This is a genomic window from Pseudomonas sp. Pseusp21 (assembly GCF_059492145.1).
In genome coordinates this window covers 3196689-3253021 of the sequence record NZ_CP168520.1, presented here as the reverse complement: position 1 = coordinate 3253021, position 56333 = coordinate 3196689, and the positions used below count along the sequence as shown (strand labels likewise).

Here is a 56333-nt window from a genome sequence, read left to right as displayed (position 1 = left end):
GCGCCAAGGATCACGGCGAGGCGTTCCAGATGCTGCAATCGGGACGTGCGGCGGCGTTTTACATGGACGATGCGCTGCTTTACGGCGAGCGGGCCAAGGCGCGCGACCCGCATAACTGGGTCGTGGTGGGGGAGGAGCAATCGCGGGAAATCTACAGCTGTATGGTGCGCAAGGATGATCCGCAATTCCTCGCGCTGGTCAACGGTGTGCTGGCCGACCTGTACAGCTCGGGGGAGATCAACGGCATCTACCGCAAGTGGTTCGAACAGCCGATCCCGCCGAAGGGTCTGAACCTTGAGTTCCCGATGACCAGCGAACTCAAGGCAATCATCGCCAGACCGGTCAGTGATCCGGTGCAATAATTGTCAGATCGAGGTGCTGCCATTCGCCAGCAGGCTGGCTCCCACATTGGATTTCGGGTGTTCGCGATTTTGTGTGCACCGCAGATCACCTGTGGGAGCCAGCCTGCTGGCGATGGCGTCTTAGAAATCACCCCACAGTTGCTGCGCCACCGCCAGTGCCACAACCGGCGCGGTCTCGGTGCGCAGCACGCGCGGGCCGAGGCGGGCGGCGTGGAAGCCGTTGGCCTTGGCTTGCTCGACTTCGGCGTCGGACAAGCCGCCTTCCGGGCCGATCAGGAACGCCAACGTCGCAGGCTTGGCATGGCTGACCAAAGGCTCGGCCACCGGGTGCAGCACCAGTTTCAGTTCGGCTTCCGTCTGCTTCAGCCAGTCGGCCAGCAGCACCGGTGGATGAATCACCGGTACTCGCGAACGACCACATTGCTCGCAAGCGCTGATCGCCACCTGACGCCAGTGCAGCAGGCGTTTGTCGGCGCGTTCGTCCTTGAGGCGGACTTCGCAGCGCTCGCTGAAGATCGGGGTGATTTCGGTCACGCCCAGTTCGGTGGCTTTCTGGATTGCCCAGTCCATCCGCTCGCCCCGGGACAGGCCCTGGCCGAGGTGGACGTGCAGCGGCGATTCGACCTGACCGGCGAACTGCTCGTCGATCTGCACCACCACGCGCTTCTTGCCGACTTCCACCAGCGATCCGCGAAACTCATGGCCGGAGCCGTCGAACAACTGCACCGCATCGCCCTCGGCCATGCGCAGCACGCGGCTGATGTAATGCGCCTGGGCTTCCGGCAGTTCGTGTTCGCCAGTGCTGAGCGGGGCGTCGATAAAAAAGCGGGACAGTCTCATTTCGGGTCTCTCTGATTAGATCGTTCCCACGCTCCGCGTGGGAATGCAGCCCGGGACGCTCTGCGTCCCAAGAGCGGACGCAGAGCGTCCTGTGAGGCGTTCCCACGCAGAGCATGGGAACGAGCCGTCAACTTAAGTGTTTGGATCAGCCCGGATCACGAAACCCGGGATGGAAATCCTTCGGCACCGCCACACTGACGTTGTCACGGGTGGCAATGTCGATGCCTTCGCTGGCGACTTCGGCGAGGAAGTCGATCTGCTCCGGGGTGATCACGTACGGCGGCAGGAAATACACCACGCTGCCCAGCGGACGCAGCAGCGCACCACGCTCCAGCGCATGCTGGAACACCTTCAGGCCGCGACGTTCCTGCCACGGATAAGCCTCTTTCGTGGCTTTGTCCTTGACCATCTCGATCGCCAGGACCATGCCGGTCTGCCGGACTTCCGAAACATTCGGATGATTCGCCAGATGCGCCGTCGCCGACGCCATGCGTTGAGCCAGCGCCCGGTTGTTTTCGATCACGTTGTCCTGTTCGAAGATATCCAGGGTCGCCAACGCCGCCGCACACGCCAGCGGGTTGCCGGTGTAGCTGTGCGAATGCAGGAAGGCGCGCAGGGTCGGGTAATCGTCGTAGAACGCGCTGTACACCTCGTCGGTGGTCAGGCACGCGGCCAACGGCAGATAACCGCCGGTCAGGGCTTTCGACAGGCACAGGAAGTCCGGGCGGATGCCGGCCTGTTCGCAGGCGAACATCGTCCCGGTGCGGCCGAAGCCGACGGCGATTTCGTCATGGATCAGGTGCACGCCGTAACGGTCGCAGGCCTCGCGCAGCAGCTTGAGGTACACCGGGTGATACATGCGCATGCCGCCGGCGCCCTGGATCAGCGGCTCGACGATCACCGCAGCGACGCTGTCATGATTTTCCGCCAGCGTCTGTTCCATGGCCGCGAACATGTTGCGCGAATGCTCTTCCCAGCTCATGCCCTGCGGGCGCAGGTAGCAATCCGGGCTCGGCACCTTGATGGTGTCCATCAGCAGGGCTTTGTAGGTTTCGGTGAACAACGGCACGTCACCAACCGCCATCGCCGCCATGGTTTCGCCGTGGTAGCTGTTGGTCAGGGTGACGAAGCGTTTCTTGTTCGGCTGACCGCGGTTGAGCCAGTAGTGAAAGCTCATTTTCAGCGCGACTTCGATGCAGGACGAACCGTTATCGGCGTAGAACACCCGGTTCAGGCCTTCCGGCGTCATCTTCACCAGACGCTCGGACAGCTCGATCACTGGCTGATGGCTGAAACCGGCCAGAATCACGTGCTCCAGTTGATCGACCTGATCCTTGATGCGCTGGTTGATGCGCGGGTTGGCGTGGCCGAACACGTTGACCCACCAGGAGCTGACCGCATCCAGATAACGCTTGCCTTCGAAGTCTTCGAGCCAGACGCCTTCACCGCGCTTGATCGGGATCAGCGGCAGCTGTTCGTGGTCTTTCATCTGGGTGCAGGGATGCCACAGCACCGCGAGATCGCGTTGCATCCACTGGTTGTTCAGGCCCATGTTCAGTCTCCTCGAGGCGGCTCGCGTCAGGCGCGGGCAAACAATCGCGCAAGCCTATGCAATGCATCGCGCCGGAACAACCCATTGTGTCGATTGAGCTACTTTGTATGGGCCGATAGACGTCGCTGGCGGCGTTTTGATGGCTGACGTATTCTTCGCGGTTCTTTGGGTCGTCTGACCCGCAAAACTGCTTTTTCCTACGTGTATTTCCGGAGTTCGCTGAATGTCTGTCGGTTGGCTGCGCGCCTGTGCGCTGGTGGTGTTGGGGCTGTTCAGCGTTACGGCGCTGGCCAAGGATAAAACCGCGATCGTGATCGGCGGCGGCCTGTCGGGCCTGACGGCGGCTTACGAACTGCAAAACAAGGGCTGGCAGGTCACGCTGCTCGAAGCCAAGCCGAGCCTGGGCGGTCGCTCGGGCATGGCCACCAGCGAGTGGATCGGCAACGACAAGACTCAACCGGTGCTGAACAAGTACGTTTCGACGTTCAAGCTGAGCACCACGCCGGCGCCTGAATTCGTACGGACTCCGGGTTACCTGATCGACGGCGAGTATTTCTCCGCCGCGGACCTGACCACCAAACAGCCCGCCACGGCCGAAGCGCTCAAGCGCTACGAGAAAACCCGTGACGATCTGGCGCGTTCGATCGACGATCCGCAAAACCCGGCCGCGACCAACACCCTGCACGCCCTGGACCAGATCAACGTCTCGAGCTGGCTCGACAAGCAGAACCTGCCGGCCACCGCACGTCAGCTGATCAACCAGGACATCCGCACCCACTACGACGAGCCTTCGCGCCTGTCGCTGCTGTACTTCGCACAGCAAAGCCGGGTGTATCGCGGCGTGTCCGACCGTGACCTGCGCGCTTCGCGTCTGGTCGGTGGCAGCCCGGTGCTGGCCCAGGCCTTCGTCAAACAGTTGAAAACCATCAAGACCAACTCGCCAGTATCTGCCATCACCCAGGACAAGGACGGCGTGACCGTCAAGGTCGGCAGCGTCGGCTACCAGGCCGATTACGTTGTGCTGGCGGTGCCGTTGCGCGCCCTCAACAAGATCCAGCTGACTCCGGCGCTGGACGCCCAGCACCTGGCCGCGATCAAAGGCACCAACTACGGCTGGCGCGACCAGATCATGCTGAAGTTCAAGACGCCGGTATGGGAAAGCAAGGCGCGGATGTCCGGCGAGATCTACAGCAACACTGGCCTTGGCATGTTGTGGATCGAGCCGGCTCTGAAGGGCGGCGCCAACGTGGTGATCAACCTGTCCGGCGATAACGCCCGCGTCATGCAGGCCTTCGGCGACAAGCAGATGGTCGATCAGGTGCTGATTCGCCTGCACACGTTTTATCCACAGGCCCGTGGCTCGTTCACCGGTTATGAAATCCGTCGCTACAGCACCGATCCATCGACCGGTGGTTCCTACCTGGCCTTCGGCCCTGGCCAGATCAGCAAATACTGGCGCCTGTGGGAGCGTCCGCTGCAGCGCGTAGCGTTTGCCGGCGAACACACCGACACCTTGTACCCTGGCACGCTGGAAGGCGCACTGCGCACCGGTCAGCGCGCAGCCAGTCAGGTTGAAGACCTGGCGGCGGGCAAATCCTTCGAACCGGCCAAGGTCGGCCCGGCAGCGGCCACCGCCGCAGCGGCGGGTGCGGGCGCGGCAGTAGCGGCGAAGAAAGGCAACTTCTTCACCAACCTGTTCGGCGGTTCGGACGACGACAAGAAGCCAGAACCGGTGAAAGCGCCAGAGCCGGCACCTGCTCCAGCCGCCCCAGCGCCTGCACCGGCTCCGGCCCCTGCGCCAGCCCCGGTGGAAGCACCGAAGCCAGCGGCCCCGGTGAAAGCCGAGCCGGCGAAGAAAGCGGCAGCCAAACCAGCAGCGAAGAAACCGGCGGCCAAGACCGAAGCGAAAAAACCTGCAGCGAAACCTGCGGCGAAAAAAGCTGAACCGGCGAAGAAGCCAGCGGCCAAACCGGCGGCAAGCACCGAGACCAAAGCGCAGTAAGGCTTGGCGGTGAATGAAAAAGCGCGGCTTTCAGGCCGCGCTTTTTTTTGCCTGAAAGATCGCCATCGCGAGCAGGCTCGCGATGGGATCAATGCGGGCACTGAAATTTGAAGACCTCTCAGCTAACCTCCAGTCACACTTTTGTCTTTAATCTTTCCTTAACTCCCCTGTTCAAGACTCTTGATCGTATTTCTCGATATTTCAAAGCGAAATTTTCCGCTTTAATTCGATAGATAACTCGCTAGTCTTGGTTCGCAGTTCTCACAGGATTTGGGCAATGCAGCTACGTAACTCTTCTTCGCGCTACGGTTGGGTCAGCATCTTCATGCACTGGGGTGTGGCGCTGGCGGTCTTCGGGCTGTTCGCGCTCGGTCTGTGGATGGTGGGGCTGGATTACTACAGCACCTGGCGCAAAGACGCGCCGGATCTGCACAAGAGCATCGGTCTGGTGCTGCTGGGTGTAATGGTGTTGCGAGTGTTGTGGCGCTTTGTCAGTCCACCGCCGCCAACGCTCCAGAGCTACAGCCGCATGACCCGCATCGGTGCGAAGTTCGGCCATGGGTTTCTTTACCTTGCGCTGTTCGCCGTGATGATTGCCGGTTACCTGATTTCCACCGCAGACGGTGTCGGGATTCCGGTGTTTGGCCTGTTTGAAGTTCCTGCACTGGTTTCCGGACTACCGGATCAGGCAGATACCGCCGGTGTGATTCATCTGTACCTGGCATGGGCGCTGGTAATTTTTTCCGGCCTTCATGCGTTGGCAGCATTGAAGCACCACTTTATCGATCGTGATGCGACCCTGACACGAATGCTGGGACGCAAAGCCTGATGTTCAACCTCGACTCCAAAGGAAAACAAAGCATGTTGAAAAAGACTCTGGCCGCTCTGGCAATCGGCTCTGCCGTCCTGTCCGCCAATGTGATGGCCGCTGACTACGTAGTCGACAAAGAAGGCCAGCACGCCTTCGTCGACTTCAAGATCAGCCACCTGGGCTACAGCTACATCACCGGTACCTTCAAGGACATCAGCGGCAAGTTCAGCTTCGATGCTGCCAAGCCTGAAGACAGCAAGATCGAGTTCGACGTGAAGACCGCCAGCGTGTTCACCAACCACGCCGAGCGTGACAAGCACATCTCCAGCAAAGACTTCCTGGACGTGGGCAAATACGCTGATGCCAAGTTCGTCTCCACCAGCGTCAAGTCCACCGGCAAGAACGCCGATGGCAAAGACACTGCCGACGTGACGGGTGACCTGACCCTGCACGGCGTGACCAAGCCGATCGTGGTCAAGGCCACTTTCCTGGGTGAAGGCAAGGATCCATGGGGCGGCTACCGTGCCGGCTTCGAAGGCACTACCAGCATCAAGCGTTCTGATTTCGGCAAGATGATGGACCTGGGTCCACAGTCTGACAAAGTCGACCTGTACATCTCGTTCGAAGGTGTCAAAGCGAAGTAATTTTCGCCGGCCATACAAAAACGCCCCCGGTCTTGCGATCGGGGGCGTTTTTTATTGCCTGCCGCCACTTTCGTTTCAGCGGCGCACAAAAAATGCCCCGGTTTTCAGGCCGGGGCATTTTTCATTGCAGTGGAAAACTCAGCGATTGCGGGTCAGCAAGGCCGGTTTTTCACCGCGTGGGCGGCTTGGCAGTTGATCCAGCTGCTCAGGCGTCGGGAAGCGGTCGGCTTTCGATTCCTTGTGCATGATCTTCGGCCCGCTGCTGCGCGGGTTCTGCACGGCCGGTTCAGCGCGTGGCTGATCGTCACGGGCCGGGCGGCGGTTGCGCGGGTTCTCATCGCGACGACCCTGACCGTCACGCGGAGCACCGTTGCGTGGGCCACTGCGTTTGCCTGGCGGGGTGCCGGTGCTCGAACCGTTGCTGTTGCGTGGGCCGTTCTGGCGACCTTGTGGCTGACCGCCGCGGGGTGCGCCCGAACCTGCGCCTTGCGCCGGAGCGCCTGGACGACGGTTGCGACCACCGGCCGGAGCCTGCTTCGGCACGTAATCAACGCGGTTACCGAAGTTATCGATATCGTCGTCGAGGAATTCGTCCGGAGCACGGTCAGCAGCGGCGCGTGGCGGCTGGCTTGGCTGGCGCTGTTCGCGGGCCGGAGTGCCTTCACGCGGCTTCTGTTGACGGGCTGGACGCTCGCCACGCTCACCGGCCGGTTTTTCCTTGCCCTTGTCTTTGCTTTTGTCTTTACGACCGCCGCCACCGCCGCCGCCATTCGGACCGTCACCGCGTGGGCCACGAGCATTGCGCGGGTTGCGCATGTCCGGACGTTCACGGGCTTCCGGCTTCTCGGCCTCGATGGTGCTGGCATCGAAGCCCATCAGGTCGCCGTCGGCGATTTTCTGCTTGGTCATGCGTTCGATGCTTTTCAGCAGTTTTTCTTCGTCCGGTGCGACCAGCGAGATCGCCTCGCCCGAACGACCGGCCCGGCCGGTACGGCCGATACGGTGCACGTAGTCTTCATCGACGTTCGGCAGTTCGAAGTTGACCACGTGTGGCAACTGGTCGATGTCCAGGCCACGGGCGGCGATGTCGGTGGCAACCAGGATGCGCACTTCACCGGCCTTGAAGTCGGCCAGGGCTTTGGTGCGGGCGTTCTGGCTCTTGTTGCCGTGGATCGCCACAGCCGGCAGGCCGTGTTTGTCCAGGTACTCGGCCAGACGGTTGGCGCCGTGCTTGGTGCGGGTGAACACCAGCACCTGTTCCCACGCGCCGGCGGTAATCAGGTGGGCCAGCAGCGCACGCTTGTGGCTGGCCGGCAGACGGAACACGCGTTGTTCGATGCGCTCGACCGTGGTGTTCGGCGGCGTCACTTCGATGCGTTCCGGGTTGTGCAGCAGTTTGCCGGCAAGATCGGTGATGTCTTTGGAGAAGGTCGCCGAGAACAGCAGGTTCTGGCGCTTGGCCGGCAGACGCGCGAGGACTTTCTTCACGTCATGGACGAAGCCCATGTCGAGCATGCGGTCGGCTTCGTCGAGCACGAGAATTTCGACGTGGGACAGATCGACGCTGCCCTGGCCGCACAGGTCGAGCAGACGACCGGGGCACGCCACCAGCACGTCAACGCCACGGGACATGGCCTGAACCTGCGGGTTCATGCCGACGCCGCCGAAGATGCACGCGCTGACGAATTTCAGGTCGCGGGCGTAGATCTTGAAACTGTCGTGAACCTGCGCCGCGAGTTCGCGGGTAGGGGTCAGCACGAGCACGCGCGGTTGGCGCGGGCCGTGACGCTGGGATTTGTCCGGGTGACCGTTGGGAAACAGCCGCTCCAGGATCGGAAGGGCGAAACCGCCGGTTTTACCAGTACCTGTCTGAGCCGCAACCATCAGGTCGCGACCTTGCAACACGGCGGGAATGGCCCGCTGTTGCACCGGAGTAGGCTCGGTATAGCCCGCATCTTCGATAGCGCGGACCAAAGCCTCGGAGAGACCGAGGGAAGCAAAGGACATGAGTAATCCTGTTTCAGTTAGGGCTTGGCCCAATGGGAGTCTTGCCTGGCGCGAATGGCGTTTAAGAGGACGCAATCCCGTCCGGTCCTGCCGCGGTTCCGAAGGCACGTCCGGAGCGCTCGCGCGGGCTGAAAAGCTGCGCTGTAGCGGGTCGGGAGGCCTGTTACGGTTCCGGGCGTCCGGGCGTGAGCCTGGCGGGAACGCCGGAGTATAACAGAGCAATCACTGCGCGCCGCTTTCCTGCTGCTCAACGGTTTTGCCGCTGGCGGTGGCGTTGCCCAGCGGTGCCGCCAGGGCGGGGGCCGCGCCGTAGCGAGCGCTGAGCTCGGCATAGGCCGGTTCGCGCTTGAAACGCTTGAGTTCGGCGCCGAAGCGCTGCACCAGCAAATCCATTCCGGCATTGCGTCGCACGGCCAGAAACTGGCTCTGGCGGCTGATGACCGTGGGGTTTTCAGTGATCTGGTTGCGGATATCCAATTCATCGAGCAAATGCTGGCCCACGCGGCGGTCGGTGATCAGCAGGTCGATACGCCCGCGCACCAGTTTGCCGAAATTGGCTTCGTGGGTCGGGGCCGGCTCGCGGGTGAACAGCGTCGATTCGCGAAAGTCGGGGCTGTACAGATAGCCCGGTGAGGTGCCGATGGTCAGGCCCTTGAGGTCTTCGAGGCTGCGAAAAGGGTGCGGGCGGTCGTTGGCGTAAAACATCACGAACTCGACGTCCGACAGCGGTTCGCTCGGATAGAGCAGGGTGGCGTCGCGTTCGTCGCTATGGAAGATGTCCAGCGCGCCGTCGGCCTGGCCGGTTTCGAGCATCGACAGGCAGCGTTTCCACGGCAGGAACTGCCATTCGACTTCGATGCCCAGGCGCTTGAACACGATGGCGGTGGTTTCGTAGTCCAGTCCGAGGTTCTTGCCGTCTTGTTCATAGACGTACGGCGCCCACGGTTCGGTGACGATACGCAGCTTCTCGCCCCGAGCGGCAAAGCTCAGGCAAGCAAAAACCAGCACGGCGAATAACTGCGTGATCAAAGGCATGGCTTGAGATTACGACGAGAAACGGCAAAGAGCCAGAAACTGGCCGCAGAAGCTCTGTTTCGGGCGTTTAAAAGCAAAAGATCGCAGCGGCGAAAGCGCTGTAGGCACTGTCGTGGCTGCGATCTTCTGGTTCTGCGGTTACGTCTTTTTAGCGCGGCAGCTTCAGGTTGTTCCAGATCGCCAGGCTCGGTTCGGCCTGGTTCATGGAATAGAAGTGCAGGCCAGGCGCGCCGCCTTGCAGCAGGCGTTCGCACATTTCCGTAACGACCTGTTCGCCAAAACGCTGAATGCTTTGGCTGTCATCGCCGTAGGCTTCCAGCTGCTTGCGGATCCAGCGCGGGATTTCCGCGCCGCAGGCATCTGAGAAGCGCGCGAGTTTGCTGTAGTTGGTGATCGGCATGATCCCCGGCACGACCGGAATGTCCACGCCCAGCGCCTGCAAACGGTCGACAAAGTAGAAGTAGCTGTCGGCGTTGAAGAAGTACTGGGTGATCGCGCTGTCGGCGCCGGCACGGGCCTTGCGCACGAAGTTGGCGAGATCGTCTTCGTAGTTGCGCGCTTGCGGATGCATTTCCGGATAGGCGGCGACTTCGATGTGGAAATGATTGCCGGTTTCTTCACGAATGAATTCAACCAGTTCATTGGCGTGACGCAGCTCGCCGCTGGTCATGCCCATGCCGGACGGCAGGTCACCGCGCAGGGCGACGATGCGCTTGATGCCGGCGGCCTTGTACTCGTTCAGCAGGCCGCGCAGGTCGTCCTTGCTGTCGCCGACGCACGACAGGTGCGGGGCGGCGGGGATTTTGACTTCGCTTTCCAGCTGCAACACGGTGTTCAGCGTGCGGTCACGGGTCGAACCGCCAGCGCCGTAGGTGCAGGAAAAGAAGTCGGGGTTGTAGGTGGCCAGCTGACGGGCAGTGGCGAGCAGTTTTTCATGCCCAGCATCGGTCTTGGTCGGGAAGAACTCGAAGCTGTAGCGACGGTCTTGGGACATGGAGGAAGCCTCCAGTTACGAGCGGCAAGCTACAAGCTGCGAGAGAAGCGGTGGTGCGCTGATCTATCGAGCGTGAAACCTGCTGCCTGAAACTGTTTTGAAATAGGGGCAGAGCTTTCAAGCTTCGTACGGCAAGTCCGGCTTTTGACCTTGCTTGCCGCTTGAAGCTTGAAGCTCGCAGCTGCTCTTATGCTCTTAGTAGCGGTAAGCGTGCGGCTTGAACGGGCCTTCTACGGTCACGCCGATGTAGTCAGCCTGTTGCTTGGTCAGTTGAGTGACCACGCCGCCGAAGCCGCGAACCATTTCCAGGGCCACTTCTTCGTCGAGTTTCTTCGGCAGTACTTCAACGGTCAGGCGCTCGGCTTTCTGGGCTGGCGACAGGTCGGCGTACTTCTGGCCGAACAGGAAGATCTGTGCCAGCACCTGGTTGGCGAACGAACCGTCCATGATGCGGCTCGGGTGACCGGTTGCGTTGCCCAGGTTCACCAGACGGCCTTCGGCCAGCAGGATCAGGTAGTCGTCGTTCTGTGGGTCGAACGAGCCAGCACCGGTACGGTGGATCTTGTGTACCTGTGGCTTCACTTCTTCCCATGCCCAGTTCTTGCGCATGAAAGCGGTGTCGATTTCGTTGTCGAAGTGACCGATGTTGCAGACAACGGCGCGCTTCTTCAGGGCTTTGAGCATGTTTGCATCGCAAACGTTGACGTTGCCGGTGGTGGTCACGATCAGGTCGATCTTGCCCAGCAGCGCTTTGTCGATGCTCGCTTCGGTGCCGTCGTTGATACCGTCGATGAACGGCGAAACCAGTTCGAAACCGTCCATGCAGGCTTGCATGGCGCAGATCGGGTCGACTTCGGAGACCTTGACGATCATGCCTTCCTGACGCAGGGACTGGGCCGAACCCTTGCCCACGTCACCGTAGCCGATGACCAGCGCTTGCTTGCCGGACAGCAGGTGGTCGGTACCGCGCTTGATGGCATCGTTCAGGCTGTGACGGCAGCCGTACTTGTTGTCGTTCTTGGACTTGGTCACCGAGTCGTTGACGTTGATGGCCGGGATTTTCAGCTCGCCCTTGGCCAGCATGTCCAGCAGACGGTGCACGCCGGTGGTGGTTTCTTCGGTCACGCCGTGGACGCGGTCCAGAACCTGTGGGTATTTCTTGTGCAACAGCTCGGTCAGGTCGCCGCCGTCGTCGAGGATCATGTTGGCGTCCCATGGCTGGCCATCTTTCAGGATGGTCTGCTCCAGGCACCACTCGTACTCTTCTTCAGTCTCGCCTTTCCAGGCGAAAACCGGGATGCCGGCAGCGGCGATGGAAGCGGCGGCCTGGTCCTGAGTCGAGAAAATGTTGCAGGACGACCAGCGCACTTCGGCACCCAGGGCAACCAGGGTTTCGATCAGCACGGCGGTCTGAATGGTCATGTGGATGCAGCCGAGGATTTTTGCGCCTTTCAAAGGCTGCTCGGAAGCGTACTTGCGGCGCAGACCCATCAGGGCCGGCATTTCCGACTCGGCGATGATGGTTTCGCGACGGCCCCAGGCAGCCAGGGACATGTCGGCAACTTTGTAATCGTTAAAATCGGCAGGCGTGATAACAGCGCTCATGAAGAGCCTCCATTCGTAATGTATGCGAATGGGCGCCGTTGTGCGTTTAGTGTCCGGCCTGAGCCGGTCAACGCCCCATCCGAGCCTGACAGGTTGAACCTGCTGCAGCGCCCCTCGGACAGGTGGCGGGAAAACGGTATCAAGTGAAGGTTACCGTTTTGAAACGGGGGCGATTATAGCTTTCTTTGAGCTGCGAGTGGCAAGCCGCAAGCGACAAGTAACAGCGGCTCGGCTTTTAACTTGCAGCTCGTCGCTTGAAGCTTGAAGCTGGTGGCGTAACCCTATTGCACAAACAACTCGGAGGCCGCCCCCCCATGAATTTCCACACCCGCAAGTGGGTAAAACCCGAAGACCTCAACCCCAACGGCACCCTGTTCGGCGGCAGCCTGCTGCGCTGGATCGACGAGGAAGCGGCGATCTACGCCATCGTTCAACTGGGCAACCAGCGTGTGGTGACCAAGTACATTTCCGAAATCAACTTCGTCAGCGCCTCGCGCCAGGGCGACATCATCGAACTGGGCATCACCGCCACCGAGTTCGGCCGCACCTCGATCACCCTGACCTGCGAAGTGCGCAACAAGATCACTCGCAAGAGCATCCTGACCGTCGAGAAGATGGTCTTCGTCAACCTCGGCGAAGACGGCCTGCCGGCGCCGCACGGGCGGACCGAGATCAAGTACGTCAAAGACCAGTTCAAGGATGACGTGCCCGTTACCGAGTAATCGCGTCACACCGGCGAACGGAAGCCGAGCGGCGCGTGTCGTAGCCTTATGACCCCGCCACCGGTTTCCCGCCATGACCACACCAACAGACGGCAAGACCCCCGATCTCTCGGCCAAGGAACAGCACGAAGTCGAGAAAAACCAGCCGCCCCGGGCGGCGGTCCTGCATGAAATCATCCGCAAACAGGGCGACCAGGAACTGGAGCGCAGCATCGCCGCGCTGTGGTGGTCGGCGCTGGCGGCCGGGCTGACCATGGGCCTGTCGCTGATGGGCATGGGCCTGCTCAACTCGCGTCTGCCCGAGGGCGACGAATTCAAGGTGATTGCCAGCTTCGGCTACTGCGCAGGCTTTCTCGCGGTGATCCTCGCCCGCCAGCAACTGTTCACCGAAAACACCCTGACTGCCGTACTGCCGGTGATGACCAAACCGACGATCCGAAATTTCGGCCGGCTGATCCGGCTCTGGACCGTGGTGCTGTTCGGCAACCTGTGCGGGACGATTCTGGTGGCGTACGTGATGCTCGAACTGCCGATCTTCGACAGCAAGACCGACGAGGCCTTCCTCGAAATCGGCCGCAAGGTCATGGAGAACCATGCGAGTCAGATGTTCGCCAAGGGTATCGTCTCGGGCTGGATGATCGCCACCATGGTCTGGATGATCCCGTCCATGGAAAGCGCGAAGATGTGGATCATCATCCTCATCACCTATCTGATGGCACTGGGCGATTTCACTCACATCGTGGTGGGGTCGGCGGAGGTGTCGTATCTGGTGTTTGCCGGCGAGTTGCCGTGGAGTGATTTCTGGGCGGTGTTTGCCGGGCCGACCCTGGCGGGAAACATCATCGGCGGCAGTTTCATCTTTGCCCTGATCAGTCATGCGCAGATCCGCAGTGAAAGCGGTGCGCCGAAAGAAACGGATGCGCCGAAGGAATCTGCGGATCAGGCCGAAAAGCCCGATCCGCAGCAGATCAAAAAATGATCAGTGGTGCGCCGGCTCGGCAGCGGTCACCGGCTCGTCGCGGGTTGCGTGCTTGACCAGTTTGCCGATGGTCAGGCCCTGCAACAGGATCGACGACAGCACCACGATGTAAGTGATGCTCAGCAGCAGATCGCGCTCCGGGCCCAGCGGCAGGGCCAGGGCCAGTGCCACCGAAACACCGCCGCGCAAACCACCCCAGGTCAGGATCCGGATGGTGCCGCGCGGCACCGTGCGCCAGCGCCGCAGCAAGACGATGGCCGGGGCCACGGTGAGCAGCCGCGACAGCAGAATCGCCAGCGCCAGCAGGCTTGCCGCCGCCACGTGCAGCCAGTTGAACGGCAGCAGCAACAGCTCCATCCCGATCAGCGCGAACAGCAACGCGTTGAGCATGTCGTCGAGCAACTCCCAGAAACCGTCCAGGTATTTGCGCGTCATGTCGTTCATCGCCAGGTTGCGACCGAGGTTGCCGATGATCAGACCGGCGACCACCATCGCAATCGGCGCCGACACGTGCAGCTCGGTGGCCATCGCCGAACCGCCGATCACCAGGGCCAGGGTCAGCATGACTTCGATCTGATGCTGCTCAATGCTTTTGATCATCAGGTACACCAGATAACCGATCAGCCCGCCGAACAGCACGCCACCGATGGCTTCATGGGCAAACAGCATGGCCGTGGCGCCGACAGTCGGGGTTTCGCCCAGTTGCGCGATGCCCAGCAGCAGGGTGAACACCACCACGGCGGTGCCGTCGTTGAACAGCGATTCGCCGACAATGGTGGTCTTCAGCGGCTTCGAGGCGTTGGCCGTACGCAGCACACCGAGTACCGCGATCGGGTCGGTCGGGGAAATCAGCGCGCCGAACAACAGGCAGTAGAGGAAGCTCACGTGCCAGCCGAACAGGGCAAAAATGTAATAGGCGAGGCTGCCGATCACGGCGGTAGCGATCAGTACGCCGAAGGTCGCCAGCAGGCCGATCGGCCAGCGATAGCTGCGCAGGTCGTTCAGGTTCACGTGCAAGGCGCCGGCGAACAGCAGGAACGACAGCATCCAGTTCATCAGCAGATCGCCGAAGTCGATCTGGCCGATCAGTTGCTGTACGCGCTCTTCGAGGCCGGGGTAGCCGAGCAGGCTCAGGCCTTGCAGCAACAGGGAAAACATCAGTGCGGTAACCATCACGCCGATGGTCGGGGGCAGGCCGATGAAGCGGAAATTCACGAAAGTGAGGAGGGTGGTGAGGCAGATGAAAGCGGCGACGAGTTCAAGCATCCGGGGTCCTTTGGATGGGGGATGGAAAGACAGCGCGCCCGTTCATGGACGCAAGGGTTGGATGGGCTGACGCCGGGTGGGGACACAATTGTGTCCCCCGGGAAAATCAGCCGGACACATTGACCGCAGCGACACCCCGACGTTGCAGGTAGATGAAAAACAGCGCCGTCAGCACGGTCAGCACGCCTACCAGCGCGCCGGTCCACGGCAGGTCCGCCAGGTCCGCGCCGCTGGCCACCACCAGCCCGCCGATCCAAGCGCCGGCGGCATTGCCGAGGTTGAACGCGCTCTGGTTCAGGGTCGAACCGAGGTTCGGTGCCTCGTGAGCCTGATCGATGATCAGCAGTTGCAGGATCGGGCACAGGGCGAAGGCGAAAATTCCCCACAGCACCAGCGTGATCGCCGCCGGAACCACCGAGCGACTGGTCTGGCTGAACGCCGCCAGAATCACCACCACCGCCAGCGCAACACCCACCAGCGACGGCAACAGACGGCTGTCGGCCAGGCGTCCGCCGAGCATGCTGCCGCCGGTCAGGCCGACACCGAACAACAGCAGCATCACCGTCACGCCGTGGGGGCTGACGCCGGTGATGTCCTGCAGAATCGGCGCGATGTAGGTGAACACGCTGAACAGACTGGTGGACGCCAGCACGCTCATGCCCAGTGCCAGCAACACGTTGACCTTGCCCAGCACCTTGAACTCGCTGGCGAGGTTGGCCTTGTCCATCGGGATGTGTTTCGGCAACCACAGCCATTGAGCGAGGGCGGCGATCACACCGATCACCGAGACCGCCCAGAAGGTCGAGCGCCAGCCGGCGTACTGGCCGAGCGCCGTGCCCAGCGGTACGCCGAGAACGTTGGCCAGGGTCAGGCCGGTGAACATCATGGCAATCGCCTGCGCCCGCTTGTTCGGTGCGACCAGCCCGGCGGCCACCACCGAACCGATGCCGAAGAACGCGCCGTGGCACAGCGCGGTGACCACTCGCGCCGCCATCAGCGTTGCGTAGTTCGGTGCCAGTGCGCACAGCACGTTGCCGAGGATGAACATCAGCGTCATGCCCAGCAACGTGGCCTTGCGAGGCATGTTGGCGGTGCCGATCGCGAGGATCGGCGCACCGAACACTACGCCCAGGGCGTAGCCGGTGATCAACAGGCCAGCGTGGGGAATGCTCACCGCGAGGTCGCGGGCGACATCGGGCAGCAGGCCCATGATGACGAATTCAGTGGTGCCGATGCCGAAAGCGGCAACAGCGAGTGCAAGCAAGGCGAGTGGCATGCGCAAGGTCTCTGTCGGTAGTCTTGACGCTTTGATCAGGCATACGCAGGCCGGCGACCGGTCTCGGGCGAGAACGGGCAGGCAGGAATTATTGGAATTTATCTGTGCGCAACTGAGTGCGGCGTGGTCGCTTGCAGTATAAACAGCTGCTGACACATCGCGAATCAATAATCTGACTAATTGGCTCAGGTTCAACAACAAGAACAAAGGAGTGGCACGTGCTGGCGACAGCTCTGGTGTTGGTGGCGGCGCTGTTGCACGCAGCGTGGAATACGTTGATCAAATTCAGCGCCGAGCGGCTGCTGGTGGTGGCCTGCATGGACACCGTGGCGCTGTTGTTCGTCGCGCTGGCGTTCCCTTTCATCAGCCTGCCACCGGCGGAAATCTGGCCTTGGATTCTGGCGTCGGCGGCGTTCGAGCTGCTCTATCGCTATCTGTTGATCCAGGCCTATCGGGTCGGCGACCTGGGGCTGGTCTATCCGTTGATGCGCGGATTGTCGCCGCTGGTGGTGCTGGCGCTGACCCTGATCTTCGCCGGCGAGGTGCTGACCACCCAGCAAATCTTCGGAATTCTGTTGATCCCGCTGGGCATGGCTTGCCTGCTCTGGCAGGGCGGCGGCGGGAAACATTTGCCGTGGGCGATGCTGCCGGTGGTGGCACTGATCGGGCTGTGCATCGGTTGCTACACCTATATCGACGGTCAGGCGTTGCGGCGCTGGTCGCATCCGCTGGATTACCTGGTCTGGGTCACGCTGCTCAGTGCCTGGCCGTTCCCGTTGCTGGCGGGGGTAGCGAAAAGGCCGGCGTTCAAACTGTTCTGGCGCGAGCAATGGAAGCTGGGGCTGGCGGTCGGGTTCTGCGTGTTGTTCAGCTACGCTCTGGTGCTGTGGGCGATGCAGTTGGGCTCGATTGCCGAAGCGGCGGCGTTGCGTGAAATCAGCGTGATCCTGGTGGTGCTGTTCGGCATGCGTTACCTGAAAGAACCTTTCGGCCGGCCGCGGCTCTTAGCCTGTGGGCTGGTGCTGATCGGCATGCTGGTCATGAAGTTCTGAGCGCCCGGCAACTCTAAAACTCGAAAGAAGGACGGTGTTATGACGGTGGCTTTGTGGTGTGTGTTGATCGCGATTTTTCTGCCCTATCTGTGCACCGTCGTGGCCAAGGCCTCGGGCGGTTTCAGACTGCGGGACAATCATGATCCCCGGGACTTTCTGGACAGCGTGGATGGCGTGGCGCGCCGTGCCCATGCGGCGCAACTGAACAGTTTTGAAGTGACCCCGGCGTTTGCGGCGGCGGTGATCGTCGCGCACCTGGTGGGCACGGCAGAGCTGGTGACGGTCAATGTGCTGGCGGTGCTGTTCATCACCAGTCGCCTGCTCTACATCATTTGCTACCTGGCGGACTGGGCGGCTTTGCGCTCGTTGGTCTGGTTTGTCGGGATGGTGCTGATTGCCAGCTTCTTCTTCGTTTCGATCTGAACCTGAAAAGATCGCAGGCTGACGAGGCCTGCGATCTTTTGCATTGTGCTTACGGCTTGTCGGCAACCTGCGGCACTTGCGGCAACGCCGCGCCTTTCGGCCAGAGCATCCAGATCTGCCCTTGCTGCTTCATGTCGCCCGCCAGTTGTCCGGCGGCATCGCCGGTGCCCCAGAACAGATCCGCGCGAACCTCACCGGCAATCGCGCCGCCAGTGTCCTGCGCAGCCACCGGGCGTACCAGCGGCGTGCCGTCGGGGCGAGTGGTCGACAGCCACAACAGGCTGCCCAGCGGAATCACCTTGCGATCCACCGCCGCGCTGTAACCGGCGGTCAATGGCACGTTCAGCGAGCCGCGCGGCCCTTCGTTGCTGTCCGGGTTGCGGGTGAAAAACACGTAGCTCGGATTGCTCGCCAGCAGTTCCGGAATGCGCGATGGGTTGGCCTTGGCCCAGTTGCTGATCGCGCCCATGGTGACTTCTTCTTTTTTCAGCTCGCCCTGTTCCACCAGCCAGCGGCCGATCGGTCGGTACGGGTGACCGTTCTGGTCGGCATAGGCGATGCGCAGCTGGCGACCGTCCTCGGTCTGAATCCGCCCCGAACCCTGAATCTGCAGGAATTGCAGGTTCATCGGGTCGGTCAGCCAGGCCACGACCGGCGCCTTGACGCCTTGGCTTTCGATGGTCGCCGCATCGTCGTAAGGCTTGAGCACGCGACCTTCGAGGCGGCCGCGCAGGCGCTTGCCTTTGAGTTCCGGGTAAATACTGTCCAGCGAGACAATGATCATGTCTTCGGGCACGCCATACACCGGCACGTTGGCGGTGGCGGTTTGCGTCAGGCTGCCGGGATAGACCGGTTCGTAGTAGCCGGTGATCAGGCCGTTGGGATTGTCGTTTTCGGCGCGCAGGCCGAACACGTCGAGGTTCTGCTTGAGGAAGGCGCGGATGTCGCCGGCACTTTGCGGGACATTGGCGGCGGCTGCACAGGTCGGGCCCCAGACCGGGTCAGCCTTGAGCCGGGTGCAGGCGCTGCGCCACGAGCTGAATCCGGCCACCAGATCGCTGTCGGACACCGCAGGCAACGCTTCCCAAGTGGCGCTGGAGTAGGTGGCCAGGGCGTGGGTTTTCGGCTTGGCGCTGTCGCCACCGGTGCAGCCGGCGAGGATTGCCAGCAGCGGGAGGGTAGCGATAAGCGGATGACGCCAGGCCTTGAAACGGCTGTTCATGGAGAATTTCCTGTGCCGGTTGCAGAAGTGCTCCATGCGCTCAAGCAACCCTTATTGTTAATAGGGCTATTGGTGTTTGGCGGTGACCCGAGGATACTGGCCGCCGATTTCCGTGACCTGAAGCCACCATGACTCTTAAAAGAATTTCTGTTGTATTGCTGGCCTGTCTGACCTTGTCCGCCTGTGGCGGTGTCGACCCGAATTCCCCGCTGGGCCAGCGCAAGGCGATCTTCAAGCAGATGCTCAAAACCGGCGAAGACCTGGGTGGCATGTTGCGTGGGCGCATCCCGTTCGACGGAGCGAAATTCGCCGAAGGCGCGGTCAAGCTCGATGCGTTGTCCCATGAGCCGTGGAAACATTTCCCGCAGGTGCGCGAAGAAGATCACACCAGCGCCAAGGACGATGTCTGGCAGAAACAGGCCCGCTTCCAGGAAATGGCCCGCACCCTTGAAGCGGCCACCGGTGAACTGGTGATCGCCAGCAAGGTTCAACCCTACAAGGCCAGTAACCTGGGGCCGGCGGTGCAGAAAGTCGAAGATGCCTGCAGTGCCTGCCATAAAGAGTTTCGCGACCACTGATGTTCAAGGGATCACGGTTTTTGGCTGTGATCCCCGGCTTGCTTACTTGTCGAGTTCGTCCAGCGCGTCCTGCAATTCCTTGCGCGATTCGGCGAGCTTGTTCTTGCGCTTGTCGATCTTCTCCGGATCGCCCTTCTTCATGGCCTTGTCCAGATCAGCCTGACGCCTGCTCACTTCGTGCTTGGCGTCGAGTACCTTGTTTTCCCGCTCTTTCTTCAGGCCGGCGTCGGTGCAGTGTTCGGTGACTTCGCGCAGGGCGGTTTCGAGGCCGGCCTGCTGGTCGGCATTGCCGCGGGACTTGGCCTGTTCGATCTGATTGATGATGCCCTGCTTCTTGGCAGCACAACCGGTCAGGCCCGGCGCGTCTTCGTCGGCCATCACGGGGGCGGCGAGGACTGCGCAGAAAGACAGCAGGGCGAGCGGTGCGAGAAATTTCATAAAAGCTCCATGTGCAAAGGCAATCGTATCGGTGAAGCACTGCGCTGTTGGAGCGCTCCGGCGGACTTGGGTTCCCGGTGGGCCGGGGATTGCGTGTTCAGAAGCCGTCGACACCGGCGGCTTGCAAGGTTTTACTCAGGGCCAGTACCTGCGGGTCACGAAAAAAGGCGCTCAATTGCGCCGCGCGACCCGGGCCGATTCCGGCTTCTGCCTGCCATTGTTCGGTGTTGCGTTGTGCCAGCGTCTGCCATGAATCGGCGAGTGTTGCCTGACCGGTCGGTGGCAGCCCCAGGGCTTTGAGCCACTGCAGGAACGGCCGTTGGCGGGCGCTGTGAAAACTGTGCAGCAGGCGGGCACTGCTGCGCTCGCCGAGACCGGCAATGTTAGCAAGCTCCGGCCCGTCGAGGGTCAACCAATCCAGCAGGCTGTTCAGGCGGCCTGTTTCCAGAAGTTTCTCCCAGGTGCCGCGACCGACATGGGGCAGGGCCAGTCCCTGCTTGCCGCTGAGCCAGGTCAGGCGGGCGAGGAACTGGCTTTCGCAGCCCGGCGTCGGTTGCCAGCAGCTCAGGGCGTGAAAGTCGCTGGCGAGCGGAACGTTCAGCTCCACGCGTTCGGTGCTGCGCAGCACCACGCTGTCGAGGCGCGGAATCGTCAGCCCGGCCAGGCTGATTGCCACCTGATCGCCGGGGCGAATGTCCAGTTCCTGCCAGCGTCTGAGCGAACTGACGCTGACCCGTTTGATCTGCCGGTCATCGAGCATCACCGGCGACAGTTCAAGCACCGGCGTGATGCGCCCGGTGCGGCCGATCTTGAAATTTACTTTGCGCACATCGGCCAGCGCCTGGGCAAAAGGGTATTTCCAGGCGACAGCCCAATAGGGCGGACGAGCTTGCCAGCGCTCTGCCGGTGGCCGCAGGCTTTGGCGCAGAACCACTCCGTCCGTGGCAAATGGCAGTGGCGAGCGATACCAGTGATCGCGCCAGTGTTGCGCTTCGTTCAGGCTGGCGACGGCCTGGGTGTAGGGCTCCGTGGTAGGAAAACCGAACTGCGTAAGGGCCGCGATTCGCTCCGGCAAGTCCTTCGGCCCTTGCGGCCAGTCCCAGACAAACAGCCCGATGCCTGCAGCGTGTTCCGCGTCGAGATCCTTGCGCCCCAGCAGCCCGGCCACGGTGGCGCGGGCGTTGGCGCTGCCGGCACGTGCCTGCTTATGGCCGTTCAAGCGCCAGTAGAGTTCGCCTTGCACCAACAGATCCTGCTGTTGCGTCAGCCGCTGTGGAATGGCTCCGATCCTTTTTGCCGACTCCGTCCAGTCCTGCCCGCGAACCCCATCCCCGCGACTGATCGCCTGATGCAGTCGGCCGTTGCGATAGATCAGGGTGACCGCCACGCCATCGACCTTGGGTTGTACCCAGACGTTTTGGCGGTCGCGCAGCCAGGTCGCGATGTCCGCCGCGTCGTGAAGCTTGTCCAGACCGGTGTGAGCGACCGGGTGCGCAACCGGGCCTGATGCGGTGCGCAACGGCTCGGGCGGTGAGGGAAGTTTGAAGCACCGGCGCCATTGGTTCAGGCGCAAGCGGGACTGATCGTAGAGCTCATCGGCGATCACCGAACGACCTTCGCGATGATAGGCGTCGTCCCAGCGGTCGATCTGTTGTTGCAGGGCGGTGACTTCGCTCGAAGCCCGGGCGGCGGCCCAGTCGGGGCAGTCGGCAGCGAAGGTGTTGAGGTGGAAAAACGGCAGGAAAAACAAAAACAGGCGCAGTGTGGCAAGCATCGTGAGCGTCCTTGCTCAGAGAGATACCTGAAGGCTAGCCGGGATTTCGAAGCGGGCCGGGCGGCTGTTTTGCCGGTTGTTTCGCGGCCATGAAAAAGCCCCGCACGGCGAACCGTGCGGGGCTTCTTGTACCGCCAGGAAAATTACAGGCCGGCAGCGGAACGCAGAGCGTCGGCGCGGTCGGTTTTTTCCCAGGTGAACGTGGAGAAGGTGTCTTCGCCAACGGTCTTGGTCTGCGGAGCGCGGCCGAAGTGGCCGTAGGCTGCGGTTTCCTGGTACATCGGGTGCAGCAGGTCCAGCATGGTGGTGATCGCGTATGGACGCAGGTCGAACACTTCGCGGACCAGTTTGATGATCTTGTCATCGCTGATCTTGCCGGTGCCGAAGGTGTTCAGCGAGATCGAGGTAGGCTGGGCTACACCGATCGCGTAGGAAACCTGAATCTCGCAACGCTCGGCCAGGCCGGCCGCCACGATGTTCTTGGCAACATAACGGCCAGCGTAGGCAGCCGAACGGTCAACCTTGGATGGATCTTTACCGGAGAACGCGCCGCCGCCGTGACGGGCCATGCCGCCGTAGCTGTCGACGATGATCTTGCGACCGGTCAGACCGCAGTCACCTACCGGGCCGCCAATGATGAACTGGCCGGTCGGGTTGATGTGGAACTGGGTGTCCTTGCTCAGCAGTTCGGCAGGCAGCACGTGCTTGACGATCAGCTCCATCACGCCTTCGCGCAGGTCGTTGTACGACACTTCAGGGTTGTGCTGGGTCGACAGAACCACGGCGTCGATACCGACAACCTTGCCGCCTTCGTAACGGCAGGTCACTTGCGACTTGGCGTCCGGACGCAACCAAGGCAGCAGACCCGATTTACGGGCTTCGGCCTGACGCTGCACCAGCTGGTGCGAGAAGGTGATCGGTGCCGGCATCAGCACGTCGGTTTCGTTGCTGGCGTAGCCGAACATCAGGCCCTGGTCGCCGGCGCCCTGATCTTCAGGCTTGGCACGGTCAACACCCTGGTTGATGTCAGGGGACTGCTTGCCGATGATGTTCATCACGCCGCAGGTCGCGCCGTCGAAGCCGACGTCGGAGCTGGTGTAGCCGATGTCGCAAATCACGTCACGAACGATCTGCTCCAGGTCGACCCAGGCACTGGTGGTCACTTCACCGGCAACGATGGCCACGCCAGTCTTGACCAGGGTTTCCACCGCAACGCGTGCGTGCTTGTCCTGGGCAATGATGGCGTCCAGCACTGCATCGGAAATCTGGTCGGCGATTTTGTCCGGATGTCCTTCAGACACGGACTCGGAGGTGAAGAGGGAGTATTCGCTCATCTCGATGTTTTCCTGAATTTACCGATGGTGAGTGTCGCCAGCCGGTCGCTGAAAATGGCGGACCTGGATCTGGAAACCATTACGTAAGCCTACATAGAGGCTTTCCCCGGGAACGAGTCCCGCAGCGGTGGCCCAACGGGCCAGATCGTCCTGTTCAAACCCCAACCACAGATCACCGCAGGCCTCCCTGGCCCAACTCTGGTTGTGGCTACATAACTCTGTCACGAGCAGGCTACCGCCCGGTTGCAGCAGGCTGGCCATGTGCTTGAGCGCTTCGGCCGGCGCGGCGAAATGGTGCAACACCATGTTCAACACCACGCAATCGGCCTGAAGGCTCACGCCATTCAATGCATCGGCCAATTGCAGGCTGACGTTAGCCAGCTGTTCACGTTCACATACCTGGCGAGCCAGTTCGAGCATCGCCGCGCTGTTGTCCAGTGCGGTTACGGTGTCGAAGCGACGCGCCAGTTCCGGCAGGAATGCACCATCGCCGGGGCCGACTTCAATGGCCGTGGCTGCGCCATCGAAATTCAGTTTGTCGAGCAGGGCCAGCACGCTTTCACGGTACTGCGGCAGGCCGGCAATCAAATCCTGCTGGGCGCGGAATTTCTCTGCAACCCTTGCGAAAAAGTCCTGGCTGTTGGCCGCGCGTTGCCCGTGAACCTGTGCGATCCGGGATTCCACGTCGGCTGGCAGCGCCAGATTGTCGACTTCTTCTAACAATGCAGCGTGCAATTTGCCTCCCAGCAACTCGGTGTGGGGCAGGGCGCGGCGATAGAACACCGCATTGCCTTCGCGGCGAGTCGCCACCAGATCCGCCTGCGCCAGCACTTTAAGGTGATGGCTCATGCCGGACTGGCCGATACCGAAAATCTGCGCCAGTTCCAGTACGCCGAACGAGTCGTTGGCCAGGGCACGCAATACATTCAGCCGCAGCGGATCGCCGCCGGCCTTGCACAGGGCCGCCAGCTCGTCGCAATCGTCATGGCGAATGGAAGGCACGCGTAAGTTCATAGGGCTGGCAGTCTAGTGACGGCCCGGAAGCACCGCAAGGTCTATATCAAAAAGTTTTGATATTGCTCGATGGATGGCGCATTCGATTGCACTTCTCACTGCCCGGTCAACTCTACAAACGAACAGCGGAAAGGTTTCACCAACCGAAACCGATGTTATCCAATGGAAAAACGCCTCCGGATGACTATCTGTCATTGCCCCGAGGCGCTCGGGTGAGGGAAAATGCCCTCCTTTTTTCCGTTTCAATCTATTCACACCCAGGAGATCAGCGATGCCTAGCCGTCGTGAGCGTGCCAACGCCATTCGTGCCCTCAGCATGGATGCCGTGCAAAAAGCCAACAGCGGCCATCCCGGTGCCCCTATGGGTATGGCAGATATCGCCGAAGTGCTTTGGCGCGACTACCTCAAGCACAACCCGAGCAACCCGTCGTTCGCCGACCGTGACCGCTTCGTGCTGTCCAACGGCCACGGCTCGATGTTGATCTACTCGCTGTTGCACCTGACCGGCTACGACCTGTCGATCGACGACCTGAAGCAATTCCGTCAACTGCACAGCCGTACCCCGGGCCACCCGGAATTCGGTTACACCCCGGGCGTTGAAACCACCACCGGCCCGCTGGGTCAGGGCCTGGCCAACGCTGTGGGCTTCGCCTTGGCAGAAAAAGTCCTGGGCGCGCAGTTCAACCGTCCCGGCCACAACATCGTCGACCACCACACCTACGTGTTCCTGGGTGATGGCTGCATGATGGAAGGCATTTCCCACGAAGTCGCTTCCCTGGCCGGCACTCTGGGCCTGGGCAAGCTGATCGCCTTCTACGATGACAACGGCATTTCCATCGACGGCGAAGTCGAAGGCTGGTTCACCGACGACACGCCGAAGCGTTTCGAATCGTACAACTGGCAAGTGATCCGCAACGTTGACGGTCACGACCCGGAAGAGATCAAGACCGCCATCGAGACCGCTCGCAAGAGCCCGCTGCCGACCCTGATCTGCTGCAAGACCACCATCGGTTTCGGTTCGCCGAACAAGCAAGGCAAGGAAGATTGCCACGGCGCCCCGCTGGGTGACGCGGAAATCGCCCTGACCCGTCAGGCGTTGAACTGGAACCACGGCCCGTTCGAAATCCCGGCCGACATCTATGCCGAGTGGGATGCCAAGGAAAAAGGCCGCGCCGCCGAAGCCGAGTGGGATCAGCGTTTCGCTGCCTACTCCGCCGCGTTCCCGACCGAAGCCAACGAACTGATCCGTCGCCTGAGCGGCGAGCTGCCGGCCGACTTCTCCGAGAAGGCTGACGCCTACATCGCCGACGTTGCTGCCAAAGGCGAAACCATCGCCAGCCGTAAAGCCAGCCAGAACGCCCTGAACGCGTTCGGCCCGCTGCTGCCGGAAGTGCTGGGCGGTTCGGCTGACCTGGCCGGTTCCAACCTGACCCTGTGGAAAGGCTGCAAAGGCGTCAGCGCCGAAGACGCCAGCGGCAACTACATGTACTACGGCGTGCGCGAATTCGGCATGACCGCGATCATGAACGGCGTTGCCCTGCACGGCGGTCTGGTGCCTTACGGCGCGACCTTCCTGATGTTCATGGAGTACGCCCGCAACGCAGTGCGCATGTCCGCCCTGATGAAGCAGCGCGTGATCCACGTCTACACCCACGACTCCATCGGTCTGGGCGAAGACGGCCCGACGCACCAGCCGATCGAGCAACTGACCAGTCTGCGCAGCACGCCGAACCTCGACACCTGGCGTCCAGCCGATGCCGTTGAATCGGCAGTGGCCTGGAAAAACGCGCTGGAGCGCAAGGACGGCCCGTCGGCGCTGATCTTCTCTCGTCAGAACCTGCAGCACCAAACCCGTGATGCCGGCCAGATCGCCGACATCCGCCGTGGTGGTTACGTGCTGAAGGATTGCGCAGGCGAGCCAGAGCTGATTCTGATCGCCACCGGTTCGGAAGTTGGTCTGGCCGTTCAGGCCTACGACAAACTCACCGAGCAGGGCCGCAAGGTGCGCGTGGTTTCCATGCCATGCACCAGCGCGTTCGACGCTCAGGACGCCAGCTACAAGCAATCGGTCCTGCCGTTGCAGGTCAGCGCACGTATTGCGATCGAAGCGGCCCATGCCGACTTCTGGTTCAAGTACGTGGGTCTGGAAGGTCGCGTGATCGGCATGACCACCTACGGCGAATCGGCTCCGGCTTCGGCACTGTTCGAAGAGTTCGGCTTCACCCTGGAAAACATCCTGGGTCAGGCTGAAGAGCTGCTGGAAGACTGATCCAGAAGTTTTGTCGTCTGGACTGCGGTCCATCGTCGGAACGCCGCCCGGAGCAGGCTCGCTCCCACATTGGAATGCATTTTCCTGTGGGAGCGAGCCTGCTCGCGATAGCGGTAGTTGAAGCACCGCAACACTGACGGTTTCACCACGGTAATCGAGAACCCCATGCCTCAACCGCGTCCCTACAAAGTTGCACTCAACGGCTACGGCCGCATTGGTCGTTGCGTCTTGCGTGCGTTGTTCGAGCGAGGCGAGAAGGCCGGGTTCGAGATTGTCGCGATCAACGATCTGGCCGACATGGCCAGCATCGAATACCTGACACGCTTCGACTCCACCCACGGCCGGTTCCCCGGCGAAGTGAAGGTCGACGGCGATTGTCTGCATATTAATGGCGACTGCGTGAAGGTCCTGCGCAGTGCCACCCCCGAAGGCATCGATTGGGCGTCGCTGGGCGTCGATCTGGTGCTCGAATGCTCCGGCGCCTGGCACACCCGCGCAGACGGCCAGCGTTTCCTCGACGCCGGCGCGCCGCGTGTACTGTTTTCGCAGCCAATGGCCAGCGAGGCGGATGTCGACGCCACCATCGTCTACGGCGTCAATCAGGATTGCCTGACCGGCGACGAACTGCTGGTGTCCAACGCCTCCTGCACCACCAACTGCGGCGTGCCGTTGTTGCGTCTGCTGGATCAGGCGGTCGGCCTGGATTACGTGTCGATCACCACCATCCACTCGGCGATGAACGATCAACCGGTGATCGACGCCTATCACCACGAAGACCTGCGCCGCACCCGTTCTGCGTTCCAGTCGGTGATCCCGGTGTCCACCGGTCTGGCGCGTGGCATCGAGCGCCTGCTGCCGGAACTTGCCGGGCGAATTCAGGCCAAAGCCGTACGCGTGCCGACGGTCAACGTGTCCTGCCTCGACATCACGATGCAGACCGCGAGCGACACAGACGCCGGCGAGGTCAACCGGATCCTGCGCGACGCCGCCACCAGCGGCCCGCTCAAAGGTCTGTTGGCCTACACCGAATTGCCTCACGCCAGTTGTGATTTCAACCATGACCCACATTCGGCCATCGTCGATGCCAGTCAGACCCGCGTTTCCGGCCCTCGGCTGGTAAACATCCTGGCCTGGTTCGACAACGAGTGGGGTTTTGCCAACCGAATGCTGGATGTTGCAGAACACTATCTGCAAACAGCGACTTCAAAAAAACCGTAGGAAGTGCGACCCATGACCGTGTTGAAGATGTCCGACCTCGATCTGCAAGGTAAGCGCGTATTGATCCGCGAAGACCTCAACGTCCCAGTCAAGGACGGTGTTGTCACCAGCGATGCGCGTATCCTGGCTTCGCTGCCGACCATCAAGCTGGCCCTGGAAAAAGGCGCGGCGGTGATGGTCTGCTCGCACCTGGGTCGTCCGACCGAAGGCGAATTCTCCGCCGAGAACAGCCTCAAGCCTGTCGCCGACTACCTGAGCAAGGCCCTGGGCCGCGAAGTGCCGCTGGTGGCCGACTACCTGGGCGGCGTTGACGTCAAGGCCGGCGACATCGTGCTGTTCGAAAACGTGCGCTTCAACAAGGGCGAGAAAAAGAACGCTGACGAACTGGCCCAGCAATATGCCGCCCTGTGCGACGTGTTCGTGATGGACGCTTTCGGCACCGCTCACCGCGCCGAAGGCTCGACCCACGGCGTCGCCAAGTTCGCCAAAGTCGCCGCTGCCGGCCCGCTGCTCGCCGCTGAACTCGATGCACTGGGCAAAGCCCTGGGCGCCCCGGCCAAGCCGATGGCGGCCATCGTTGCCGGTTCCAAGGTTTCGACCAAACTCGACGTGCTGAACAGCCTGAGCCAGATCTGCGATCAGATGATCGTCGGCGGCGGCATCGCCAACACCTTCCTCGCTGCGGCCGGTCACCCGGTCGGCAAGTCGCTGTACGAGCCGGACCTGCTGGACACCGCGCGCGCCATCGCCGCCAAAGTCAGCGTGCCGCTGCCGGTCGACGTGGTGGTTGCCAAGGAATTTGCCGAAAGCGCTGAAGCGACCGTGAAACTGATCGCTGACGTTGCGGCTGACGACATGATTCTCGACATCGGCCCGCAAACCGCGGCCAACTTCGCCGAATTGTTGAAGTCGTCGAAAACCATCCTGTGGAACGGCCCGGTCGGCGTGTTCGAATTCGACCAGTTCGGCAACGGCACCAAAGTGCTGGCCGAAGCCATCGCCGAAAGCGCGGCGTTCTCGATTGCCGGCGGTGGCGACACCCTGGCGGCCATCGATAAATATGGCGTGGCGGAAAAGATCTCCTACATTTCCACCGGCGGTGGCGCGTTCCTCGAATTCGTCGAAGGCAAGGTGCTGCCGGCCGTTGAAGTCCTGGAAAGCCGGGCCAAGGCCTGAGGCCGCCCGATTGGCCAGGCAAAGGAGTGTTCAGATGGTCAAGTCGTTAGCGCTGTTGCTGCTGACCGGTACGCTGGCGGCCTGCGGGAGTAACCCGAAGGCCGAGCCGACACCGGCACCGGGCGAGGCCCAGAAAGGCTGCTACCAGGCCGACTGGCAGGCCGAAACCAACCCGGTGCTGAACAAGCGCTCGGGCCCGGACGGTCTGGACAAATACGAGACGCAAACCCCGGCCAAGGAACATGGTTGTCCTTGACCGGTCTGACTCTTTAACTCAGGGCCGGCGGCGTGCGCTGCCGGTCGAGGAACACGGATGAAAGGCTTGATCGCCGTTGCGGCACTGGGATTGTTGGGTGGTTGCGCGCAGTGGAACCCGTTCCAGTCGTCCGCCCCTGTGGATAACTGGACCACCTGGACCTGCGACAGCCAGGCAAAGGTGCTGTGGCGCTACACCGATGCCGCCCGCAAGAAAGTCGATGTGCGTCTGGGCGGCGGTGATCAGGTCTATCGCCTGAAGGAAGAGCCGGGCGCCTCGGGCGCGCTATACAGCGACGACATGCTGGCGTTTCACATCAAAGGTAATGAAGGCCTGATTTACTGGGTCGCCACCAATGATTTGATCGGCCGGGGCTGCAAAGCCGAATAAAACAGAATTTGCTTTATCGAATCACCAGGCCGGGCCTCAACCCCCGATCTGCAATCACTTGAATAGCCGCCGCCGCTCCGGCAGGCTGGCACGATTAACGACCCAAACCGGGAGAGACACACACAATGGCACTTATCAGCATGCGCCAGATGCTGGACCACGCAGCCGAGTTCGGCTACGGCGTTCCAGCCTTCAACGTCAACAACCTTGAGCAGATGCGCGCCATCATGGAAGCCGCTGACAAGACTGACTCCCCGGTGATCGTTCAGGCTTCGGCCGGTGCCCGCAAATACGCCGGCGCCCCGTTCCTGCGTCACCTGATCCTGGCGGCAATCGAAGAATTTCCGCACATCCCGGTGTGCATGCACCAGGACCACGGCACCAGCCCTGACGTCTGCCAGCGCTCGATCCAGCTGGGCTTCAGCTCGGTCATGATGGACGGCTCCCTCGGCGAAGACGGCAAGACCCCGACCGACTACGACTACAACGTCCGCGTGACCCAACAAACCGTGGCCATGGCTCACGCCTGCGGCGTTTCGGTAGAAGGCGAGCTGGGCTGTCTGGGTTCGCTGGAAACCGGCATGGCCGGTGAAGAAGACGGCATCGGCGCCGAAGGCGTTCTGGATCACAGCCAGATGCTGACCGACCCGGAAGAAGCCGCTGACTTCGTCAAGAAGACTCAAGTTGATGCCCTGGCCATCGCCATCGGCACCAGCCACGGCGCCTACAAGTTCACCAAGCCACCTACCGGTGACGTGCTGGCGATCGACCGCATCAAGGAAATCCACAAACGCATCCCGAACACCCACCTGGTGATGCACGGTTCCTCGTCGGTGCCACAAGAGTGGCTGGCGATCATCAACCAGTACGGCGGCGACATCAAAGAAACCTACGGCGTACCGGTTGAAGAAATCGTCGAAGGCATCAAGCACGGCGTGCGCAAGGTCAACATCGACACCGACCTGCGTCTGGCATCCACCGGCGCCATGCGTCGCCTGATGGCCACCAACCCGAGCGAATTCGACCCGCGTAAATTCTTCGGCGAAACCGTCAAGGCGATGCGCGATGTATGTATCGCTCGTTACGAAGCTTTCGGTACCGCTGGCAACGCTTCGAAGATCAAGCCGATCTCGCTGGAAAGCATGTATCAGCGTTATCTGAAGGGTGAGTTGAACGCCAAGGTCAATTGAGACTGGGTGTTGAGCTGATTTGAAAGAAACCCGCCGTGAGGCGGGTTTTTTGTGGGTGGCGATTTTGTGCGCGTCACCCAAAAGTCAGGGTGAATGGCGCTGCTGCCTGCTCAATGGCACTCACCACATGAGGCGCCTGTTCCCGATATTGTGGATAGCGCGCTAGTACCGCTTCAACCGAGGCAAGCAATCGCTGAATGCGCGCCCTCGGCTGCTCGATCTCACAGGTGTGGGCAAACTCCAGCAATCCCTGTCGCGAGGCAAACATCGACTTGTTGCCCGCCAGATCCAGAGCCAGTACATCCTCCGGAATATAAGCCGTGGTGTTGACGATGTCGTAAGCCGGCGCCAGGCGCGCGTCGCGCTGAGTCGGTTCGGAGTAAAGCAATCCAAAGTTTTTCAAATGAGCGTCGCCATTCCCGACAATGCAGCTCAAGGCAACGCCATCGAAAAGTTGATCAAGTGATGCGCGTACATGCTCGGCCGGGCAGTACACACGGATGGCCTTGGCAATTGCCGCATAGCTTTTGCTGTACTTCTGGCTGGCCGACAACCCCATCAACACTGCCATGTCTTCAAAACCGATCGGGTTGAGTTGATCGTCGCGGTCAAAGCGGCGCATGACGAACAGCTTGGCATTATCGGAAATGTAAAACGGCGGAACGGGAATACCCGCTTCTTTCGCCATGGACATACAAAGGAATTCGTTGACTGCCAGACCGGGAAATTCGTCTCGGCCACTTTTGATAATCAAGTCTGAGGTTTTCGAGGTCACGCGGGGTAACGCGGCTTCCTGTTGTTCCGGAACCAGCAATTTTGGCTGAACACCCGAAATGCCTGCTCGCAGAATGTAGCGATCCATCAGGCCGGCGAAAATATCTTCCGTGCCGTCCCACGTCAGAATCTCCTCAAGTTTTTCTCCTGGAAATTGTTGTTCTTCCAGCAAGGCATCAACCGTTTCAGAGCGCACTTGAACCCTGCCAATGGGAGAGGTGCTACCGGAGAGCGCCAGCAACAGCATCGGGTCGACATTCACGGTCTTGGCCAGGCGATTACGCAGTTGCTCCAGCACGTAGCCTTCCGGCAGGTTCATCTGAAAAACAGGGTGGAGCTCGCGTCGGCGAAACTCGTCATGCCGCACTGGCATCGACAGACTGATAGCCACATCTGGCAATGCATCGTCGTGATAACGGAACGTGAAGTCCTCGCCATCGCTGAAAAGCCTGCCACTATGCCCCTCAGGCGTACTGACTTTGAGAGAGGTCATTTTCATTCGAATAAATCCCCAAGCTCTTCAAGGGTTGGCATGGCGGCCGGGACGACAGCGAGTTCGCAATCCAGTGCACCGAGCACGCGCGCATAGGCGATCATGCCAACAGAAAGGGTGCCTTTTTCTACGGCGATGACCTTGTATCGTGTCAGCCCGGCGAGGTCGGCAAGCTGAGCTTGGGTCAGGCCTCGGCGAATACGCTTTTCGCGCAACTGGTCGCCAAGGCGAGCGATCAACAAAAAATAATCCATGTGCTGCTACCGGAACATAAATATATGAATGTTACGTTAGCACAACGTTGTGGAAGATGGTGTTTCGTAGGCCTACCGCAGACGTGTGGCAATGATCGCATCAAGGCAATTCAAATTCCCGAACACCCACCTGGTGATGCACGGTTCCTCGTCGGTGCCACAAGAGTGGCTGGCGATCATCAACCAGTACGGCGGCGACATCAAAGAACCCTACGGCGTACCGGTTGAAGAAATCGTCGAAGGCATCAAGCACGGCGTGCGCAAGGTCAACATCGACACCGACCTGCGTCTGGCATCCACCGGCGCCATGCGTCGCCTGATGGCCACCAACCCGAGCGAATTCGACCCACGTAAATTCTTCGGCGAAACCGTGAAGGCGATGCGCGATGTATGTATCGCTCGTTACGAAGCTTTCGGTACCGCTGGCAACGCTTCGAAGATCAAGCCGATCTCGCTGGAAAGCATGTATCAGCGTTATCTGAAGGGTGAGTTGAACGCCAAGGTCAATTGAGACTGGGTGTTGAGCTGATTTGAAAGAAACCCGCCGTGAGGCGGGTTTCTTTTTGCCTGGAGTTTTATCAAGCAGTCGACTGACGTAAGGCGCTTGAAATGTCACTCATAACGGACATAATCGATTTTAGATTTTAAAAAGTCCCATATGGGTGACATTTATGCTGCTCCCTAATCCCGCTGTTTTCGGTGAAAGAATTCGGCAATTGCGTCGGGCCAAAGGCTACAGCCAAGCGATATTGGCCCACAGAGCCAAATGCAGCCGCAAAACCATCATTGACCTTGAGGCCGGCGAGAATGTCGCGCTCTACACCGCGTTCAGGGTGTTGTCAGCGCTGGGCATGGCACTGGAAATTGTCGATAACCGCATTGATCTCAAATCCCTGGCCGATCTGGTAGAGCACGATGAGTAAAGTCAAAAGGCTCAACGTCATCACGCCGCAAGGCTTCTCCGGCGAGTTGTCCAGGGGATCGCAGTTTTCCTTTGCCTATGAAACCGCCGATGCAACAAGGGAAGTCTCTCTGGTCATGCCCTATGATCCGACGCCCTCGGTGAGCAACGTGCTGCATCCGATCTTCGATATGAATGTGCCTGAAGGGTTTCTGGCGGATCAGATCAAGCGCCGGATGGCCAAGCACATGCAAGTCGATGAGATGCGTCTGTTATCGGTCATCGGCGTGAACCAGATTGGGCGCCTCACCTACCATCCAGAAGCACTGCAAACCGTGCAATTGGCACCCGTTTTCGATGTCACCACTACAACGGTTTACGAAAACTACAATCCAAAATCAGGTCGCTCCTTGGTTGATCGCACGTTGGCCATCAAGATGAACAAGGTGAAAACCTATCCCGGATCGCCAGCAACTGATCGAGTTTGGTCGCAAGCATTGCTCAGTGGAGAAGCCAGGATTGATCATCGAGCGTATTGCCGAGGCGATGACTCAAGCGTTGGCGAATCATCAGGCAAGAGTGAACGGCGAGTTGTTTGCTGATATGCAGCGGGAATGGGATGCGGGGCGGGTAGTGGCGTTGAATGACTCCGTCGGCTCAGGAATGAAACGAAAGCCAATCGGTACGACCCGTATTTGATACCTGTCGGCTGAGTTAAAACTAAAGTAAAGCGGGGGCAGATTTATTTAATCGATCAGCAGATAAATAAATCTGTCCCAATTTTTTCAAAGCTTGAAACCACGGGCTACTAAACCCGATCACTGCGAATCAGTGACCCGAATCAAGTTACCGATGGCCCTCCAGGCGCACAAGCCGGCGGATTCTGGCGTACCAGTAGGCAGCGACGCAAGCCGTTGTAGGCTTCGGGACGTTACGCGCACTGCCTTTAAACAGCAGCCTTAAACGAGCGCATCGCGGCTACTTATCGTGATCGATATCCAGCTTGCTGAACGTCACCTGCCCACCCTCGCTGGTGTACCCGGTGTTGCCCTGCACATACACGCCGGCCTTGAAGTACAGCGGCTTGTTGCGCCACGTCGCATAAATCCACCCGCTTTTTTTCAGGTTCTTCAGGAGAGTCTGAATCTTGCAGAAAGTGATGCTGAGACGAGAACTCCGCTTGCGTTGAATTGTAAATAACGAAGTGCATAGTCACCGTTTTGAAGCGTCAAATTTTTCTCTACACCAATGCGGCTGAGTTTGCTGCCCAGTAAAGAGTTGAGCCTTTGGAGGGTTAAAATTTCGGTGTGCACGGTAGTCGAAGGGCCATTTGGATTGATCGAATTGATGAGAAGCTCGATTTTGTCATCAGGCCGAGTGTTTGGGGTTAAATGCACCAGTATGCCTGCCAAGGCTGTGTTTGTTTTTGAGTTGTTCCACTGTATCAACGGTGCTGGGGCTACGCTGGCGCTCGTTGAAGGCGAGGCCTTGATGGAGGAAGCTGTAATGCCTGAAGTTGGAAGTGGTAATGGCGCAGTTAGCATTGTTAACGTGCTCATGATTTAACTCCTGTTGCGCGCAGGGAACGCTGAAGATCATCCCTTGTTTAATACGAGTCCCTGATTTCAATCAATGAATACGGCACCGGACGGTGTGTCACGGTATATTTGATCGACTTACAATGTCAGGGACTTGTAAATTATTGGTTAAGGGGAATAGGATCGGGTTTTATTCGGTGATTGGACGAATTAAAAGCTCGACCCATTGGTTTATTTCCTGTTGGTTAAGCTCCATCCGGGATTATTCTGCATGTGCGTGTGAATAGCCGAATAGACTCCACCTGCCGCGCCACCTCTGGCAGTACCAATGTTGAATGTGACTCTTTTTGCGTCAGCTGAAGTCGAGACGTTCGTTCTCAAAATGAATCTATCTGACATCATGTCCAGCGGCCCGAAAATATCAACGTTTTGGAATGCACCGAGGATGTCAACTGTCATTAATATTGAATCAATTTTTGAGATTTTCGCTATAACCGGTTGATTGTTCGAGTCCATAAAGGTCAGCAACTCTCCAAGCTTAAAATTCGAAGTATCGGTTGTCTCAATTGTGCTGCAAGCCTCCCAGGTATTTTGGGGATCCCGAAACCAGATGGATCGTTCGCGGCCTCCGTACATACGTAAAATTTTTTTCCTCTCGATCACTTCAGGCACACCACTTCTGTCAAGAATCAGTGCGTCCGCCTCTGGATCAAAACTGAGGAAGTTGCCCTCGTAGTAATTATTTTCGTCATCGAGGATTGTCAGATCATCATATTGATCAAACTGAGTGTCAGGGAAGTGCATTTGATAATTCCTTTTATGGGTTTTGTGCTGAAAAGGTTTGCATTTGTTCTGTTGCTTGTATGGGTGTGGCTGGTTTTCATAGGTTTGATGTCACTGCGAGGGTGATTGTTGTGGATTTTCAAGCGTGATGGGAACTGTCAAAGTTGACAGTTTTTTATACCATTTGGCGATGGAATAAATAGCGATTGTCGTTGTTTGAAGCTGAAAATCCATTTGTTTCAGGGGAAATCCATTTGTTTCAGGGGAAAGATGATCTCTTCGTTTTTTTGATCTCTGCGGTAAATGAATCCGTCAACTTTTGTTTTTTTGCTCCCTTTTTGCTCAGGTGGTGTGGTGAGTAGTTGAAATGCTGCAGGGCTATAGCTGGGATAGTTCTTATGGCTGAATTGAATTAGAAACTGGTATTTTTTACAGGTTCCTTGAGCTCAAGTGCTTGTTAGGCTGTGAGTGCATGAGCTTGGTTTCAATCATCCGTCGGCATCTTTGATCAAGTAGGTTGACTATGAACGTTACCCCTGTTGTAGCGGTTCCGGGAAATCTGATTGGATTGAGCGCGACTACACTGCAAATAGCTTCCGATCCTAATCCTTATCCATCTTTGCAGATGAGAAGCGTTGCGCCGTTGCTGGTACAAGTGCCGGGAACAGTGTTCGCGGCTTTGCATTACGCGTTACCAGGCGCTACCAGAGTAGGCGACGAGCTGGAGATCCTTCTGGTTGACCAAAGCCTTTTTCCAACGTCGGTATTGAAAATTCATCTCGATGACTATCGGATTTTTTTGGCTCTTAGAAGGCAGCAGGGGGTATTTATCCAGAACGAGATCAATACAAGTCGCTGGCCTGCCATGGGTATTACGCCCGGCATCTACGATGTTGAAGTTGTTCACTCTGGTGCGACTCCTCCGGGTGTGCCGACTCCACCCTCTCCGGCCCCTCAAGTGCCCGCTACTCCCAGTCGAGTGGTGGCTCTCAGTTTTCTTCGCTCGTATTTGATTACGTGAAGAAGGGTGTACGCCGGACTCCAGGCGATTTGATCCGGTTCACAGCAAACCCACCCCGTCAGACTCAGTGAAAGGGCGGGTTTTTTGGTTTCAGCGGTGTGCAGGTTATGCCGGTTCGACGTGATCCAGCGCTTGGTTAACCGCCAGCTCTCCAAGCATCACCAACTGCGCGATTCCAATCGCGGTTTTGCGGTCGGCGGGGGGGAGGGTGGCGGCGAAGTTGTTGAGCATTTCGCTGGCGGAGCCGAGGGTTTCGCTGGCGTTGGCCAGCAGGGATTCGGTGTTGTAGGCGGGATTGGCGAAGTACATGCGGTCGGGTTCGTTGACCGTGGCCATGATGCGGGCGCCGGGGCAGAGGTAGTGGTCGAGGGCGCGTTCGGCGGCTTCGTTGAGTTTTTTGGGGTCGATGGAATCGTAGGGGGAGGCCGGGTCTGTGACCGGCGGATGAGGCGTCGATATAGTCATTTGCTCAAAACCTGATTGGAGTGCCCCCGCTCTGGCTACTAATCAAAGTGGAGGCAACTGTACGCAGGTTAGTAGACCGGGGTTTCGAGCAAGCCGGCGCACCCGAAGGTGCCCTGCGCACAGTCGCCATCAGGCGCAGGAATCGAAATTCCTGACTGACAGTTGCTTGTGCACAAGCTCGAAGCCACGGGCTACTAAACCCGATCACTGCGAATCAGTGACCGGAATCAAGTTACCGATGGCCCTCCAGGCGCACAAGCCGGCGGATTCTGGCGTACCGGTAGGCAGCGACGCAAGCCGTTGTAGGCTTCGGGACGTTACGCGCACTGCCTTTAAACAGCAGCCTTAAACGAACGCATCGCGGCTATTTATTGTGATCAATATCCAGCTTGCTGAACGTCACCTGCCCACCCTCGCTGGTGTACCCGGTGTTGTCCTGCACATACACACCCGCCTTGAAATACAGCGGTTTGTTGCGCCACGTCGCGCTGATCTGCGAATCCCACTGATACCCGGCCGCACTCACGCCCAGCGCGCCGCCGGGGCTCAGGTGAATGAGGTAGTTGAACTCGCGATTGAGTTTGATCCCGGTGGCGAGGGTGATGACGCGGCTTTCGTCCTGATCCGGATGGGTGCGCAGTTTGATCACCAGGTTGCCGGTCTCGGTTTTTTCTTTGTATTGGTATTCAAGCTTGAGCATCGGCTTCTGGCTTTCATAGGCGTGGATCTGGCCGATGACGATCTTGCCCGAGCTGGGCACCTTGTTGACCGAAAGGGTCGCGCGCAGCAGGTTGTCGGCGTCGGGGTAATACCAGTTGCGCAATGTTCCGTTGCTGTAGGTCTCACGCAGTTCGGTGCGGGGATAAATGGCGTTTTCGGTTTTCGAACCGGTCACCGGGGACCAGAAAAACAGGGTGCCGGTGTCGGAATGGAAGTACTGATCCTTGAAGCCGTTCACCAGTTTGGAGGTTTCGACGGTGTAGGGCGGGCTGCCAACGGGAACGCTGAGGTTCCAGGTTGCGAGGTCGATCATGTCGGTTCTTCCACTCTGTTGCTGTTGCACGCGCGTGCCAGAAGCTCTAGCCCGCGCCTCTTGGGGGCGGCCTTTATAAGCGTAGAGGGATTTTTTGTTAACGGCCGTCTGGCGGATGATTGGCGTCAACATCCTGTCGAAATGCCATCTTTCCCGGTTTTCGGGGGCTTCAGCGGTGACCGTTAGTCGGCTGCCTGCTGGTTTGTTTAAATGATGGCTGGATGACAGCTATTGCTTTTACAGATCCCGGACTAGAGTGAAGACTCGGTGACTGTATGGTTTTCACGAGAAGCCGCGCGGAACACTGACCCGAGATGCCCCGACACGAGTTGTCCCGACAAGAGAAGCAGCATGGAATGCGCGCAACCCCAGCCAGGTGAAGGCAGCTCAGTCCTTTTGATCGTTGATGATTACCCTGAAAACCTGATCAGCATGCGCGCGTTGCTGCAGCGCCAGGACTGGCAGGTATTGACCGCCGCTTCCGGTTACGAAGCGCTCAACCTGTTGCTCGAACACGACATCGACCTGGTGCTGCTGGATGTGCAGATGCCGGGCATGGACGGTTTCGAAGTCGCGCGGCTGATGCGCGGCAGCCAGCGCACGCGCCTGACCCCGATCATTTTCCTCACCGCCAACGAGCAATCCCAGGACGCCGTGATCAAGGGTTATGCCAGCGGTGCGGTGGATTACCTGTTCAAACCGTTCGATCCGCAGATTCTCAAGCCGAAAGTCCAGGCGTTGCTCGAGCACCAGCGCAATCGCCGGGCCTTGCAGCGCTTGAGTCAGGATCTGGAATCGGCGCGGGCCTTCAATGCGTCGGTGCTGGATAACGCCGCCGAAGGGATTCTGGTGCTGGGCGAGGATGGTTTGATTCGCTTCGCCAACCCGGCGATTTCCCGGTTGCTCAATGCGCCGGTGAAGGAGCTGGAAGGGCAGGAGTTTCTCGATTATCTGCAGAAACCGCACATTCCGCTGTGGGCCGATTCCGAGTTTTACGCCGGTTACAAACGTGGCGAGACGCTGCGTCTACACGATGCGTCGCTACGCACCGCACCGGGGCAGCAGGTGCCGGTGGCCTTGTCCTGTGCGCCGCTGCCGAGTGAACAGCACGCGATGGTGGTGACGGTGCTGGACATGTCGGTGGTGCGTCATCTGCATCAACAGCTGGAATTTCAGGCCGTCACCGACCCGCTGACCGGGCTGCTCAACCGCCGTGGTTTCTACCAGACTGTGGAAAACCTGCTGCTGCGCGGCGAGCGCACGGACAGCAGTTGGGTGTTGATGTACCTCGATCTCGATGGGTTCAAAAGGGTCAACGATTCCCTCGGCCATGATGCCGGGGACCGGGTGTTGCGCTGGGTCTCCGAACAATTGAAAGCCTGCCTGCGGCCGTTCGACATTCTGGCGCGAATGGGCGGTGACGAGTTCACCGCGCTGCTGGATCTGGAATTCCCCGAGCAAGCGGCGAAGATCGCCGAGAAGCTCATCGAGCGGGTGTCGATCTGTCAGCAGATTGAAGGGCTGGATATTGCGCTGGGTGCGAGTATCGGCATCGCCACTTACCCGGATTGCGGCAACAACCTCGACGGTTTGCTGCGCGCCTCGGACATCGCCATGTACGAGGCCAAGCGTGCCGGGCGTCAGCAATATCGTTTCTACGATCATGAAATGAACGGCCGCGCGCGGTCGCGGCTGATGCTGGAAGAAAGCGTGCGTAATGCCATCGAGAACCGCGATTTCAATCTGGTGTATCAGCCGCAGGTGGCCATTGGCGATGGTCGCGTTCGTGGTTTCGAGGCGTTGCTGCGCTGGCAGCACCCGAGTGTCGGCGACGTGCCGCCGGGGTTGTTCCTGCCGTTGCTGGAGGAGGCGACGTTGATCAGCCGCCTCGGCAGCTGGATCTATCATCGCAGCGCCGGGCAGCGTAAGGCGTGGGAGGCCGAGTTCTCCAGGGATCTGGTGATCGGCGTGAGCCTGAGCAACACTCAGTTCGGCCTGCCGAATCTGGTGACCGAATTGCGCCAGGTGCTGGAGCGCCATGGTTTGCAGCCGCACCAGATGGAAGTGGAAGTCACCGAAGAGGCGCTGACGATCAACCCGGACGAGACCCGCAAGCAGCTGAAGCTGCTGCGCAATCTCGGGGTGCGGGTGGCGCTGGATGATTTCGGTTCCGGAGCCTGCTCGCTGGCGCATCTGCGCGATCTGGAACTGGACACTCTCAAGCTCGATCGCCACCTGATCGCCCGATTGCCGGACTCGTCCCGCGACGCTTCGCTGGTGCGCACGGTCATCGACCTGTGCAAGGAATACGGCTTGCTGGTGATTGCCGAAGGCGTGGAAACCGTCGAGCAATACCAGTGGCTGCAAGCCCATGGTTGTCAGTACGTGCAAGGCTTTCTGGTGGCGCGGCCGTTGGTCGCCGAGGACACCGCACGCTTTACCGAGCCGTTCGACTGGAGCGCGTTGGCCGGTTGAATTCGCTACACTGGCGGCCTTTTCATGACCCGTGCCGCCCCATGACTGCGTTGAAATACCTCCAGGCCTATCCCGCGAATCTGCAGGATCAGGTGCGCCAATTGATCGCCGACAACCGCCTCGGTGATTACCTGAGCCAACGCTATCCGGGCCGCCACGATGTGCAGAGCGACAAGGCGTTGTACGGCTACGCGCTGGACCTGAAGCAGGAATACCTGCGCAACGCCCCGGCCATTGACAAGGTGCTGTTCGACAACCGCCTCGACCTGACCCACCGCGCCCTCGGCCTGCACACCACGGTGTCGCGGGTGCAGGGCGGCAAGCTCAAGGCCAAGAAAGAGATCCGCATCGCCTCGCTGTTCAAGGACGCCGCGCCGGAGTTTTTGAAGATGATCGTCGTGCACGAGCTGGCGCACTTCAAGGAGTCGGATCACAACAAGGCGTTCTATAAGTTATGTGAGCACATGCTGCCGGGTTACCACCAGGTCGAGTTCGACCTGCGGGTGTACCTGACGTGGCGGGACATGCAATAAGACATCAAACAACGGAGCGCATGCATGGACGTGAGCAAGACCAAGAGCAGTTTCTACCGGCGCTTGTACGTGGCGTACCTGATCGACAGCGGCCTGGCCAGCAGCGTGCCGGCGTTGACCGAGGTCACCGGCATGCCCCGGCGTACGGCGCAGGACACGATTGCGGCGCTGGCGGATCTGGATATCGTCTGTGAGTTCGAACAGGAGGAGGGCGCGCGCAATCATGCGGGGCGCTATCGGATTCGGGAGTGGGGGGCGATCGATCGGGGGTGGATCGAGCGGAATTTGCGGCAGATCAAGGCTGTTCTCGAGTATCCCTGACTTCAGCAGTCCCTTCGCGGGCAAGCCCGCGAAGGGGAAATCTCAAGACCGACGCATTCCTATGTGCGGAATGTCATCCTCAAGATATTCCTCACCCGCCACCACAAACCCATACCGCCCGTAATACCCCTGCAAATGCGCCTGGGCCGACAGATAGATCGGCACTTCAGGCCAACGCTTCTGCGCCTGTTTCAGCGCCTGTTCCATCATTTCATGCCCCAGCCCCTTGCCACGCCCGGCCGGCGCGGTCAGCACGCGGCCGATCACCACGTCGCCACCCTGGGATTCCGGGTCCAGCAAGCGCAGGTACGCCACCAGTTGATCACCGTCCCAACCCATCAGATGGCAGGTGTCACCGTCCAGATCCTGACCGTCCGGATCCAGGTACGCGCAGCGCTGTTCGACCACGAACACTTCCGAGCGCAATTTCAAAATGGCGTACAGCTGCTCCAGTCCCAGATCGCTGTGATGTTTGCAGACCCACTCGATTGTCATCTTCCGATTCCTTGAACAACGTCGCCCGATACTAAGCGCCCCGCCGAAATATGTCTGTATGGCTGAGAAATCTGTGACAAAGGCCAAAATGCCATCATTCCAATATCGCGGCTCGCCGTACTTTGTGTAATCTGCTGGGAAGCACTGTGCAATGGCTTCAATGAGCTAAGGTTAGGGCCTGGGATTCGCCGGTAAGGGGCCTTGGGGTTTTGACTGAAAACACGCCGGGCGGCCCGCCCGCTAAGGATTTTCAAGCATGCCGCGATTGCATCGAGCCTTTGCTTTGATCGGATTGCTGTTGCTGGGTCAAAGCGCGGCAGCGGAGAAATTGCGTCTGGTGTTCGACGTCTGGCCGCCCTTTACCGATGACACGCTGGTCAACGGTGGGCTGGCGACCGACATCGTCAGCACGGCCCTGGCCCGTGCCGGTTATGCCAGCGGTTATGAGCAGGTGCCGTGGGCGCGGGCGTTGCTGGGTGTTGGCGAAGGACGTTACGACGTGCTGGTCAACGCCTGGTACAACGACGAGCGCACGAAGATCGGGCAGTTTTCCGCCGAGTACCTGCTCAATCGCGTGCGCTTCCTCAAGCGCAAAGACGCGCCCATCGAATACAACAACCTGCAGGAACTGCATACCTATCCGGTTGCGGTAGTGCGCGGCTATGCCTATTCGGCGCCGTTCGATGCCGACACCGCGTTGCAGAAAGTCCCTGTGCATAACTTCGCCATGGCCGTGCGCATGCTCGCGGCGGACCGGGTAAAGCTGACCCTGGAAGACGAATACGTGGCCCGCTATTACCTGGCCCGGGAATCACAGAAGGTACGTAACGCGGTGGAGTTTCTGCCCAAGCCGCTGAGCGAGAACAGCCTGCACATTCTGGTCAGCCTGAAGAACCCGCAGCACGAACAGATCGTGGCCGGGTTCGACAAGGCGATTGCGTCGATGAAGGCCGATGGCAGCTATGAAAAGCTGCTCAGGCAGCACGGCATGTGAGGCGGCTCAATCCTCGGCTGTGTCCTTGATCAGGTGCGCCGCCAGCGTGCGCAACGGGCCGAGCTGGCGGCAGATCAGCGCCAGTTGCGTCTGCACCAGCCGCTGGCCCTCGTCGATTTCGTCCGGCATCTGCTCCAGCTCATTGGCCAGCGCTTCTTCCTCATCGCTTTGAATGGCAATCGGCTGTTTGCTCGCCAGACCCTGGGCGATCTCATCGATGCTCGACGCCAGACTCACCCCGGCGCCGTCGATCAAATGTTCGCGCACCTCGGCCGGCAACTGGGTTTCGCGGTGCGCGCCGAGGCCTGACAAATAGCTGAGCAAGGTGTGCGATAGCACCAGGAAGCGGAAGCCCACGTCGGCTTCCTTCCGGAAATGCCCCGGCTCCATCAGCATGTTCGCCAACGTTGTTGATAGTGCGGCGTCGGCGTTGTGCGCGTTGCGCCGGGCCAGGCGATAGGCGAGGTCGTCGCTCTTGCCGGCGGCGTATTGCTGCATGATCTGGCGCAGGTAGATGCTGTTGCAGGTGAGGGTGTTGGCCAGCACTTTGTTCAGGCGCCGACCTTGCCAGTCCGGCAGGAACAGGAATACCGCAAGCCCCGCAATCAGGCTGCCGAGCAAGGTATCGAATAGCCTCGGCACAAACAGCCCGTAGCCATCGCCGACCTGGTTGAAGCAGAACAGCACCATGATCGTGATCGCGGCGGTGGCCACGGTGTAGCGGGTGGTGCGGTTGGTAAAGAACACCACGCCGGCGGCGATGGCGAAGCACGACTGCACCAGCGGATTCGGGAACAGATCGAACAGCGCCCAGGCAATCGTCAGGCCGATCGCCGTGCCGAAAATCCGCTGGCCGAGTTTGCGCCGGGTGGCGCCGTAGTTCGGTTGGCAGACGAACAGCGTGGTGAGGATGATCCAGTAACCCTGCGACGGGTGAATCAGGTGCACCATGCCGTAGCCGATGCTCAACGCCAGCGGCAAACGCAGGGCGTGGCGGAACAGCAGCGAGGTCGGCGTCAGCTGCGTACGCAGACGAATCCACACGTCCTTGAAGTTGCGCGGCGAGCGGTCGAGCAGGCTGCTGTCGGTGGCATCGGCCAGGGCATCGGGGTTGCTGGCATCGCTGAGCAAACGGTCGAGGGTGCCGAGGTTGGCCGCCAGTGCCCGCAGTGAGCGGAGCAGGCCACGCCAGGCCGGGTTGCTCTGAATGCGCAGGTGTTCGAGGGAAGCATGCAGGTCGCTCAGGGCTTCGGCGAAACTCGCGTCGTAGGTGAACGGCTGGCGCATCTGGATCGACTCGGCCAGTGCCCGGCAGGCCTTGCCTTGCTGGCGCAGCAGGCGCTGGCAGCGGAACAAGACATCGCTGTGGAAAAACGCATCGGCCAGGGCGTTGTACGGGTAGTGCGAAGAACTGGCGCGTTCGTGAATGTCCTGCGCCAGGAAGTACAGCTTCAGGTAACGGCTGACTTTCGAGCCCGGACGACCGTTGCCGACCCGGTGCAGGATGATTTCCTTGGCGCTGTTCAGGGCTGCGACGACCCGGCCATTCTGCTGGGCCAGTTCCAGTCGCCGCGCCTCCACGTCCATCTGACGGATCGGCTCGAACAGCGAGGATTTCAGCTTCAGGTAATAGCCGAGTTCGCGGAATAACCGCGCCAGACTCTGCTGCACCGGCTGGTTGGAAAACATCGCCTGCCACAGCACCGACAGCAGGCCGTACCACGCCGCACCGGCCACCAGCAGCATCGGCTCATGCCAGAAATCCGTGACCGCGCCACCGCGCTGATCCACGCCGATCATGGTGTAGACGGAAAGAATCAGCGTCGCCGAAGCAATCGCCCCGTAACGTTCGCCGAGCGCACCGAGCATGGTCAGGCCGAAGCTGGCCAGTGCCAAAGCGATGACGAACACGATGGGGTAGGGGAACAGCAATTCAACGGACAGCGCCGCGACGCTGAAACACACCAGCGTCACCGCCAGTGCGTTGAGACGGCCCTGCCAACTGTCGTCGGTCTCGGCCAGGGCGCTGGCGATGATCCCGAGGAACAACGGGATCAGCAGCCCCATTTCATCCTGATACCAGCACAGCGCCATGCTGCCGGTCAGGGCGATAAATACCCGCACGCTGTAGCTGAATTTATCCAGCGCCCACAGGCGCCGCAAAGACTGACGAAACGAGGTCGAGGACATGAAGTGCGAAGGCCTTCCGAGGCGATGCCGCTAAATTGAGCCAGTAATGACGCCGACGCAATGGCGCCGATCACATCTGACAGCAAAAAGTGTTCCGCACGGCCTTCGAATCAGACGTATTGCGCCGCCGCGTAACCCGATGCCCACGCCCACTGGAAGTTGAATCCGCCCAGATGTCCGGTGACATCCAGCACTTCGCCTACGAAGTAGAGGCCCGGGCTTTTCAGCGATTCCATGGTCTTGGACGAAACTTCGCGGGTGTCGACGCCACCCAGCGTCACTTCGGCGGTGCGATAGCCCTCGGTGCCGGCCGGGACGACTTTCCAGCTGCCGAGCTTCTCGGCGATGTCCGCCAGTTCGGCGTGGGTGTACTGCTTCATCGGTTTGGAGACAAACCAGTTGTCCGCCAGCAGGTTGGCCATCTTCTTGGTGAAGATTTCACCGAGCAGGGTTTTCAGCTCGCTGTTCGGACGCTCGGCGGTTTGCTGTTGCAGCCAGTTCGCGGCGTCATGATCGGGCAGCAGGTTGATTTCGACCGTGTCGCCCGGCTCCCAGAACGAGGAAATCTGCAGAATCGCCGGGCCACTGAGGCCGCGGTGAGTGAACAGGATGTTCTCGCGAAAACTCTGGTCGTTGCAGCTGACCAGACAATCCACCGAGGTGCCGGACAGTTCGGTGCACAAGTCCTTGAGCTGATCGGTGATGGTGAACGGCACCAGACCGGCGCGGGTCGGCAGCAGTTCATGGCCGAACTGTTTGGCGACCTGATAACCGAAACCGGTCGCGCCCAGCGTCGGGATCGACAGCCCGCCGGTGGCGATCACCAGCGACTGGCACTGGATCTGGCCGAGGGTGGTGTCGAGCAGGTAACCGCCCTCGACTTTCTCGATGGTCTGGATCGAGGTGTCGAGGTGCAGGTTGACGCCGACCTGATCGCACTCGTCCAGCAGCATGCCGAGGATGTCGCTGGATTTGTTATCGCAGAACAGTTGGCCGAGTTTTTTCTCGTGGTACGGCACGCCGTGTTTGGCAACCATGCCGATGAAATCCCACTGGGTGTAGCGGGCCAGCGCGGATTTGCAGAAGTGCGCATTCTGCGAGAGAAAATTGCTCGGTTCGGTGTACATGTTGGTGAAGTTGCAGCGCCCACCGCCGGACATCAGGATTTTCTTGCCGGCCTTGTTCGCGTGGTCGAGCAGCAACACCTGACGCCCGCGCCCGGCGGCGGTCAGTGCACACATCAACCCTGCGGCGCCAGCGCCAATGATCACGACTTCGGTAGAGCGCAAAACGGTGTCCTCACACAATGATCACGTAGATCGTTCCCACGCTCTGCGTGGGAATGCCGCCATGGACGCTCTGCGTCCGCTTTTGAATCGTGACGCGGAGCGTCACAGGATGCATTCCCACGCAGAGCGTGGGAACGATCAGGTCAGAGGACGCGAACGCGCAGCGAACGACCCTTGATCTTGCCGTTGTTCAAGCGCTGCAGCGCTTGCATGACCACGGTGCGTTCAACAGCCACATAGGACTGGAAGTCGAAGATCGCGATCTTGCCGACCTGGGCGCCCGGAATCCCGGCCTCACCGGTCAGTGCGCCCAGAATGTCGCCCGGACGCACCTTGTCCTTGCGCCCGCCAGCGATGCACAGCGTGCTCATCGGCGGTTGCAGCGGGGCACCGCCCTGGGACTTGAGGTTATCCACCTGATCCCAGTTCAGCGGGGTTTTCTGCAGTTGTTCGATGGCTTGCGCGCGGTGGGCTTCGGACGGCGCCACCAGGCTGACCGCGATGCCTTTCTCGCCGGCACGACCGGTACGGCCGACGCGGTGAATGTGAATTTCCGAGTCGCGGGCCAGTTCGACGTTGATCACCATGTCCAGTGCATCGATGTCCAGACCACGGGCGGCAACGTCGGTGGCAACCAATACCGAAGTGCTGCGGTTGGCGAACATCGCCAGCACCTGATCGCGGTCACGCTGTTCCAGATCGCCGTGCAGGCCGACGGCGGAAATGCCTTTGGAGGTCAGGTGATCGACGGTTTCCTGCACCTGCTGCTTGGTGAAGCAGAACGCCACGGTGGAGGCCGGACGGAAGTGATGCAGGACCTTGGTCACCGCGCTCATGCGCTCTTCCGGGGAAATCTCGTAGAAGCGCTGTTCGATCTGGGTGTCGTCGTGGAACGCTTCGGCCTTGACCGTTTGCGGGTCGCGCATGAACTTCGACGCCAGCTGCTTGATGCCCACCGGGTAGGTGGCCGAGAACAGCAGGGTCTGACGGCGGGCCGGGGTCTGCTCGATGATGTCTTCGATGGCGTCGTAGAAACCCATGTCGAGCATGCGGTCGGCTTCGTCGAGGATCAGCGTGTTGAGGCCGTCGAGGACCAGCGAACCCTTGCGCAGGTGCTGCTGGATGCGGCCCGGCGTACCGACGATGATGTGCGCGCCGTGCTCCAGCGAGCCGATCTGCGGGCCGAAGGATACGCCGCCGCACAGGGTCAGGACCTTGATGTTGTCTTCGGCGCGGGCCAGACGACGGATTTCCTTGGCGACCTGGTCGGCCAGCTCGCGGGTCGGGCAAATCACCAGTGCCTGGCAACCGAAGTAGCGCGGATTGATCGGGTTCAGCAGGCCGATACCGAACGCGGCGGTCTTGCCGCTGCCGGTCTTGGCCTGGGCGATCAGGTCCATCCCCTTGAGGATCACCGGCAAGCTCTGCGCCTGGATCGGCGTCATCTGGGCATAACCGAGGGAGTCGAGGTTAGCCAGCATGGCGGCGGACAGCGGCAAAGTATTAAAAGCGGTGGCGATGGTGGTCACGGGACTGGCCTGCAAAACAAAATGTCGCGCAGTGTAGCAGCCTCTGGCCACTTTCCTCGAAAGTTCTGGACGAACGCAAAGCCTGTGACGAGGGCCGGTCCCCTCGCCACGCAGACCCCGGTCAATGCTCGATGTGTTCCTCCCGGCGCTTGGCGCGCCGTCCGTCCTCTTTCGAGAGCTGCGAGAAAATCGTCGCCGCCAGCATCGCCATGATCCCGACGGTCACGAACGTGAGCTGGAAAGCGCCCAACACGGTCTCGACGCCATCGTTGCCGATCTCCGCCGTAAAGCCGCCGAGCAGCGCACCGGCACACGCCACGCCAAGGCTCAGCGACAACTGCGCCACCACCGACAGCAAACTGTTGCCGCTGCTGGCGCTGGCGTCGTCGAGGTCGATCAGGGTCACGGTGTTCATCGCGGTGAATTGCAGCGAGTTGATCGCCCCGAGAACCGCCAGCAGGCACAGCAGCAGCCAGTACGGCGTCTGCTCGCTGACCAGCCCCATGCTCGCCAGCATGATCCCCAGAAACAGGGTGTTGCCGGTCAGCACGATGCGATAGCCCAGACGTTCGATCAGCGGCCGCGCGCCCCATTTGGCGACCATCGCCGCAGCCGCCAGCGGCAGCATGCTCATCCCGGCCTGGGACGGCGAATAACCCAGCGCCACTTGCAGCAGTAACGGCACCAGAAACGGCAGGGCGCCGCTGCCCAGGCGGGCGAACAGGTTGCCGAGGATGCCGACCGCGAAGGTGCGGGTCTTGAACAGCGACGGCGCGAACAGCGGGTTTTCAATGTGCCCGGCGCGCAACCAGTACGCTGCCAGACACGCCATGCCGCCGAACAGCAACAGCATCACTCGCAGGTGCGGCAGGTGCAGTTCGCCGAGGCCTTCCATGGCGATGGTGATCAGTACCATCGCCGCGCCGAACAGCAGGAACCCCAGGCTATCGAAACGCGTGCGCTCGGTACCGCGCAGGTCGGGGATGAACTTCCACACCGCGTAGCAACCGATGACGCCGACCGGCAGGTTGATCAGGAAGATCCAGTGCCACGTCAGGTATTCCACCATCCAGCCGCCCATGGTCGGGCCGATCAGCGGGCCGAGCAGGCCGGGAATGGTGATGAAGCCCATGATCCGCACCAGTTCCGAGCGCGGGTAGGCGCGCAGCACCACCAAACGTCCGACCGGCAGCATCAGGGCACCGCCGAGGCCCTGGATCACGCGCGCGCCGATCAGCATGCTCAGGCTGCTCGACAAGGCGCAGAGCAGCGAGCCGAGGCTGAACAGCAGGATCGCGCCGAAGAAGATTTTCTTGGTGCCGAAGCGGTCGGCGATCCAGCCCGACGCCGGGATCAGCAAGGCCACGGTGAGCATGTAGGCGATGATCACGCCCTGCATGCGCAGCGGGTCTTCGGCCAGGTCCCGGGCCATGGCCGGCAGGGCGGTGTTGAGGATGGTCCCGTCGAGGGACTGCATGAAGAAAGCGATGGCGACGACCCATGGCAACCAGCGGGCGGTGATGGCGTCGAGAGGCGGGCGGTTGGGCATGGAACCTCTTGTGGGTTGTTGGATGATCGTTCCCACGTCGAGGCGTCGAACCGTCCGCGTGGGAATGCCGCCATGGACGCTGTGCGTCCGCTGTAAAGTGACGCGGAGCGTCACGGGATGCATTCCCACGCAGAGCGTGGGAACGATCAGGTCCGGGATTTACAGGGTCAGGGTCAATCGGCTCACCAGCGCCCCCGGCAACAACGCCGACGAGGTATTGCGCTGGCTATAGGTGCTCGCCGACAGCAGCAACTCACGCTCGGCGGTCAACGCTTCCAGCTGCGAACCCAGCAGACTGTAGGCGCTGTCGTCGAAGCGCATGGTGCTGACCGGCGCCTGAATCTCGCCGTTTTCCACCCAGAACGTGGCAAACCGGGTCATGCCGGTCAGGCGCGCCGCCGGTTGATCCGAGAAGTTCAGGTACCAAAGGTTGCTGATATACAACCCGGTACCCAACTGCTTGAGGATCTCGGCCTGGGACAAGTCGCCGGCGGCCATGTTCAGCGCGCTGGGCGATTCACCGCCGCCGGCGCCGTTGGCGGTGAGGCCGTATTCGGCTGCGCTGCGCGAGCCGACCAGTTGCTCGCCGGCCTGGCCTTCGATGATCAGCCGCAGATCGCTGCGCGGGTAACCCTCGCCGGAAAACGCCGGACTCAGCGAACCACTGACTTTTTCGTCGAGGGACACCAGCGGGCTGAACGCCTGATCGCCGGCATACAGCTTCTGCAACGGGCTGCTCTTGCTGGCAATCGACTGCGCCGAGAAACCGCCCCAGCACAACATGCCCATGATTTCTTCCAGCGCCGCCGGTGCCAGATAGGCGCGGTACTGGCCGGGCGGCAAGGTGCGCAGCGGTCGACCGAGAAACTCGAGTTGCTCGCGGGCCTGCTGGAAGCGGCGGGCGAAGTCTTCGCTGTTCCAGTCATGTCCGGCGTAGCTGGCCTTCACCGCTTCGCCGTTCTCGTGGAACAGGCTGAAGTCGAAATTGAAGCTGTTGGCCTGATGCCAGCCGAATGCGCCGGAAGAGCTGGCAAAACCACGGCTGATCGGCCCGGCAGCGTAGAAGCCGACCAGATCCAGACCTTCGGCCGCCTGGGCGATTTCCGCCACCACCTGTTCGGTGTCCGGCAGCGGATGCTCCTGCACATTCTCGCTCTGCCAGCCGTTGTGGTTGAGCAGCAGGTACGGGTCCTGCGGCAGCAGCGGCAGGGTTTCGCGCAGTTGTTGCAGGCCTTCGGCAAGGCGTTGCAGGTCGGCTTCCTGATCGCCGGACAAGGTGATCTGCAGGTCGGCATGGCGACCGTCGTCGATCAGTTTCAGACCGATACCGGCTTGCTGAACTTGCCCGGCCTGACGCACCTTGGCGTGGTTGAAACGGACGAAGGCCGACGATTCGGCGTCGTAACTCAGGGTGAACTGTTCCGGCTCGCGCACGGCATCGCGCAGCCAGTTGACCAGCAGCTTGAACGCCTCGGACTGGCTCTTGGAAATACTCATCAGGCGTCTCCCCCAAACACATCAACATTGCTGAACACGCAGGCCGGTGAAGCGTGGCCGACGCGGATCACCTGGTTCGGTTCGCCCTTGCCGCAGTTCGGCGTGCCCAGCACCTGGGTGGTGGCGGCGTTGCCGACGGCGCGCAGACTCTTCCAGAAGTGCGCGGAAATGCCCCGGTAGTTCGGGTTTTTCACCACGCCCTTGAGTTCGCCGTTTTCAATCAACTGGCCCCATTCGCAGCCGAACTGGAATTTGTTGCGTGCATCGTCGATCGACCATGAGCGGTTGGTGCTCATCAGAATGCCGTTTTCGATGCCGCCGATCAGTTGCTCCAGCGACTGGTCGCCCGGCTCGATGTTGAGGTTGGCCATGCGGTCGATCGGCGGTCGGTTCCAGCTGCAGGCGCGGCTGTTGGCAACGCCGTCCAGACCTGCGCGAAATTGCGACAAGGCACCGCCCAACGGACGGACCAGCAGGCCTTCGCGAATCAGGAATTGTTTGCTGGCCTTGGAGCCGTCGTCATCGTGACCGTAACTCGCCAGTTCTTCGGGAATGCCCGGATCGAACGTCACGTTGAGCAGTTTCGAGCCGTATTGCAGGCTGCCGAAATCCGAGGCTTTGACGAAACTGGTGCCAGCGTAATTGCGCTCGTCGCCGAGAATCCGGTCGAGTTCCAGCGGGTGGCCGATGGATTCGTGGATCTGCAACATCATCTGGTCGGGCATTAGCAGCAAATCACGCGGGCCTTGCGGAGTGTTCGGCGCGAGCAGCAATTGCAGCGCCTGAGCGGCGACTTTCGGGCCGGCGCCTATCAGGCCGCAGCGGCTGATTACGTCGGCGCTGCCCTGCTGGCCGAAGTTCTCGCGGCCGAGGCTGCGGGTCTGGCTGTCGTTGCCATCGTAGGCGGTGACGTCCAGGCCCGGGTAGACGAAGCGTTGGGCCTGGCGCAATTCGGCGCCGGCGCTGTTCAGGTAGATCTGTTCGACGTGGGTGATGCCGATGCTCACTTGCCAATTCACCAGGCGCTCATCCTTGGGCACAGAGGCGGATTCCGCGCCGAGCAGCTCGAAGCATTCGCTCAGGGACGGGAAGGGTTGTTCCAGATTGGGTGAAAAGTAATCGGCGCGGTCGCTGGAAACCGGCTGCTGGCTCAGGTCGAGCAGGGCGTGGGGCTTGATCCGCCGGGCCTGCTGTTCGGCGCGCTCGAGGGCGGCTTGCAGGCCTTGTTGCGACAGGTCATTGGTCGCGGCGTAGGCTTCGACGCCGTTGACCCGGACGGTGAGCATCGCGCCTTCGTCGCGGCTCAGGCTCGGCGGTTCGGCGACGTTCTTGCGCACCGACAGGTACTGGCCGGACTCGCGGACATACCGCAAGGAAAAAAACTCGGCGCCCGTGCGCAAGGCAGCGAAGCGCTGCTTGAGCTGGGGGTGGAAATCGAACATCAGGGAACCTCCTTGTCATGGGAGCAGCGGCGAAGCGGATTCGGCGGGGAGGGATGAAGCGATCAGGCGAGGACTAGAGTAGGCCTGCGTGGGGTGTAGGATCAAGTGAAGAGGGGGTGTAGGGGGATTTACTCTGATAACAGCAGATCGTTCCCATGCTCCGCGTGGGAACGCCGCCATGGACGCTCCGCGTCCGCTGTGTGACGCGGAGCGTCACGGGATGCATTCCCACGCAGACGGTTCGACGCCTCGACGTGGGAACGATCCGAAGAGGTATTACGGCTTACTGAGCAACAGCACTCACATCACGCATCGGCTTGCCTTTCACCGGCGCATCGCCAGCGACGTAGTAAGGTGCGTTGCTGCGCGGCAACGGCTTGCGGCCACGGATCTTGTCGGCGATTTTCTCGGCGATCATGATCGTCGGCGCGTTCAGGTTGCCGGTGGTGATGATCGGCATGATCGAAGCATCGACCACACGCAGACCCTGCATGCCATGCACGCGGCCTTCGCCATCCACTACGGCCATGTCGTCGGTGCCCATCTTGCACGAGCAGGACGGGTGGAACGCGGTTTCGGCGTGCTCGCGGATGAACTTGTCCAGCTGCTCATCGGTTTGCACTTCGATGCCCGGGCTGATTTCACGGCCACGGAAGGCGTCCAGTGCAGGCTGTTGCATGATTTCACGGGTCAGGCGGATGCCGTCGCGGAATTCCTGCCAGTCCTGCTCGGTGGCCATGTAGTTGAACAGGATGCTCGGGTGCTGGCGCGGATCCTTGGATTTGACCTGGATGCGACCGCGGCTCGGCGAACGCATGGAACCCATGTGCGCCTGGAAGCCATGCTCTTTCACACCGTTGCTGCCGTTGTAGTTAATCGCGACCGGCAGGAAGTGGTACTGGATGTTCGGCCACTCGAATTCCGGACGGGTACGGATGAAACCGCCGGCTTCGAACTGGTTGCTGGCGCCGATGCCGGTACCGTTGAACAGCCACTCGGCACCGATGGCCGGCTGGTTGTACCAGAGCAGCGACGGGTACAGCGAGACCGGTTGGGTGCAAGCGTATTGCAGGTACAGCTCAAGGTGATCCTGCAGGTTTTCGCCGACGCCCGGCAGATCGTGAACCACCGGGATGTCGAGGCTTTCCAGCAGTTTTGCCGGGCCGACGCCGGAGCGTTGCAGCAGTTGCGGCGAGGCGATCGCGCCGGAGCAGACGATGACTTCCTTGCGGGCGCGGGCTTCGACGCGCTCTTCAGCGGCGCCGACCAGGTAACGCACGCCAACGGCACGCTTGCCTTCGAACAGAACCTTGTCGGTCAGGGCGTGAGTGACGATGGTCAGGGTCGAACGCTTCTTGGCCACGTCCAGGTAACCACGGGCGGTGGAAGCACGACGGCCGTTCGGCGTCACGGTGCGGTCCATCGGGCCGAAGCCTTCCTGCTGGTAGCCGTTGAGGTCTTCGGTGCGCGGGTAACCGGCCTGTACGCCAGCTTCGACCATGGCGTGGAACAGCGGGTTGTTGCCCGCCTTCGGCGTGGTCACGCTGACCGGGCCGTCGCCACCGTGGTAGTCGTTCGGGCCGATGTCGCGGGTTTCCGCTTTGCGGAAATACGGCAGGCAATCGAGGTACGACCAGTCTTCCAGGCCTGGCAGTTTCGCCCAGCCGTCGTAGTCCATCGCGTTGCCACGGATGTAGCACATGCCGTTGATCAGCGAGGAACCGCCGAGGCCCTTGCCGCGACCGCATTCCATCCGGCGACCGTCCATGTGTGGCTCTGGATCGGTTTCGTACGCCCAGTTGTAGCGACGGCCTTGCAGCGGGAATGCCAGAGCGGCCGGCATCTGCGTGCGGAAATCGAGACGGTAGTCCGGGCCGCCGGCTTCAAGCAGCAGGACGGTGACGCCTTCGTCTTCAGTCAGACGGGTCGCCAGGGTGTTACCGGCAGAGCCGGCACCGACGATGATGTAATCGAATTCTTGGGACATAGGTCCTCCGGGAGTTTCAAGCTGCAAGCTTCAAGCTGCAAGAGAGCAGCGAGCGGTGCTGAGATAGAGCGGCAAACCAAGCTGCTTTTACTTGCAGCTTGAAGCTTGCCGCTTGTCGCTGGATCAGCTGATCAAAATACCGAAACGTACTCGCCCAGCTCGACTTGCACGGACTTGATGCGCGTGAAGTTATTGAGAGAGCTGATCCCGTTCTCACGACCGACGCCCGACTGCTTGTAACCGCCAACCGGCATTTTTGCGTCGGACTCGCCCCAGGCGTTGATCCAGCAGATACCGGCTTCCAGTTGATGAATCACGCGGTGGGCGCGGTTCAGGTCGCGGGTGACGATACCGGCGGCCAGGCCGAAGTCGGTGTCGTTGGCGCGGCGGATCACTTCTTCTTCGGTTTCGTAGCTCAGGATCGCCATCACCGGGCCGAAGATTTCTTCACGGACGATGGTCATGTCGTCGGTGCAGTCGGTGAACACGGTCGGGGCCACGAACGCGCCTTTGGCGAATTCGCCGTCGGTCAGACGCTCGCCGCCGCACAGCACGCGGGCGCCTTCTTCTTTACCCTTGGCGATGTAGCCCAGCACACTTTCCATGTGCGGGAAGCTGACCAGCGGGCCGAAGTTGGTGTTTTCGTCTTCCGGGTTGCCAACGCGGATGCGCGCAACACGCTCGACGATCTTGGCTTCGAAAGCGGCTTTCAGGTGGCTCGGCACGAACACGCGAGTGCCGTTGGTGCAGACCTGACCGGAGCTGTAGAAGTTGGCCATCATGGCGGTGTCGGCGGCGCGATCCAGGTCGGCGTCGTCGCAGATGATCAGCGGGGACTTGCCGCCCAGTTCCATGGTCACGTCTTTGAGCGACGAAGCCGAAGCGCTGGCCATGACCTTCTTGCCGGTGTCGGTGCCGCCGGTGAAGGAGATCTTCTCGATGCGCGGGTGCTCGGTCAGCCAGGTGCCGACTTCACGGCCGCTGCCGGTCAGGACGTTGAACACGCCGTTCGGAACGCCGGCTTCGGTGTAGATTTCGGCCAGTTTCAGGGTGGTCAGCGAGGTGACTTCGCTTGGCTTGAAGATCATCGCGTTACCGGCCGCCAGGGCTGGCGCGGATTTCCACAGGGCGATCTGGATCGGGTAGTTCCACGCGCCGATACCGGCGACAACGCCCAGCGGCTCGCGACGGGTGTAGACGAAGGAAGTGTCACGCAGCGGGATCTGTTCGCCTTCGATGGCGGGCACCAGGCCTGCGTAGTATTCCAGCACGTCGGCGCCGGTGACGATGTCGACGTACTTGGTTTCGGAGAAGGCTTTACCGGTGTCCAGGGTTTCCAGGGCCGCCAGTTCATCGTTGCGCTCGCGCAGGATGTCGACGGCGCGACGCAGGATGCGCGAACGCTCCATGGCGGTCATCGCGGCCCAGATTTTCTGGCCCTTTTCGGCGCTGACCACAGCACGCTCGACGTCTTCCTTGGTCGCACGTTGCACCAGTGCGAGGACTTCACCGTTAGCCGGGTTGATGGCTTCGAAGGTGGCATCGCTGCCGGCGTCGGAGTACGCGCCATCGATGTAGAGTTTTTGCAGTTCGAAACGGGCCATAGTGTCCTCGCAAGTGCATTAGTGGTTGGCGTTGGTCACCGGGTGAGCCATATAGCTGTGGCATCGCTGGTCGGTGACAGTTCAGGGGCCGAGCGTTTTTTCTGTGCTCTAGCTCACCTGCTTGGCCAATTGGAAATCCATGTATTCGTAAGCGATCTGTTGCGCCTGCGCAGTGTCGAAAGCGTCTCCCGACAGCGCGCCGCGCAACCACAAGCCGTCGATCAGAGCTGCCAGTCCACGGGCGGCGGTGCGCGCATCTTCAAGCGGCAACACACGGCGGAACTCGCAGCACAGGTTGGAATACAGACGGTGATCGTTGATCCGCTGCAACCTGTGCAAAGACGGCTGGTGCATGCTGGTGGCCCAGAAGGCCAGCCAGGTTTTCATTGCCGGGCCATTGACCTGGCTGGCGTCGAAGTTGCCTTCGATGATCACCTGCAGATGCGCCCGAGGGCTGTTGTCTGCCAGCGCCTGACGGCGCGCGGTGACGCTCTCGCTGAGGACGCTCATCAGATACCGCATCGTGGCGGCGATCAGGCCATTCTTGTCCTGAAAATAGTGACTGATGATGCCATTCGAGACACCGGCCAAACGGGCGATCAGCGCAATGCTGGCGTCCCCCATTCCGACCTGATCAACCGCCTGCAAAGTGGCTTCGATCAGTTGTTGGCGGCGGATGGGTTGCATACCGACCTTGGGCATCTTGCACATCTCCTTAGGCCTTCCGACGGGCGAAT

General features: G+C 60.6%; 52 protein-coding genes, 1 pseudogene and 1 riboswitch (1 of these 54 only partly in view). Of the genes and pseudogenes, 23 read left to right on the top strand and 30 right to left on the bottom strand.

The window, feature by feature from the left end:
• Window positions 1-362: the 3' portion of a transporter substrate-binding domain-containing protein gene (locus ACEN93_RS14800; RefSeq protein WP_495610208.1), read on the top strand. It extends 541 nt beyond the left edge of the window; the window shows 362 of its 903 coding nt (coding positions 542-903); its start codon lies off the left edge, out of view; it ends in the stop codon at window positions 360-362.
• A gap of 120 nt (window positions 363-482) precedes the next feature.
• Here the strand turns inward: ACEN93_RS14800 and ACEN93_RS14795 are convergent, their stop codons facing one another.
• On the bottom strand, window positions 483-1202 hold the full coding sequence (locus ACEN93_RS14795; protein WP_495610207.1) for a 16S rRNA (uracil(1498)-N(3))-methyltransferase: 720 nt from the start codon (window positions 1200-1202) through the stop codon (window positions 483-485).
• A 145-nt stretch (window positions 1203-1347) separates the two neighbouring features.
• Complete coding sequence (locus tag ACEN93_RS14790) at window positions 1348-2754, bottom strand: adenosylmethionine--8-amino-7-oxononanoate transaminase (protein ID WP_495610206.1); 1407 nt, start codon at window positions 2752-2754, stop codon at window positions 1348-1350.
• Window positions 2755-2977: 223 nt separating this feature from the next.
• Between ACEN93_RS14790 and ACEN93_RS14785 the strand changes: the two genes are divergently transcribed.
• The 3 genes from ACEN93_RS14785 (at window position 2978) to ACEN93_RS14775 (ending at window position 6211) form a co-directional block, all read left to right on the top strand.
• Window positions 2978-4756: a flavin monoamine oxidase family protein gene (locus ACEN93_RS14785; RefSeq protein ID WP_039767959.1), complete on the top strand. Its 1779-nt coding sequence runs from the start codon at window positions 2978-2980 to the stop codon at window positions 4754-4756.
• A 277-nt stretch (window positions 4757-5033) separates the two neighbouring features.
• A complete protein-coding gene (locus ACEN93_RS14780; RefSeq protein WP_085646951.1) occupies window positions 5034-5585 on the top strand; it encodes a cytochrome b in 552 nt (183 codons plus the stop codon).
• A gap of 32 nt (window positions 5586-5617) precedes the next feature.
• On the top strand, window positions 5618-6211 hold the full coding sequence (locus tag ACEN93_RS14775; protein WP_039768113.1) for a YceI family protein: 594 nt from the start codon (window positions 5618-5620) through the stop codon (window positions 6209-6211).
• A 138-nt stretch (window positions 6212-6349) separates the two neighbouring features.
• On the opposite strand, the gene rhlE2 is transcribed toward ACEN93_RS14775, so the two are convergent.
• The 4 genes from rhlE2 to ahcY form a co-directional block, all read right to left on the bottom strand.
• Complete coding sequence (gene rhlE2 / locus ACEN93_RS14770; RefSeq protein ID WP_495610205.1) at window positions 6350-8218, bottom strand: RNA helicase RhlE2; 1869 nt, start codon at window positions 8216-8218, stop codon at window positions 6350-6352.
• 222 nt (window positions 8219-8440) lie between these two features.
• Window positions 8441-9253: a substrate-binding periplasmic protein gene (locus ACEN93_RS14765; RefSeq protein WP_039767962.1), complete on the bottom strand. Its 813-nt coding sequence runs from the start codon at window positions 9251-9253 to the stop codon at window positions 8441-8443.
• A 148-nt stretch (window positions 9254-9401) separates the two neighbouring features.
• A complete protein-coding gene (gene metF, locus ACEN93_RS14760; protein ID WP_007959683.1) occupies window positions 9402-10247 on the bottom strand; it encodes a methylenetetrahydrofolate reductase [NAD(P)H] in 846 nt (281 codons plus the stop codon).
• 195 nt (window positions 10248-10442) lie between these two features.
• Window positions 10443-11852, bottom strand: coding sequence for an adenosylhomocysteinase (gene ahcY, locus ACEN93_RS14755; RefSeq protein ID WP_039767963.1), 1410 nt, complete (start codon window positions 11850-11852; stop codon window positions 10443-10445).
• A gap of 23 nt (window positions 11853-11875) precedes the next feature.
• Window positions 11876-11974: riboswitch (S-adenosyl-L-homocysteine riboswitch) on the bottom strand.
• A 192-nt stretch (window positions 11975-12166) separates the two neighbouring features.
• Between ahcY and ACEN93_RS14750 the strand changes: the two genes are divergently transcribed.
• Together ACEN93_RS14750 and ACEN93_RS14745 are read left to right on the top strand one after the other, a co-directional pair.
• The gene (locus ACEN93_RS14750; protein ID WP_134334142.1) at window positions 12167-12574 is read left to right on the top strand and encodes an acyl-CoA thioesterase; all 408 of its coding nucleotides are present in this window, start codon (window positions 12167-12169) and stop codon (window positions 12572-12574) included.
• A gap of 73 nt (window positions 12575-12647) precedes the next feature.
• Window positions 12648-13553, top strand: coding sequence for a formate/nitrite transporter family protein (locus ACEN93_RS14745; protein WP_414882363.1), 906 nt, complete (start codon window positions 12648-12650; stop codon window positions 13551-13553).
• Here ACEN93_RS14745 and ACEN93_RS14740 read toward each other — a convergent pair whose 3' ends face one another.
• Entirely contained in the window at window positions 13554-14819 is a 1266-nt protein-coding gene (locus tag ACEN93_RS14740) for a cation:proton antiporter (RefSeq protein ID WP_490840611.1), read from the bottom strand.
• Between the two features lie 106 nt (window positions 14820-14925).
• The gene (locus tag ACEN93_RS14735) at window positions 14926-16095 is read right to left on the bottom strand and encodes an MFS transporter (RefSeq protein ID WP_007959692.1); all 1170 of its coding nucleotides are present in this window, start codon (window positions 16093-16095) and stop codon (window positions 14926-14928) included.
• Window positions 16096-16313: 218 nt separating this feature from the next.
• On the opposite strand from ACEN93_RS14735, the gene ACEN93_RS14730 reads away from it, so the two are divergent.
• Both ACEN93_RS14730 and ACEN93_RS14725 read left to right on the top strand, forming a co-directional pair.
• Window positions 16314-17147, top strand: coding sequence for an EamA family transporter (locus tag ACEN93_RS14730; RefSeq protein WP_495610204.1), 834 nt, complete (start codon window positions 16314-16316; stop codon window positions 17145-17147).
• 39 nt (window positions 17148-17186) lie between these two features.
• Window positions 17187-17570, top strand: coding sequence for an MAPEG family protein (locus ACEN93_RS14725; protein ID WP_039767967.1), 384 nt, complete (start codon window positions 17187-17189; stop codon window positions 17568-17570).
• Window positions 17571-17619: 49 nt separating this feature from the next.
• Here the strand turns inward: ACEN93_RS14725 and mltA are convergent, their stop codons facing one another.
• Window positions 17620-18792, bottom strand: coding sequence for a murein transglycosylase A (mltA, locus tag ACEN93_RS14720; RefSeq protein WP_163976697.1), 1173 nt, complete (start codon window positions 18790-18792; stop codon window positions 17620-17622).
• Between the two features lie 128 nt (window positions 18793-18920).
• Here mltA and ACEN93_RS14715 point away from each other — a divergent pair, with 128 nt between their 5' ends.
• Window positions 18921-19370: a c-type cytochrome gene (locus ACEN93_RS14715; RefSeq protein WP_074692066.1), complete on the top strand. Its 450-nt coding sequence runs from the start codon at window positions 18921-18923 to the stop codon at window positions 19368-19370.
• A 42-nt stretch (window positions 19371-19412) separates the two neighbouring features.
• On the opposite strand, the gene ACEN93_RS14710 is transcribed toward ACEN93_RS14715, so the two are convergent.
• The 4 genes from ACEN93_RS14710 to ACEN93_RS14695 form a co-directional block, all read right to left on the bottom strand.
• Window positions 19413-19808 carry a DUF1090 domain-containing protein gene (locus ACEN93_RS14710; RefSeq protein ID WP_039767970.1) on the bottom strand — a complete coding sequence of 132 codons (396 nt, stop codon included), beginning with the start codon at window positions 19806-19808 and terminating at the stop codon, window positions 19413-19415.
• A 97-nt stretch (window positions 19809-19905) separates the two neighbouring features.
• A complete protein-coding gene (gene ligB / locus ACEN93_RS14705; protein ID WP_495610203.1) occupies window positions 19906-21582 on the bottom strand; it encodes an NAD-dependent DNA ligase LigB in 1677 nt (558 codons plus the stop codon).
• A 143-nt stretch (window positions 21583-21725) separates the two neighbouring features.
• Window positions 21726-22916 carry a methionine adenosyltransferase gene (gene metK, locus ACEN93_RS14700; protein WP_011336330.1) on the bottom strand — a complete coding sequence of 397 codons (1191 nt, stop codon included), beginning with the start codon at window positions 22914-22916 and terminating at the stop codon, window positions 21726-21728.
• Between the two features lie 18 nt (window positions 22917-22934).
• Complete coding sequence (locus tag ACEN93_RS14695; RefSeq protein ID WP_039767972.1) at window positions 22935-23930, bottom strand: ArsR/SmtB family transcription factor; 996 nt, start codon at window positions 23928-23930, stop codon at window positions 22935-22937.
• A 271-nt stretch (window positions 23931-24201) separates the two neighbouring features.
• Here ACEN93_RS14695 and tkt point away from each other — a divergent pair, with 271 nt between their 5' ends.
• From tkt to fba, 6 genes are all read left to right on the top strand, one after another.
• Window positions 24202-26199 (top strand): transketolase, encoded by a 1998-nt coding sequence (tkt, locus tag ACEN93_RS14690; protein WP_039767973.1) that lies wholly within the window; start codon window positions 24202-24204, stop codon window positions 26197-26199.
• Between the two features lie 165 nt (window positions 26200-26364).
• A complete protein-coding gene (epd, locus tag ACEN93_RS14685; RefSeq protein ID WP_039767974.1) occupies window positions 26365-27417 on the top strand; it encodes an erythrose-4-phosphate dehydrogenase in 1053 nt (350 codons plus the stop codon).
• Between the two features lie 12 nt (window positions 27418-27429).
• Complete coding sequence (locus ACEN93_RS14680; protein ID WP_495610202.1) at window positions 27430-28593, top strand: phosphoglycerate kinase; 1164 nt, start codon at window positions 27430-27432, stop codon at window positions 28591-28593.
• A gap of 34 nt (window positions 28594-28627) precedes the next feature.
• The gene (locus ACEN93_RS14675) at window positions 28628-28849 is read left to right on the top strand and encodes a hypothetical protein (RefSeq protein WP_007959706.1); all 222 of its coding nucleotides are present in this window, start codon (window positions 28628-28630) and stop codon (window positions 28847-28849) included.
• Between the two features lie 57 nt (window positions 28850-28906).
• Window positions 28907-29239, top strand: a complete 333-nt coding sequence (locus ACEN93_RS14670; protein ID WP_495610201.1) for an MliC family protein — start codon at window positions 28907-28909, stop codon at window positions 29237-29239.
• 125 nt (window positions 29240-29364) lie between these two features.
• Window positions 29365-30429: a class II fructose-bisphosphate aldolase gene (fba, locus tag ACEN93_RS14665; protein WP_085667404.1), complete on the top strand. Its 1065-nt coding sequence runs from the start codon at window positions 29365-29367 to the stop codon at window positions 30427-30429.
• A gap of 73 nt (window positions 30430-30502) precedes the next feature.
• Here the strand turns inward: fba and ACEN93_RS14660 are convergent, their stop codons facing one another.
• Entirely contained in the window at window positions 30503-31702 is a 1200-nt protein-coding gene (locus ACEN93_RS14660; RefSeq protein WP_210710202.1) for a type II toxin-antitoxin system HipA family toxin, read from the bottom strand.
• A complete protein-coding gene (locus tag ACEN93_RS14655; RefSeq protein ID WP_039767977.1) occupies window positions 31699-31950 on the bottom strand; it encodes a helix-turn-helix domain-containing protein in 252 nt (83 codons plus the stop codon). The genes ACEN93_RS14660 and ACEN93_RS14655 overlap by 4 nt, the downstream gene beginning before the upstream one ends.
• Window positions 31951-32035: 85 nt before the next feature.
• Between ACEN93_RS14655 and ACEN93_RS14650 the strand changes: the two genes are divergently transcribed.
• The 3 genes from ACEN93_RS14650 (at window position 32036) to ACEN93_RS14640 (ending at window position 33453) form a co-directional block, all read left to right on the top strand.
• The gene (locus ACEN93_RS14650) at window positions 32036-32461 is read left to right on the top strand and encodes a class II fructose-bisphosphate aldolase (RefSeq protein ID WP_495610200.1); all 426 of its coding nucleotides are present in this window, start codon (window positions 32036-32038) and stop codon (window positions 32459-32461) included.
• 205 nt (window positions 32462-32666) lie between these two features.
• Window positions 32667-32873 carry a helix-turn-helix transcriptional regulator gene (locus ACEN93_RS14645; RefSeq protein WP_490840617.1) on the top strand — a complete coding sequence of 69 codons (207 nt, stop codon included), beginning with the start codon at window positions 32667-32669 and terminating at the stop codon, window positions 32871-32873.
• The gene (locus ACEN93_RS14640; protein WP_256586959.1) at window positions 32866-33453 is read left to right on the top strand and encodes a HipA N-terminal domain-containing protein; all 588 of its coding nucleotides are present in this window, start codon (window positions 32866-32868) and stop codon (window positions 33451-33453) included. Before ACEN93_RS14645 ends, ACEN93_RS14640 begins: the two co-directional genes overlap by 8 nt.
• Before the next feature lie 376 nt (window positions 33454-33829).
• Here ACEN93_RS14640 and ACEN93_RS14635 read toward each other — a convergent pair.
• The 3 genes and pseudogenes from ACEN93_RS14635 to ACEN93_RS14625 all read right to left on the bottom strand — a co-directional run.
• Window positions 33830-34048: pseudogene (locus ACEN93_RS14635) on the bottom strand (polysaccharide lyase family 7 protein); the annotation flags it as partial.
• Window positions 33982-34410, bottom strand: a complete 429-nt coding sequence (locus tag ACEN93_RS14630; RefSeq protein ID WP_146040471.1) for a hypothetical protein — start codon at window positions 34408-34410, stop codon at window positions 33982-33984. The gene ACEN93_RS14630 and the pseudogene ACEN93_RS14635, both read right to left, overlap by 67 nt.
• A gap of 210 nt (window positions 34411-34620) precedes the next feature.
• Window positions 34621-35193: a hypothetical protein gene (locus ACEN93_RS14625; protein WP_495610199.1), complete on the bottom strand. Its 573-nt coding sequence runs from the start codon at window positions 35191-35193 to the stop codon at window positions 34621-34623.
• Window positions 35194-35695: 502 nt separating this feature from the next.
• Here ACEN93_RS14625 and ACEN93_RS14620 point away from each other — a divergent pair.
• The gene (locus ACEN93_RS14620) at window positions 35696-36193 is read left to right on the top strand and encodes a hypothetical protein (protein WP_146040472.1); all 498 of its coding nucleotides are present in this window, start codon (window positions 35696-35698) and stop codon (window positions 36191-36193) included.
• 105 nt (window positions 36194-36298) lie between these two features.
• Here ACEN93_RS14620 and ACEN93_RS14615 read toward each other — a convergent pair whose 3' ends face one another.
• Entirely contained in the window at window positions 36299-36658 is a 360-nt protein-coding gene (locus ACEN93_RS14615; protein ID WP_495610198.1) for a DUF6124 family protein, read from the bottom strand.
• 364 nt (window positions 36659-37022) lie between these two features.
• The gene (locus ACEN93_RS14610; RefSeq protein WP_495610197.1) at window positions 37023-37691 is read right to left on the bottom strand and encodes a polysaccharide lyase family 7 protein; all 669 of its coding nucleotides are present in this window, start codon (window positions 37689-37691) and stop codon (window positions 37023-37025) included.
• A 351-nt stretch (window positions 37692-38042) separates the two neighbouring features.
• Here ACEN93_RS14610 and ACEN93_RS14605 point away from each other — a divergent pair, with 351 nt between their 5' ends.
• The 3 genes from ACEN93_RS14605 to ACEN93_RS14595 are packed head-to-tail and all read left to right on the top strand — an operon-like array spanning window position 38043 to window position 41020.
• Complete coding sequence (locus ACEN93_RS14605; protein WP_074692094.1) at window positions 38043-40166, top strand: putative bifunctional diguanylate cyclase/phosphodiesterase; 2124 nt, start codon at window positions 38043-38045, stop codon at window positions 40164-40166.
• A gap of 41 nt (window positions 40167-40207) precedes the next feature.
• On the top strand, window positions 40208-40699 hold the full coding sequence (locus tag ACEN93_RS14600) for a M48 metallopeptidase family protein (protein WP_007959720.1): 492 nt from the start codon (window positions 40208-40210) through the stop codon (window positions 40697-40699).
• Between the two features lie 24 nt (window positions 40700-40723).
• Window positions 40724-41020, top strand: a complete 297-nt coding sequence (locus ACEN93_RS14595) for a winged helix-turn-helix domain-containing protein (RefSeq protein ID WP_007894945.1) — start codon at window positions 40724-40726, stop codon at window positions 41018-41020.
• 42 nt (window positions 41021-41062) lie between these two features.
• Here the strand turns inward: ACEN93_RS14595 and ACEN93_RS14590 are convergent, their stop codons facing one another.
• Window positions 41063-41515 (bottom strand): GNAT family N-acetyltransferase, encoded by a 453-nt coding sequence (locus ACEN93_RS14590; protein WP_039767984.1) that lies wholly within the window; start codon window positions 41513-41515, stop codon window positions 41063-41065.
• 256 nt (window positions 41516-41771) lie between these two features.
• On the opposite strand from ACEN93_RS14590, the gene ACEN93_RS14585 reads away from it, so the two are divergent.
• Window positions 41772-42509, top strand: coding sequence for a substrate-binding periplasmic protein (locus tag ACEN93_RS14585; protein ID WP_064599988.1), 738 nt, complete (start codon window positions 41772-41774; stop codon window positions 42507-42509).
• Window positions 42510-42515: 6 nt separating this feature from the next.
• Here the strand turns inward: ACEN93_RS14585 and yccS are convergent, their stop codons facing one another.
• From yccS to betI, 9 genes are all read right to left on the bottom strand, one after another.
• Window positions 42516-44699: a YccS family putative transporter gene (yccS, locus tag ACEN93_RS14580; protein WP_103385370.1), complete on the bottom strand. Its 2184-nt coding sequence runs from the start codon at window positions 44697-44699 to the stop codon at window positions 42516-42518.
• Between the two features lie 110 nt (window positions 44700-44809).
• Window positions 44810-45988, bottom strand: a complete 1179-nt coding sequence (locus ACEN93_RS14575) for a BaiN/RdsA family NAD(P)/FAD-dependent oxidoreductase (RefSeq protein WP_103385371.1) — start codon at window positions 45986-45988, stop codon at window positions 44810-44812.
• A gap of 143 nt (window positions 45989-46131) precedes the next feature.
• Window positions 46132-47517: an ATP-dependent RNA helicase DbpA gene (gene dbpA / locus ACEN93_RS14570; RefSeq protein ID WP_007959732.1), complete on the bottom strand. Its 1386-nt coding sequence runs from the start codon at window positions 47515-47517 to the stop codon at window positions 46132-46134.
• A gap of 121 nt (window positions 47518-47638) precedes the next feature.
• Window positions 47639-49066: a multidrug transporter subunit MdtD gene (mdtD, locus tag ACEN93_RS14565; protein ID WP_039767988.1), complete on the bottom strand. Its 1428-nt coding sequence runs from the start codon at window positions 49064-49066 to the stop codon at window positions 47639-47641.
• Window positions 49067-49225: 159 nt separating this feature from the next.
• A complete protein-coding gene (locus ACEN93_RS14560; protein ID WP_495610196.1) occupies window positions 49226-50563 on the bottom strand; it encodes a TldD/PmbA family protein in 1338 nt (445 codons plus the stop codon).
• Entirely contained in the window at window positions 50563-52005 is a 1443-nt protein-coding gene (locus tag ACEN93_RS14555; RefSeq protein WP_495610195.1) for a TldD/PmbA family protein, read from the bottom strand. Before ACEN93_RS14555 ends, ACEN93_RS14560 begins: the two co-directional genes overlap by 1 nt.
• A 283-nt stretch (window positions 52006-52288) precedes the next feature.
• Window positions 52289-53992 (bottom strand): choline dehydrogenase, encoded by a 1704-nt coding sequence (betA, locus tag ACEN93_RS14550; protein WP_039767991.1) that lies wholly within the window; start codon window positions 53990-53992, stop codon window positions 52289-52291.
• A 131-nt stretch (window positions 53993-54123) separates the two neighbouring features.
• Window positions 54124-55596: a betaine-aldehyde dehydrogenase gene (gene betB, locus ACEN93_RS14545; protein WP_039767992.1), complete on the bottom strand. Its 1473-nt coding sequence runs from the start codon at window positions 55594-55596 to the stop codon at window positions 54124-54126.
• Between the two features lie 108 nt (window positions 55597-55704).
• On the bottom strand, window positions 55705-56298 hold the full coding sequence (betI, locus tag ACEN93_RS14540) for a transcriptional regulator BetI (protein WP_103385376.1): 594 nt from the start codon (window positions 56296-56298) through the stop codon (window positions 55705-55707).
• Window positions 56299-56333 lie beyond the last annotated feature (35 nt).

Excerpts from the sequence above, each read along its gene's own strand:
- ACEN93_RS14785 (WP_039767959.1), top strand. The coding sequence starts at position 2,978 with ATGTCTGTCGGTTGGCTGCGCGCCTGTGCGCTGGTGGTGTTGGGGCTG.
- ACEN93_RS14660 (WP_210710202.1), bottom strand. The coding sequence starts at position 31,702 with ATGAAAATGACCTCTCTCAAAGTCAGTACGCCTGAGGGGCATAGTGGC.
- ACEN93_RS14675 (WP_007959706.1), top strand. The coding sequence starts at position 28,628 with ATGGTCAAGTCGTTAGCGCTGTTGCTGCTGACCGGTACGCTGGCGGCC.
- ACEN93_RS14615 (WP_495610198.1), bottom strand. The coding sequence starts at position 36,658 with ATGACTATATCGACGCCTCATCCGCCGGTCACAGACCCGGCCTCCCCC.
- ACEN93_RS14560 (WP_495610196.1), bottom strand. The coding sequence starts at position 50,563 with ATGAGTATTTCCAAGAGCCAGTCCGAGGCGTTCAAGCTGCTGGTCAAC.
- ACEN93_RS14600 (WP_007959720.1), top strand. The coding sequence starts at position 40,208 with ATGACTGCGTTGAAATACCTCCAGGCCTATCCCGCGAATCTGCAGGAT.
- betA (WP_039767991.1), bottom strand. The coding sequence starts at position 53,992 with ATGTCCCAAGAATTCGATTACATCATCGTCGGTGCCGGCTCTGCCGGT.
- betI (WP_103385376.1), bottom strand. The coding sequence starts at position 56,298 with ATGCCCAAGGTCGGTATGCAACCCATCCGCCGCCAACAACTGATCGAA.
- ACEN93_RS14555 (WP_495610195.1), bottom strand. The coding sequence starts at position 52,005 with ATGTTCGATTTCCACCCCCAGCTCAAGCAGCGCTTCGCTGCCTTGCGC.
- ACEN93_RS14610 (WP_495610197.1), bottom strand. The coding sequence starts at position 37,691 with ATGATCGACCTCGCAACCTGGAACCTCAGCGTTCCCGTTGGCAGCCCG.
- ACEN93_RS14750 (WP_134334142.1), top strand. The coding sequence starts at position 12,167 with ATGAATTTCCACACCCGCAAGTGGGTAAAACCCGAAGACCTCAACCCC.
- ahcY (WP_039767963.1), bottom strand. The coding sequence starts at position 11,852 with ATGAGCGCTGTTATCACGCCTGCCGATTTTAACGATTACAAAGTTGCC.
- ACEN93_RS14740 (WP_490840611.1), bottom strand. The coding sequence starts at position 14,819 with ATGCTTGAACTCGTCGCCGCTTTCATCTGCCTCACCACCCTCCTCACT.
- ACEN93_RS14725 (WP_039767967.1), top strand. The coding sequence starts at position 17,187 with ATGACGGTGGCTTTGTGGTGTGTGTTGATCGCGATTTTTCTGCCCTAT.
- fba (WP_085667404.1), top strand. The coding sequence starts at position 29,365 with ATGGCACTTATCAGCATGCGCCAGATGCTGGACCACGCAGCCGAGTTC.
- metF (WP_007959683.1), bottom strand. The coding sequence starts at position 10,247 with ATGTCCCAAGACCGTCGCTACAGCTTCGAGTTCTTCCCGACCAAGACC.
- ACEN93_RS14745 (WP_414882363.1), top strand. The coding sequence starts at position 12,648 with ATGACCACACCAACAGACGGCAAGACCCCCGATCTCTCGGCCAAGGAA.
- ACEN93_RS14595 (WP_007894945.1), top strand. The coding sequence starts at position 40,724 with ATGGACGTGAGCAAGACCAAGAGCAGTTTCTACCGGCGCTTGTACGTG.
- ACEN93_RS14590 (WP_039767984.1), bottom strand. The coding sequence starts at position 41,515 with ATGACAATCGAGTGGGTCTGCAAACATCACAGCGATCTGGGACTGGAG.
- ACEN93_RS14680 (WP_495610202.1), top strand. The coding sequence starts at position 27,430 with ATGACCGTGTTGAAGATGTCCGACCTCGATCTGCAAGGTAAGCGCGTA.
- ACEN93_RS14715 (WP_074692066.1), top strand. The coding sequence starts at position 18,921 with ATGACTCTTAAAAGAATTTCTGTTGTATTGCTGGCCTGTCTGACCTTG.
- ACEN93_RS14735 (WP_007959692.1), bottom strand. The coding sequence starts at position 16,095 with ATGCCACTCGCCTTGCTTGCACTCGCTGTTGCCGCTTTCGGCATCGGC.
- ACEN93_RS14640 (WP_256586959.1), top strand. The coding sequence starts at position 32,866 with ATGAGTAAAGTCAAAAGGCTCAACGTCATCACGCCGCAAGGCTTCTCC.
- ACEN93_RS14695 (WP_039767972.1), bottom strand. The coding sequence starts at position 23,930 with ATGAACTTACGCGTGCCTTCCATTCGCCATGACGATTGCGACGAGCTG.
- mdtD (WP_039767988.1), bottom strand. The coding sequence starts at position 49,066 with ATGCCCAACCGCCCGCCTCTCGACGCCATCACCGCCCGCTGGTTGCCA.
- ACEN93_RS14780 (WP_085646951.1), top strand. The coding sequence starts at position 5,034 with ATGCAGCTACGTAACTCTTCTTCGCGCTACGGTTGGGTCAGCATCTTC.
- ACEN93_RS14790 (WP_495610206.1), bottom strand. The coding sequence starts at position 2,754 with ATGGGCCTGAACAACCAGTGGATGCAACGCGATCTCGCGGTGCTGTGG.
- ACEN93_RS14620 (WP_146040472.1), top strand. The coding sequence starts at position 35,696 with ATGAACGTTACCCCTGTTGTAGCGGTTCCGGGAAATCTGATTGGATTG.
- ACEN93_RS14710 (WP_039767970.1), bottom strand. The coding sequence starts at position 19,808 with ATGAAATTTCTCGCACCGCTCGCCCTGCTGTCTTTCTGCGCAGTCCTC.
- yccS (WP_103385370.1), bottom strand. The coding sequence starts at position 44,699 with ATGTCCTCGACCTCGTTTCGTCAGTCTTTGCGGCGCCTGTGGGCGCTG.
- ACEN93_RS14765 (WP_039767962.1), bottom strand. The coding sequence starts at position 9,253 with ATGCCTTTGATCACGCAGTTATTCGCCGTGCTGGTTTTTGCTTGCCTG.
- tkt (WP_039767973.1), top strand. The coding sequence starts at position 24,202 with ATGCCTAGCCGTCGTGAGCGTGCCAACGCCATTCGTGCCCTCAGCATG.
- ligB (WP_495610203.1), bottom strand. The coding sequence starts at position 21,582 with ATGCTTGCCACACTGCGCCTGTTTTTGTTTTTCCTGCCGTTTTTCCAC.
- ACEN93_RS14775 (WP_039768113.1), top strand. The coding sequence starts at position 5,618 with ATGTTGAAAAAGACTCTGGCCGCTCTGGCAATCGGCTCTGCCGTCCTG.
- ACEN93_RS14795 (WP_495610207.1), bottom strand. The coding sequence starts at position 1,202 with ATGAGACTGTCCCGCTTTTTTATCGACGCCCCGCTCAGCACTGGCGAA.
- metK (WP_011336330.1), bottom strand. The coding sequence starts at position 22,916 with ATGAGCGAATACTCCCTCTTCACCTCCGAGTCCGTGTCTGAAGGACAT.
- rhlE2 (WP_495610205.1), bottom strand. The coding sequence starts at position 8,218 with ATGTCCTTTGCTTCCCTCGGTCTCTCCGAGGCTTTGGTCCGCGCTATC.
- ACEN93_RS14625 (WP_495610199.1), bottom strand. The coding sequence starts at position 35,193 with ATGCACTTCCCTGACACTCAGTTTGATCAATATGATGATCTGACAATC.
- ACEN93_RS14655 (WP_039767977.1), bottom strand. The coding sequence starts at position 31,950 with ATGGATTATTTTTTGTTGATCGCTCGCCTTGGCGACCAGTTGCGCGAA.
- ACEN93_RS14670 (WP_495610201.1), top strand. The coding sequence starts at position 28,907 with ATGAAAGGCTTGATCGCCGTTGCGGCACTGGGATTGTTGGGTGGTTGC.
- ACEN93_RS14630 (WP_146040471.1), bottom strand. The coding sequence starts at position 34,410 with ATGAGCACGTTAACAATGCTAACTGCGCCATTACCACTTCCAACTTCA.
- mltA (WP_163976697.1), bottom strand. The coding sequence starts at position 18,792 with ATGAACAGCCGTTTCAAGGCCTGGCGTCATCCGCTTATCGCTACCCTC.
- ACEN93_RS14605 (WP_074692094.1), top strand. The coding sequence starts at position 38,043 with ATGGAATGCGCGCAACCCCAGCCAGGTGAAGGCAGCTCAGTCCTTTTG.
- epd (WP_039767974.1), top strand. The coding sequence starts at position 26,365 with ATGCCTCAACCGCGTCCCTACAAAGTTGCACTCAACGGCTACGGCCGC.
- ACEN93_RS14585 (WP_064599988.1), top strand. The coding sequence starts at position 41,772 with ATGCCGCGATTGCATCGAGCCTTTGCTTTGATCGGATTGCTGTTGCTG.
- betB (WP_039767992.1), bottom strand. The coding sequence starts at position 55,596 with ATGGCCCGTTTCGAACTGCAAAAACTCTACATCGATGGCGCGTACTCC.